At 52.9% G+C, this 57,671-nt stretch carries 35 protein-coding genes (1 of these 35 cut by a window edge); 1 reads left to right on the forward strand and 34 read right to left on the reverse strand.

What is annotated here, in order from left to right:
- From D7Z26_RS21440 to D7Z26_RS21510, 15 genes are all read right to left on the reverse strand, one after another.
- Positions 1 to 5 carry the beginning of a carbohydrate ABC transporter permease gene (locus D7Z26_RS21440; protein ID WP_120979061.1) on the reverse strand. It extends 820 nt beyond the left edge of the window, so only the first 5 of its 825 coding nucleotides appear in the window; its start codon is at positions 3 to 5; its stop codon lies off the left edge, out of view.
- Between the two features lie 14 nt (positions 6 to 19).
- Complete coding sequence (locus D7Z26_RS21445; RefSeq protein WP_120979062.1) at positions 20 to 901, reverse strand: carbohydrate ABC transporter permease; 882 nt, start codon at positions 899 to 901, stop codon at positions 20 to 22.
- A 121-nt stretch (positions 902 to 1,022) separates the two neighbouring features.
- The gene (locus D7Z26_RS21450; protein ID WP_158602395.1) at positions 1,023 to 2,297 is read right to left on the reverse strand and encodes an ABC transporter substrate-binding protein; all 1,275 of its coding nucleotides are present in this window, start codon (positions 2,295 to 2,297) and stop codon (positions 1,023 to 1,025) included.
- 38 nt (positions 2,298 to 2,335) lie between these two features.
- The gene (locus D7Z26_RS21455; RefSeq protein WP_120979064.1) at positions 2,336 to 3,412 is read right to left on the reverse strand and encodes a Gfo/Idh/MocA family protein; all 1,077 of its coding nucleotides are present in this window, start codon (positions 3,410 to 3,412) and stop codon (positions 2,336 to 2,338) included.
- Positions 3,413 to 3,430: 18 nt separating this feature from the next.
- A complete protein-coding gene (locus D7Z26_RS21460; protein ID WP_120979065.1) occupies positions 3,431 to 4,447 on the reverse strand; it encodes a Gfo/Idh/MocA family protein in 1,017 nt (338 codons plus the stop codon).
- Between the two features lie 15 nt (positions 4,448 to 4,462).
- The gene (locus D7Z26_RS21465) at positions 4,463 to 5,470 is read right to left on the reverse strand and encodes a Gfo/Idh/MocA family protein (protein ID WP_120979066.1); all 1,008 of its coding nucleotides are present in this window, start codon (positions 5,468 to 5,470) and stop codon (positions 4,463 to 4,465) included.
- A 16-nt stretch (positions 5,471 to 5,486) separates the two neighbouring features.
- A complete protein-coding gene (locus D7Z26_RS21470; protein WP_120979067.1) occupies positions 5,487 to 6,554 on the reverse strand; it encodes a Gfo/Idh/MocA family protein in 1,068 nt (355 codons plus the stop codon).
- 272 nt (positions 6,555 to 6,826) lie between these two features.
- Positions 6,827 to 7,849, reverse strand: coding sequence for a LacI family DNA-binding transcriptional regulator (locus D7Z26_RS21475; protein ID WP_120979068.1), 1,023 nt, complete (start codon positions 7,847 to 7,849; stop codon positions 6,827 to 6,829).
- Positions 7,850 to 7,985: 136 nt separating this feature from the next.
- Positions 7,986 to 9,917, reverse strand: a complete 1,932-nt coding sequence (locus D7Z26_RS21480) for a DUF5010 domain-containing protein (RefSeq protein WP_120979069.1) — start codon at positions 9,915 to 9,917, stop codon at positions 7,986 to 7,988.
- 46 nt (positions 9,918 to 9,963) lie between these two features.
- The gene (locus tag D7Z26_RS21485; RefSeq protein WP_199731755.1) at positions 9,964 to 13,152 is read right to left on the reverse strand and encodes a glycosyl hydrolase family 95 catalytic domain-containing protein; all 3,189 of its coding nucleotides are present in this window, start codon (positions 13,150 to 13,152) and stop codon (positions 9,964 to 9,966) included.
- A 247-nt stretch (positions 13,153 to 13,399) separates the two neighbouring features.
- Positions 13,400 to 14,290, reverse strand: a complete 891-nt coding sequence (locus tag D7Z26_RS21490) for a carbohydrate ABC transporter permease (protein WP_120979070.1) — start codon at positions 14,288 to 14,290, stop codon at positions 13,400 to 13,402.
- A 12-nt stretch (positions 14,291 to 14,302) separates the two neighbouring features.
- Complete coding sequence (locus D7Z26_RS21495; protein WP_120979071.1) at positions 14,303 to 15,205, reverse strand: ABC transporter permease; 903 nt, start codon at positions 15,203 to 15,205, stop codon at positions 14,303 to 14,305.
- 73 nt (positions 15,206 to 15,278) lie between these two features.
- Positions 15,279 to 16,997: an extracellular solute-binding protein gene (locus D7Z26_RS21500; protein WP_120979072.1), complete on the reverse strand. Its 1,719-nt coding sequence runs from the start codon at positions 16,995 to 16,997 to the stop codon at positions 15,279 to 15,281.
- A gap of 28 nt (positions 16,998 to 17,025) precedes the next feature.
- Positions 17,026 to 19,719 carry a hypothetical protein gene (locus D7Z26_RS21505; RefSeq protein ID WP_120979073.1) on the reverse strand — a complete coding sequence of 898 codons (2,694 nt, stop codon included), beginning with the start codon at positions 19,717 to 19,719 and terminating at the stop codon, positions 17,026 to 17,028.
- 27 nt (positions 19,720 to 19,746) lie between these two features.
- Positions 19,747 to 22,056 (reverse strand): glycoside hydrolase family 43 protein, encoded by a 2,310-nt coding sequence (locus D7Z26_RS21510; protein WP_120979074.1) that lies wholly within the window; start codon positions 22,054 to 22,056, stop codon positions 19,747 to 19,749.
- A gap of 217 nt (positions 22,057 to 22,273) precedes the next feature.
- On the opposite strand from D7Z26_RS21510, the gene D7Z26_RS21515 reads away from it, so the two are divergent.
- Complete coding sequence (locus tag D7Z26_RS21515) at positions 22,274 to 23,329, forward strand: GntR family transcriptional regulator (protein WP_120979075.1); 1,056 nt, start codon at positions 22,274 to 22,276, stop codon at positions 23,327 to 23,329.
- Positions 23,330 to 23,338: 9 nt separating this feature from the next.
- On the opposite strand, the gene D7Z26_RS21520 is transcribed toward D7Z26_RS21515, so the two are convergent.
- The 19 genes from D7Z26_RS21520 to D7Z26_RS21610 all read right to left on the reverse strand — a co-directional run bounded on the left by D7Z26_RS21520 (position 23,339) and on the right by D7Z26_RS21610 (position 57,507).
- Positions 23,339 to 24,295 (reverse strand): aldose epimerase family protein, encoded by a 957-nt coding sequence (locus tag D7Z26_RS21520; RefSeq protein WP_120979076.1) that lies wholly within the window; start codon positions 24,293 to 24,295, stop codon positions 23,339 to 23,341.
- Positions 24,296 to 24,326: 31 nt separating this feature from the next.
- Positions 24,327 to 25,214, reverse strand: a complete 888-nt coding sequence (locus D7Z26_RS21525) for a creatininase family protein (RefSeq protein WP_120979077.1) — start codon at positions 25,212 to 25,214, stop codon at positions 24,327 to 24,329.
- Positions 25,195 to 26,175, reverse strand: coding sequence for an aldo/keto reductase (locus D7Z26_RS21530; RefSeq protein WP_120979078.1), 981 nt, complete (start codon positions 26,173 to 26,175; stop codon positions 25,195 to 25,197). Before D7Z26_RS21530 ends, D7Z26_RS21525 begins: the two co-directional genes overlap by 20 nt.
- Before the next feature lie 27 nt (positions 26,176 to 26,202).
- Complete coding sequence (locus D7Z26_RS21535; RefSeq protein WP_120979079.1) at positions 26,203 to 27,441, reverse strand: NAD(P)/FAD-dependent oxidoreductase; 1,239 nt, start codon at positions 27,439 to 27,441, stop codon at positions 26,203 to 26,205.
- 13 nt (positions 27,442 to 27,454) lie between these two features.
- The gene (locus D7Z26_RS21540) at positions 27,455 to 27,772 is read right to left on the reverse strand and encodes a MocE family 2Fe-2S type ferredoxin (RefSeq protein ID WP_120979080.1); all 318 of its coding nucleotides are present in this window, start codon (positions 27,770 to 27,772) and stop codon (positions 27,455 to 27,457) included.
- Positions 27,753 to 28,853 carry a fatty acid desaturase family protein gene (locus D7Z26_RS21545; protein WP_120979081.1) on the reverse strand — a complete coding sequence of 367 codons (1,101 nt, stop codon included), beginning with the start codon at positions 28,851 to 28,853 and terminating at the stop codon, positions 27,753 to 27,755. The genes D7Z26_RS21540 and D7Z26_RS21545 overlap by 20 nt, the downstream gene beginning before the upstream one ends.
- Before the next feature lie 180 nt (positions 28,854 to 29,033).
- Positions 29,034 to 29,924 (reverse strand): helix-turn-helix transcriptional regulator, encoded by an 891-nt coding sequence (locus tag D7Z26_RS21550; RefSeq protein WP_120979082.1) that lies wholly within the window; start codon positions 29,922 to 29,924, stop codon positions 29,034 to 29,036.
- 118 nt (positions 29,925 to 30,042) lie between these two features.
- Entirely contained in the window at positions 30,043 to 31,161 is a 1,119-nt protein-coding gene (locus D7Z26_RS21555) for a response regulator (RefSeq protein WP_158602396.1), read from the reverse strand.
- Between the two features lie 68 nt (positions 31,162 to 31,229).
- A complete protein-coding gene (locus tag D7Z26_RS21560) occupies positions 31,230 to 34,367 on the reverse strand; it encodes a hybrid sensor histidine kinase/response regulator (protein ID WP_120979084.1) in 3,138 nt (1,045 codons plus the stop codon).
- A 191-nt stretch (positions 34,368 to 34,558) separates the two neighbouring features.
- Positions 34,559 to 41,161 carry an Ig-like domain-containing protein gene (locus tag D7Z26_RS21565; protein ID WP_120979085.1) on the reverse strand — a complete coding sequence of 2,201 codons (6,603 nt, stop codon included), beginning with the start codon at positions 41,159 to 41,161 and terminating at the stop codon, positions 34,559 to 34,561.
- 259 nt (positions 41,162 to 41,420) lie between these two features.
- Positions 41,421 to 44,000 (reverse strand): S-layer homology domain-containing protein, encoded by a 2,580-nt coding sequence (locus tag D7Z26_RS21570; protein WP_120979086.1) that lies wholly within the window; start codon positions 43,998 to 44,000, stop codon positions 41,421 to 41,423.
- A 161-nt stretch (positions 44,001 to 44,161) separates the two neighbouring features.
- A complete protein-coding gene (locus D7Z26_RS21575; protein WP_120979087.1) occupies positions 44,162 to 45,319 on the reverse strand; it encodes a Ger(x)C family spore germination protein in 1,158 nt (385 codons plus the stop codon).
- Positions 45,320 to 45,327: 8 nt separating this feature from the next.
- On the reverse strand, positions 45,328 to 46,776 hold the full coding sequence (locus D7Z26_RS21580) for a spore germination protein (RefSeq protein ID WP_158602397.1): 1,449 nt from the start codon (positions 46,774 to 46,776) through the stop codon (positions 45,328 to 45,330).
- A complete protein-coding gene (locus D7Z26_RS21585; protein WP_158602398.1) occupies positions 46,773 to 47,858 on the reverse strand; it encodes an endospore germination permease in 1,086 nt (361 codons plus the stop codon). Before D7Z26_RS21585 ends, D7Z26_RS21580 begins: the two co-directional genes overlap by 4 nt.
- Positions 47,859 to 48,050: 192 nt before the next feature.
- On the reverse strand, positions 48,051 to 50,762 hold the full coding sequence (locus tag D7Z26_RS21590) for a discoidin domain-containing protein (RefSeq protein ID WP_158602399.1): 2,712 nt from the start codon (positions 50,760 to 50,762) through the stop codon (positions 48,051 to 48,053).
- Positions 50,763 to 51,100: 338 nt separating this feature from the next.
- On the reverse strand, positions 51,101 to 52,027 hold the full coding sequence (locus D7Z26_RS21595) for an ROK family protein (RefSeq protein WP_120979091.1): 927 nt from the start codon (positions 52,025 to 52,027) through the stop codon (positions 51,101 to 51,103).
- 16 nt (positions 52,028 to 52,043) lie between these two features.
- Positions 52,044 to 53,750 carry a class I mannose-6-phosphate isomerase gene (locus D7Z26_RS21600; protein ID WP_120979135.1) on the reverse strand — a complete coding sequence of 569 codons (1,707 nt, stop codon included), beginning with the start codon at positions 53,748 to 53,750 and terminating at the stop codon, positions 52,044 to 52,046.
- A gap of 116 nt (positions 53,751 to 53,866) precedes the next feature.
- The gene (locus tag D7Z26_RS21605) at positions 53,867 to 54,652 is read right to left on the reverse strand and encodes a DeoR/GlpR family DNA-binding transcription regulator (RefSeq protein ID WP_120979092.1); all 786 of its coding nucleotides are present in this window, start codon (positions 54,650 to 54,652) and stop codon (positions 53,867 to 53,869) included.
- Positions 54,653 to 54,792: 140 nt separating this feature from the next.
- Positions 54,793 to 57,507, reverse strand: a complete 2,715-nt coding sequence (locus D7Z26_RS21610) for a golvesin C-terminal-like domain-containing protein (protein WP_158602400.1) — start codon at positions 57,505 to 57,507, stop codon at positions 54,793 to 54,795.
- Positions 57,508 to 57,671: the final 164 nt, after the last annotated feature.

Raw genomic sequence — 57,671 nt, forward strand, 5'->3', positions numbered from 1 at the left:
AGCATGGTAGTGTTCCTCCTTAGTCCCGGGTCATGAACGCCGACCGCTTCACAAGCGGCGCGAACAGCAGGATCAGGACGAGCATCGTAATGAGCGAGATCGCCATCGCGTAGCCCATCTCGTATTGCTCAAAACCTTTTTTGAACGCGAAGATGCTAAGCGACATCGTCGAATTCGCGGGCCCTCCGTTCGTCAGCGCATAGATGATGTCGAACACCCGGAATGCGTCCGTTCCCCGGATAAGCGTTACGAGCACAATTACCTTGCCGATCATCGGAAGCGTGATTCTGAACAACGTTCGCAAGAAACCGGCGCCATCGATGCGGCTCGCCTCGTATACCTCGTGCGGGATCGTCGATAAGCCTGAGGTCACGACCAGCAAGATGAAGGGCGTCGTCTGCCACACGTCGGCGACGATAATGCTGAACAGCGCGGAAGCCGGCTTAGCCAGTCCGCCGAATTCATTCGCCAAGCCGAGTTGCCCCAGCCATTGGTAGACGAGTCCGAAGGTAGGGTCGTACAGGTAACGCCAGATAAGGCCGATGATGATCGGCGATATCAAGAGCGGCATGGAGTAGATGGCGCGCAGCAGCTTGGACAAGCGTTTGGGCACGTCGGCCAGAAGAACCGCAATGCCGATACCGAGCCCTAGCTCCAAAGCGAGCGCGACGAAAGTGAACAAGAGAGTCGTCACCAACGAATGGAGAGCGACGTCGTCTTGGAAAAAAGCGATATAGTAATGCAGTCCGACGAAATCGCCGGATGCTTCTCGGCCGATTTGAAAGTCGAAGAGGCTCATGACGATCGCGTAGCCCAGCGGCACGATCATGGCGAGCACGACGACCGCTACGGCAGGCAGAACAAGGAATCCAGCCAGATATGATCGGTTCGATCGGGTCATCGGGAGATCACCTCCCCTTTCTCGATGTCGGTATGGAAACAACGGCACAAGCGGCGAGGAGATGACTCATCCGCCGCTTATGCCGGTTAGCGATTCGGGTTATGCGATCGGTATTCGGGAGCTATTTAAATACCGAAGCGAGCTCTTGTTGCGCCTTCTCCAGGGCGGCTTTCGGCTCCGCATTGCCGACGGCTATCGCGGATAACGCAGTCTGCAAAGCCTCCATAAGCTTCGGCGCGTCCGCGGTCAGCGGCTGCGTATCGGCTTGCTTCAGCGATTCCCCGACCGCCGGGAAGAACGGGAATTGCTTCACGAGGTCCGCATCGGTGAAGAGGGATTGACGAGCGGCGATCTGGCCGTCCTTCAAGCTCATTTGTTTCTCGGTCGACTTGCTGGTGAGCCATGCCGCCAACCGGTAAGCTTCCTCCGGATGCTTGCTGTCCGCCGTAACGCACCAGTTCCATACCGACAACGTCCCGAAAGCTTGCTTGCCGTAAGGAATCGGCGCATAACCGATTTTGCCGGCCACGGAGGAATTCGCCTTGTCTTCCAATTGTCCGGCAAGACCGGATATCGTGAATCCGATCGGCGCCTGTCCGGCTTGAACCGCTTTGTTCACCTCGTCGAAATGCCAGTTCGCGCTGCCGTTCATCGATTCCGCCGACAAGTCCTTCCAGAATGCCGCCGCTTCCACGTTCGCGGGGTTAGTCAGGTCCAGCTTGCCATCGGCGTTGAAGTAATTCCCGTTATTCGATCGAACCAACGAAGAGAAAATATCGACCGCGGCTTGCCCCTGCTTGGCGGGAAGCGCGATTCCGGTCCCTTTGTCGTGAAAATGCTTGGCGACCGCCAGCGTCTCCGACCAAGTCTTCGGAGCCGTTAACCCTTCCTCGGCCAACATGTCGTTGTTGTACACCATGATCGGGAGCTGAATGAAGGTCGGAAGTCCGTACAGTTTGCCGTCGTTCTTCAGAATGTTGATCAAGTTGGGATTGTAGTCGTTAAAATCGAAATCAGCCGGATTCAAGGCGTCGTTGCTCACGTAGTCGTCGATCGGATGCAGATAACCCGCTTTGATATATTCCGGAATCCAGATTTCCTGCGCCCAGACGAGATCGTACTCTCCGGTTTTCGTCGACATGTTCAACATTTGCTTCTGCTGAAGCTGCCCGTAGTCCACGTCGTCCATTTTGACCGTAATTCCCGTCTCCCTCTCGAATTGCTTCAGTAGCTCCTTCTGATCGTCTGCATGAGGACCTGCCCAACGGGAAATGGTTAACGTCGTTTTCTTCCCGCCCGAGGACGACTTGCCGTTATCGTTATTGGAACTACATGCTGAGATTACGCCTACTATTAGGGCTAAAGCCAAGGCCAACCGAAGATTGCGGATTCTCATCTTGTATATCCTCCCCTTATTTGGCTTGCTCTTCGTGCTTATCCAACCTCGATCCATCTTCTCTCTCTCGCGGAGACGTATCCGGCCTCCGTCACTTGCGCGACGTGCAGACCGTCCCGGAAATTCGCGCGGAACGGCCGATCATGCCTAAGGCAAGCAATGATGTCGGTCACTTCCCGCTTGTAGTGCTGGGCATGCGTCGGCCAGCTCTGGTAATCGTGGGGTTCCGCCGCTTTCGGCTTGATATGGGGCTCGAACCAGCTTCCGTTCGCCTGACCCCCCAGGAATTCGGAATACACTTGCAACTTAGGATGTTTGCTCGTCAGTTCCAGCGAGATCGTACCTTCGGTGCCGTACAACTCGAGCGTGTTGCGCATTCCGACGTCGATATGCATGCTCCACAGCGTATTGAGCGTTCCTAATGCGCCGCTTGCGAATTGCAATGCCGTTACCGCGTTGTCCTCCACTTGCAGCATCGGCTTGTCGTTGTTCGCGGTCATGCTGGACACCGCCGCGATATCGCCGGCGTACCAGCGCAGCAGGTCGATGGCATGCGCTCCTTCGTCGATGAAAGCCCCTCCTCCGCCGCGAACCGGGTCGACCATCCAGTCGACCATATAGTCCGGGCAGCCGATCTCTGCGATTCCGGCTAGCCCGATGACCGCCCTAAGCCCGATCATCCGGCCGATTAATCCGCTCTCGATCACCTCCTTCGCGCGCTCGGCCTCGGGAATGAAACGGCTGCAGAAGCCGAGCGTATTCCGGAGACCCGCCCGTTCGACCGACTCGGTCATCAGCAACGCATCCGCGGCGCTTGTCGCCATCGGCTTCTCGCAGAAAAGATTTTTGCCCGCGGCTACCGTCTCGAGCACCATTTCCTTATGCGCGTCGTTCGCGGAATGAATGAAGACGAAATCGATGTCTTTGCGTTCGAGCAGCTTTCTGTAATCCTCGTAACATTCTCCGCCGTAACGGGAGGCAGCTTGATGCGCCAAAACCGGTTTATCGTCGGACACCGCCACGATCTGAACGTCCGTCATCTCGCTAAGCGCCTTCGAACGAAAATCCGCGTGCACGTGTTCGTAGCCGATCATGCCTATTTTTAACTTCGTCATAGGTTGTTCCTCCTTCGTCTAAATCGTAAGTTGAACGGGTAATCCGGACTCCACCGAACGGTAAGCCGCATCGACCCATTGCATGATCTCGTAGCCGTGCGCTCCGGTGGACCGACAGCTTACCGCGTCATTCAAAAGGCAATCCCGGAAGTGGGTCATCATGTTCAGATGGCCGTCCTTCACGAAATGATCGTCGACCGAATGCAACTGGGATGCCGTCGCTCCTCCTTCCACGGAGCTTCCGATCACCGAGCGTATCGGATGGCTGTAGAGCAAGTCGACTAACGCATGCCCTTTCGTACCGAATACCTCGAACCGAGAATCGTAACCGCCCGCCAACGACCAGCTATCCTCCGTCTGTCCGATCGAGCCGTCTTCGTATCGGATGACGATGACCGACGTATCCTCCGCTTTCTGCGGGTGGACGAACGTTCCGGCTTCCGCGTGGATCTTGACCGCTCGCTTGCCGCCGGCCATCCATTGCAGGAAAGACAATCCGTGCACGGCCATGTCGATGATGGAGCCGCCACCCGCCCGCTCGGGGTCCGAGAACCAGGAAGCATGAAGCGATCCGATGCCTTCGCAAGCTTTGAAGCGGAACAACGATCCGTAGAGGCCCGAGTCGATCAGTCCCTTGAGCTTATCCAGCGCGGGGATAAACGGGACGTTCTCCGCGTAATACAGCTTGCAACCGCGTTTGTCCGCTTCATTGACCATTCGGTACGCATCCTCTACCGTCGTCGCCAGCGGTTTGATGCAGATGACGTCTTTGCCTTCGGCGAAAGCCGAAATCGCGATGTCCGCGTGAAGGTGGTTCGGCGTGCAAATATCGACGACCCCGACGTTAGGATTCCGAATCAATTCCATGTAACTCTGGTGAACCGCTGGAATGCCATATTGTTCGGCCACCGCGTAGGCGTTCGCTATATTACCGGACGCAACCGCTTTCAGTTCAAAACCGTCTATCGATGCGAACGCGGGCAAATGCGTCATTTTCGACCAGAAACCCGTTCCTACCACTCCTACTCCTATCATGCGTGCATTCCCTCCCTATACTTTCAGCGGCTGGGACGAGCGCATGGACCGATCCGCGAGCACCGCGAGCTTTTGCGCTTCGACCGCATCGGATCCCGTCGCCGAAGGCCCGACGCGCCCGAGAATGCTGTGGGTGAAATGCCGCGCTTCCTGCTGGTAACCGAACTTCCAGAGGACGCCGAGATTGTTCCACCCCTCCGCAGACGAAGGGTTCTCATTGTTTTTCTTAATAAACGCCCGCCCGCCTTGCGCCTCCATCAGATCGATAAAGAAGGAGCCTTTAGTGCCGTAAATCTCTAGCGTCTTGTCTCCATACCCGCTAGACCAGCTGCCGTAAATGCTTCCCATCGCTCCGTTCTTGAACTTCAGCGAGCACATGATATTGTCCGGCGTTCCGTGCTTGCGGGCGCCTTCGAAGACGTAGGCTCCACCGTCTGCATAGATCGTCTCGACTTCCCCCGCGTACCAGCGGTACAGATCGAAAGTGTGGATGATCGTATCGATGAGAATGCCTCCCCCCTGCGTTGGGTCATAGAACCAATCCGCAGTCGGCTCCCAGCCGAACACGGCCGAGCGGATCGCGATGATGTCGCCGATCTCGCCGCTATCGAGACGTTCCTTCACCTCGACGAACGGAGGGGTAAACCGGATCATGAAGCCGACCTGCAGTATGACGCCGTTACGGGTAGCCGCTTCGTTCATGCGCTCGCATTGTTCGAGGGTAAGCGCCATCGGCTTCTGGCAGAAAATGTGCTTGCCCGCGTTCGCCGCGTCGATCACGATCTGCTCGTGCAGGAACGTCGGCGTGCAGACGAGCACGGCATCGATCTCTTCGGAGGCCAGCATCGCTTCGTAACTGTCGAACACGTGCGGGATATCGTATTTGCTCGCTAGGTGTTCCGAGGAAGCTCTCACGACATCGAAGACGCCTTGAAGTTTCGACTCGGGAACATGCGAGTGGGCTTGCGCCATGACGTGGGAAATTCTCCCGGCTCCGATGACGCCGATTCGTACTTGATTCATCGCGACTTTCCTCCCGTTAGTTAGAGTTGATTGGAATGAGGGCACCTTCGTCGGACGAACGGTATGCGCCTTCGATAACTCTTAGCGCCTTAAGACCGTCGTGACCCCCGACCGACACCGGTTTGTTGCCTTGGACGACCTCGACGAAATCCAACAGGCATTCCTTATAACAGATTTCGTACCGATCGTCTCCTTGCCAGTCGAAGTACTCTCGGCCATTGATTCCGTTGCCGGACACTTCTAACTGGGGGCTTTTTTGATAATGGATTTGAATTTCCCCCTCGGTGCCGACGATGAGACATTCTTCTTGGCTGATCATCGGCGCGTACCAACCCGGGGCATGCCAGGTGCTCTCGATCGTAACGATTTCCCCTTGATCCATCGCCACGACACATACGCCATAGTCGTCGACTTCAAGCTCGCGATGCTTCAGCTTGGCGACTTGGCCGAACACGCTCACCGGCTCGCTGCCGAGCAAGTATCGCATAATGTCCGCGTAATGGATGCCATGATCGTTAAAGCCTCCATAACCTCCGCGCTTCGGCTCGACGTACCAGCCCGGCTCCTTCGTATCCGGGGAATCGGTGATGAAGTACAACGGACAACGGATCGAGATTTTCATCGTAAGCGGTTTGCCGATAACGCCCTGCTCGATCAATTTGCGGGCTTTGACGTAGGGAGGCAGATAACGGATCAAGTACGCCATCATGAAAATCACGTTCGCTTCTTCCGCGGCCCGGACCATGCGTTCGGCTTGAGCGACCGTAATAGAGATAGGCTTATCCAGGAGAATATGCTTCCCGTGTTTAGCGCACAGCAGTACGTCTTCCTCGTGCGACCCCGTATCGCTCATGACGAGTACGGCGTCGACGGTCGGGTCGGCGAATAGCGCATCCTTCGAAGAATAGGTTTGCGTAAGTCCGTATTTGGCGGAGAACTGTTCCGCTTGGAGCGTTCGTTCGTCGTATACGCCCGCCCACTCGATACCGGGAACCGTACCTTGCGAAATGTAATGAGCCATCGGATAAATATGGTAATGGTTGTGTAAGCCTAGAACGGCTACGCGGATAGTCGCTGAGTTCAATCGGTTTCCTCCTTTTCATTGGCAAACATGAATAATAATCGAAGTAACGTTAATTCAAAAACTAATAAATTAGCGCTTACAATAACTAATTTACTCTATGCGAACGTTCGCATAAACAATATATTTTATAAGAGTTGATTCTGTCAATCCACTTTTGCAAAGAAAATCAAAAAGACGTAAATGGCCAAGTTGCCCCTTTACGTCTTCGATTCGACATGGTAAAAAGCCCGGAACCCGGGCTAGGTCGTTATGAACGCTTCAATCCCTCAAAATCATCCTTCGTAACGGGCCGTCGATTGACGAATGACGAGATTCGGGCTGAAGGTCGTCTTCAGCCGAACGTCGTCCTCCGACTTTTCGGTCCCGATACGCTCGACCAAAAATCGAATTGCCGACTCCGCAAGCTGTTTTAACGGTATTTTCACCGTCGTTAGCGGCGGATGTAGCGACATGCACATGTCGAGATCGTCGTACCCGATGACCGAGACGTCATGCGGCACGCGTAGCCCTAATTCTGCGACAGCCCTGCATACCCCGAACGCGAGCATGTCGTTCTGGGCGAATATCGCCGACGGTTTGTCTCCTCCGTTAGAAAGCCATTCCTTCGTCACTCTGTAACCGTAGAGGGGATCGTCTTCTTGTAGCGCGACCCACTCCGGCACGATATCCCAGCCGTAGTCGGCTACCGCGTCCTGGTAAGCTGCCAGCCTCTGGCGTTTAAAGGAGCTATCTTCCCTTGAGCCGATATATCCGACTTTGCGATGTCCCAGTTCTTTCAGATGCTTCATCGCCTTGCGCGCTCCGTCGTAATCGTCAGTCGTGACGCAATTCACGTTCATCGGGTCGAAATGGTTGAAATACGCAACCGGAATAGACATTTCGGCCAGTTCGCCGTAGAAATCCTCGTTCTCCTTCGCTTCCGTCGCGAATATCAGCAATCCGTCGATCCCGCGGGACAGGAAGCTTTCCACGCCCGCGCGCTCCCGCTCCGCATTCTTCTGGCTGCTGTATATGAATACGGAATAACCGTGCTTCTCCGCCGCGTTCTGCACGCACTCCGCAAGCTCGCTGAAGAACGACCAACTCAAGTTATCGACCAGAAACCCGATCGTTTCCGTCCGGTTGCTCACGAGACTCTTCGCCATCATATTGGGCCGATATCCCATTTTCCTCGCCAACTTTTTTACCCGCTCCCGGACTTCCTTCGTAATCCGCACGTCGTCCTTAAGTGAACGGGACACCGTCGTCGCGGATATTCCGAGCTCGGCCGCTATGTCTTTGATCGTAACCGGCATCGTCCTACCTCTTCTCCAAACATTGAATTAACGTTTGCATAAAATATTAGAGCATTCTTCCGAGTTTGACAACAGTCAAACAAACCGCGGCTCTGCGGGAAGGCGAGAGCCGCGGTTGTCCCCTATCCGATCCGGATCAATTCGTCCAATAGTTCAGATTGATTCCGCCGTCTAGTATCTCCAAGCGCACCGTATGATAGGACCCGCTGGCAAAAGTGAACGTCCCGGCGTTCACGGTCTGATAAGTCTGCCATGCGCCGGTGTTCGGCACTGTGATTGTCGCGCCGGCGACTCCGTCGATGACGAAGCGAACCCTATTGCCCGCCGTTGTCGACGCCACCCGCACTTTCATCGTGACCGTCCCCTGCAGCGGCACTTCCTTCCACTCCAGCCATTCGCCTGCCGCCGTATGCCCGACATCCCAACCCCCGCCGGAATCCGGCGTCGTCTCGACATCCATGTCGCCGTCTCGGTAGATGCCTCCGGTCGCGCTGCCCGCCGTCGTGTCGTAATACGCATCCGCGCTCTCCGCTTCGATCCGAAGCGCCGTAGGGAAGGGATTACTGGAAAACTTCCGTAGGATATTGATCATCTGATTCGGATAATCGTATTTGGTCGTCGCGTAAGTTCCTTCCCTTCCTCTCCACATTGCCGCGTTCTCTTCCCAGTCGGAATGGCCCTCGACAAGCGTGACCAAACTGTTAGGCACGGTCGCATTCAGATTATCGATGAACGTTAGTCCGTGATTAGGGTCGATGTTCATGTTGGTCGAACCGACCCAGAAACGGAAGGAAGGAACCGCGACGCCGAAATTCTTGCCGTTAAACGCGGTGACCGTTCGGCCTCCCGGCACGGGGAACCACGAATGCACCCCGTCTACGACCGCCGCTACGGTCGGATCTTCGCTGATCCAGGACTGATCGACGATCAAGTACGGATTCACGCCGAATTCCGCTTGCGCCCGCGCCCGGATGTAATCGACCATTTTCTTCAGATTCCCGTTGCCCTGATTCGTGAAAGCGAAGTCTCCCATCGCCCATTCGTAAATAACCGGACGACCGTCGATCTTAAACCTCATGCTGTCCGGAACGGCTTGGAAAAAAGCGCGAAGATTGTTGTCCCAGATGTACTTGTACCCGCCTTCGCCCGTGCCGTTCGCGTCGCCCACGTCGAATGGAGGCGAATAACCGCCCGTCCCGTGCTTAAACGCGTTTTTCTTGTCGGTCATCGATGCCGGCGTATCGTCCAGCGCGCTGATCTTCAACTGACCGGCTACTCCTCTTCGATTAATCGCGGCCACGAGTCCGCTGAGTTTCCTCGTATCTCCGCCGCTATTTGCGGGAAGCGCGGGATCCAGATAACCCCGAATCGTCGGCGCCACGAAATCGACCCCCGAAGTGACCAGCTCCTCGACGTAATTGTCCCAGAATTTCGCCTCGTCCCCAGTGCTCTTGAACAAGGGCAGATTGAATATCTGATTGCCTTGGTTCGTGTAAGGTCCTCCATTCAGCGTCAGGTCGGAAAATCCGAATGTAACGCCCAAGTAGTGCGGCCCCTGAGGTTGCGGGGAGGAAACGACGACCTTCTGGAACGTCTCCCATGGCCCGGCATTCGTCCGGTTGGCAATCAAAGGCAAAGTCTGAGAGACATCCGCATCGACATAGAGATTGTTCGCGTTGGATTTGATATAAATATTGCTGCCTCCGGCGTCGATAATCTGAAACTTCTCGTTCGCGCCGATCGCGGCGGCACTCGCAACCAGCAAATTATTCGTTTGCTTGGAGACGTACTTACCGTTAGCGTTCGCCTGTAACGCGTACAATCCTCCGCCGGCATCGCGCACGACGAATTGTTCCCAGACGCCCGCCGTCACGCGGTTCGCGATGAGCGGATCGTTGCCCGAATTGTCCGCGCATACGTAATTATTGTTCGAGAGTGCTTTTAACGCGATCGTCTCCCCGATGACCGGCAAAGCGGCATTCGCCACCTTGGCCGAGTTCAACATGATCGCGGGCAGTGCCAACAAGAACGCGAGCGCAAGAAATATCGTTCTTCTGTTCAAAGCCATCACACATTCCTCCTACGAAAAATGGTTATCGGTTCTGTTACCCCTCTTACCGCTGGAACTTCTCCCATATGCCGATGGTTGCTCGGTTCGCGATCAATGCCGCCGCTCCCGCGTTGTCCGCGCAGACGTATTGGTTGTTCGCGGACGATCGAAGCGAGAACGTGCCGTCCGTATTGTCTACCCATACGAATTTCTGCCCCGTACCGATCGAAGTCGCGTCGGCGATGAGATTGGAAGCGCCCGCGGTTACATACTTGTTATTGGCGACCGCTTGCAAAGAGACCGTTCCGCCTCCCGCGTCGACCACGACAAATTGCTCCCATGGTCCGACCGATGTCCGATTGGCGATCAGGGCGCTAGCCCCCGCGTTGTCCGCGCAGACATACTGGTTGTTCGCCATCGCCTTCATCGAGATCGTCTGACCGATCGGCGCGCCCGTGCCCCCGCTTCCCCCGCCCGCATACACTCTGAACGCGTCGATCGCCGCCACCTGCGCGGATTTGCTGACGATCTTTATCGTATGCGTGCCGTTAACCAGACCGGTTTTGCTGTACACCGTTTGCTGGACTTGCCTGGCGCCGCTAACGTTCAGATTCACGTTTGCTTGCAGCGCATTGTCGATATAGACGTCCACGTTGCCCATATCCGAGTATTTTTCGCTGATGTAGTCGATGCCCGTACCGGTAAAAGTAAACTCGGCCGTAGCGCCGTTCGTCGTCGCGTAATGGATATCGTCGTTGTAATCCCCGAGCCCGCGGCCGACGCTGTTGTTCCAACCGACTCCGTAATTAAAACCCGTGGGGGCGTCGTCGTTCACCATCATCGAACCGGAAGGAGGTATCGTTCCGCCTGCAGTGCCCAACTTGCTGTTCGTTCCGCTTAAGCTTTTCACTCCTTGGTTCGCCGTTCCGTTCAACTGAGAATACGTATAGCTACCGAGCGGCTTCGCCGTTCTCTCGACGATATACGTCCCGTTGGCGGCCGTATTGAAAGTGAACTCCGCGTTAGAGGATGTAAGAACGATCGCGTTATCCGACGCCCTCCTCACTTGAACCTGCTGCGTGCCCCAAGGATTTACGACAACGGCCGCGTTTCCGTACAAGCTCTTGATGCCCGCATACTTGATCTCCCCGCCTTCCTTCTCCGAACTCACGAGGAATCCGCCTCTCGCCAGCAAAGTAAACTTGGCGTTGAAAGCCGTATCGCTTGGCACCGCCGGGAAAATTCGAATCTTGTCATTGTAGCTCTGAAGCAGGGATTCGTTGATCGCGGAAAGATGCACGCCCAAGTACTCGAACTCGCCGTTCGTATCGTTCGTTCGGCCGTTCGGCAATGTCTGATACCGTTGGAGCATCGTCTTCATCCCGTCGTAGGCGGCATTGCCTAGCCCAAGCCTGGCAGCCTGAACCGCGCCGGGATCCCAGATCGCGCCGTAGGTGAAGATCCTACTGTTAAAGTTGTTCACCAGCTTCTGATAATCCGAAGCGCCAATCCCGCTCACGTCATAAGGCCAGAGCAGCTCCAGCACGACGTTCTCCCCGTTGCGGATTTGCGAAGCAGGCGGAGTATGCGGGAAGTACTTGTTCGGATCCGCCGGATCGTCGGGATAAGCGACCAGATTGTTCAAGACGTTCTGCCATTGCGTGCGCAGAGCGCTATCGAGCCCTAGCGCCAGACTCGTCTGGATGGCTTTGGGGAACAAGCTCCTCACGGCCGCAAGGTCGGTGATCGCATTCTGAACGTCCCAATACGTCTCGTGCGAGTTAGAGCTTGCCATGTAATATTTTCCGGTGCCGGAGTTGAATGAGAGCTTGCTCGTATAGAATTTGGCGACTTCCTTCATGAACGGGTAAGCCACGTTACTGAGGTAAGAGGAGTCGTTCGTGTATTTATACTGCGCGAACATGTTGAGTGCCGCTTCCGTCCCCGTGGACATGATATCGTTGACGAAATCGCTGTCGATCGTCCCCCGTGCGTTGCCATCCCAGCCCATGGTCTCCGGCACCCAAATGCCGTCTATCCCGTATCGAGTCATCGTATAGGACTTAAGCGCGTTAAAATTACGGCTATACAGGTTGTTGAATGTATTCATCATGTCCGCGTGGTTGGAGGCCAGGAACGAATTATAGATATCCCTCTGGTTCCAATACCAATAGGCATTGCTCCACTTGGTGCTATCGTTGTCGTTCACGCCGCTGAACGCGCCGTTGATAAAGTGAAACGGATAATTGCCGTAGCCGCCTGCCGCGATCATATAGTTGCCGAGATAATAGATATTCTCCATATAATCCGCATCGCCGGAAGGATTCGAGTACTGCACGAAGGATTTGCCCCAGAAATCGTGCCACCAGTTCCTATAGCTCGTTAGCGTGGAGGAATAACCAACGTTCTTCACGCTCGTAAGCAAGGACTTCGCTTGGTTAACCGAATTATTGCCCGGAGCGTTAAGCCGGCTCGCGCATGCGATCCAGATCGTGTAACTGGACGTCGGCGTAATGTTCAGCCTAACCTTGCTTCCGTTCACCGTCTGGGTCGTGAAACTAGCACCTTCGACCGTCGCGGCCAATGTGTATCCGAACTTATTCGCGTCGGTCTGCCCTCGGCTGAAGCCCGCCACGGTAGGGTCGGCGAACGCGGACACCGTTCTCCACGTATTGATGTCCGGCACGTCTCCGCCGCCAAAGCCGCTCACGTCCCATAAGCTCAGATCGAGCGAGACGCTGGACAAGCCCGTACGGCTGTCGTCGACATGAATGCCGATCACTTCGGAGTTCGGAGAGCCCATGACGGTCACGGTACGGTTGTTATCGTACTTCGTTGTGACTAGACCGTCATATAGGGATAACCTCTGCTGATAGGTGGAATAGTTCGCATCGAAACCCGGATTGGAATACAAATTGACGAGCCCTTGCGAGGCGAAGCCCTCTTGAGAAGCATCCACGCCGGACACCTGCATCGTCAAGCCGCCCGCGGTGTTCCACATCTGCGCCCCTACCTTGCCGTTGCCGACCGTTATGCCGCTCTTCGGATCGGCAGTGGGGGAGTTGAACACTATGTCGTGCTTGGATAAATAACTTGCGTAATCCACGTTCAGCAAACCGGTTCCCGTATTGAACGAATGACTTGTCGTGCTAGCCGACGCGGTTCCCGCAGCCATCAACAAAGTCGCCGATAGACTGGCTGCGGCGAGCAGAGACGTGCAGCAACGGCGTAGCTTCTTGCCCTCGATTCTCATTACGGATCCTCCTCTACAATCGAATGGTTTATCGGGCAGGCTTACCTTTCTTGTCCCCGGGGCTTCAGCGTAGCCGATCTAGCTGTCGCTCTCAATTCAGAAAAACGGCTATTCCTAAGAAAATCGGCGAATTCATCGATAATCGTACAAATTGCGATTTTCCTGACGTTAGTCCAGGAAAATAGACAATACGAAAACCCTTGCATCCGCAAGGGTTCGTCATCATGAAGCCATATTCTTTCGCCCTCTACCCCTTTACGGAGCCGAGAACGATTCCTTTGACGAAATATTTTTGCAAGAAAGGATAAGTAATCATAATCGGGAGAGCGCCCAAGAAAATTTGGGAGGATTTAAGCGTACGGTCCGACATTTTGGCGAGTTCATTGAGGTCGGACGTGTTCTTGACCAGCAAGGAAATATCCTTCTGCAAGACGACCGTCTGAAGATAGCTTTGCAACGGATAGTGCTCGGGTTTGTTCATGAGAATCAAACCGTCGAACCAGCTGTTCCAATGGGTAACCAATACGAACAACGTCAGCGTGGCTAACGCCGCCGTCGACATCGGCACGTAAACCTTCCATAGAATGGTCATATGGCTCGCTCCGTCCATCTGCGCCGATTCGGACACTTCCCTCGGCAACTGTCGGAAGAAATTAAGCAGGATCAAAATATTAAACACGGGTACGGCTGCCGGCAAGACCAGCGCCCAGATCGTATCCAACATGTGCAGATTCCGGATCACCATGTAAAAAGGAATGAGTCCCCCACTAAACAACGTGGTAAAAAAGAATATCCACACGTAAAAAGTGCGGTAGCGGAACTCATTGCTGTCCTTGGATAAGGGATAAGCGATCAAGATCGTCATCACCATGCTGACTCCCCATCCGATGCCGATCCGCTCGAGAGTGACGACGAGCGAGCGCCAGAATTCGACCCGCTCTAACGCGTAACGGTAAGCGGTGAGCGTAAAGTCGACCGGCCATGCCGTAACCTTGCCCGCCGCGACCGCCGATCCGGAACTGAAGGATACGGCCAGAACGTGAACGAGCGGGAATAAGCACAGAAGCGAAGTCGTCACGAGGATGAGATGGATCGCGATCGCGAAAGTCCTGTTTTCTTTTATCCGGTTAGCCTTCATTAATATTCACCTCTAGAAAACCCTGTAATTGGCAAATCGATAGGCGGCGTAATAGGCTCCTCCGATGAACAAAGTCGAAACGACCGACTTCAATAGCCCCACTGCCGTTGCCGGACCGAACTGCGCATCTAGCAGGCCTAATCTGTAGACGAATGTATCGATGACGTCCCCGCTTTCGTAGACGGCAGGACCGTATAAATTAAAGATTTGGTCAAAACCCGCATTCAGGATGTTCCCTAAGCTCAGCAAGGCGACCAGAACGATGATCATCCGCATGCCGGGCAACGTAACATGCCAGATTTGTCTCCATTTGCCGGCCCCGTCGATGCTGGAAGCTTCGTAAATCTGCGGGTCGATCGTACTGATCGTAGCCAAGTAAATGACGGTGCCGAATCCGAATTCTTTCCACACGTCCGAGAAGATCATAGTCAGAGGGAAAGTGCTGTTATCGCCCAGAAAATAGATCGGTTGAAAACCAAACGCTTTGATGATGGAATTCACGATCCCGCTGGACGGAGACAGGATGTCGATGAGAATTCCGCTAAGAATAACCCAGGAAAGAAAATGCGGCAGATAGATGATCGTCTGGACGCTTCTCTTGAACGCCTTGCCCTTAACCTCGTTAATCATGATGGCGAAAGCGATCGGCACGAGCAATCCGATCAGCATTTTGCCGAACGCGATATAGATCGTGTTTCTAAGTATCGTGTAGAACCCCGGCATATTCGTCACGTACGCGAAATTTTCCCCGCCGACCCACTTCTGGGCGCCGAACAGTCCTTTGGCCGGAACGAAATCCTGGAAAGCGATCACGATGCCCGCCATCGGCAAATAGGAGAACAGGACGACGAGCGCCAAGCCCGGCAAAATAATCAAATGTAACGGCAGCTCTTTTTTAATCCGGTTCAGAAACATGACTTCCCTCCGTTGCGAAAAATGGGAAGAGAGGCGAGGGGTTGCCCTCTCCTCCCATAACCCGCTTTCCGTTCTACTTTTGCAAGCTTTGGCTCCATTCGTTGACTTCTTTTTCGATGGCTTCGCCGCCGAGCTTATTGTAGTCCGCTACGTATTTATCGAAGTTGGATAGCGGTTCCTTGCCGACGATGAACTTCGTGATCATTTCTTTCTCGAATTTCAATAGCGTCGCGGAATATTTCTTCATGTTATCGCCCGGCGCTCCGTAAAACTCGTTGAAAATATGACGATTGTCGTTCGCGTATTGTACCATGAGGTCGCCCACGCCGTTCTCCGAGAAAGCTTTGAACCAGCCGTGGTTCGCCTCGTCTTTATCGTTTTTGTATTTCATTACGTTATCCCAGACGCTCATGGATTCCGGATTCAGCTTGGAATTGTCGTTATTCTTGATCGCGTCCAGAATCGCGATGTTGTTCTCAATGTTCTTATTCGGCGGAAGCGCGGAGAACGGAGAAAGCGACCATAATTCATGACCTTCCGTATCGCGATAGTACTTGTTGAAATCGTTCGTCGCTCCGTAGTTTTTCTCCAGGAACATATTGATGAGCTTAACGATCGCTTCCGGATTTTTGCTGCCCTTCTTCACGGCATAGTACGTATTCGTCGCAAGGTTGACTTCCGTCATGGCCATCTTATCATCGATCGAGACGATCGGATACGCCTGATAATCGGCTTTGACGTTCGCGTCGTGAACCAATTGGATCGGCCAAGCGAAGTTCCAGTGCGCACCGAAGAACATGCCGTTCTTGCCCGCTACGGTATCCTCGCCCACTTTACCTGCGTCTTTGGTAATGAATTCTTTATCGATGATGCCGTCCACGTACATCTGATGCAGTTGTGTCAATGGAGCGATCATCTCTTTCTGCGTAGAACCGTATACCAACTTGCCGTTCGCATCCTTAACGAAGATGCCCGGATAAGCGTGGTATCCGTTGAAGAAGCCTTCCAATACCGCGTAACCGACGTTCGTCAGATCTTTGATCAGAGCTAAGCCCTGCGTATCGTTTTTGCCGTTTTGGTCCGGGTCGTTCTTGGTGAAAGCTTCCGCGATTTTCAACAGATCCTGCATCGTTTTGGGCGGCGTCAGACCCAGATTTTTCAGCCAGTCTTCGCGAATCCACACGAAGTTCTGCGTTTCCCTGGAGGAGGCGATGCTTGGAATGCCCATCAGCTTGCCGTTGAATTTCGCGGCGTTAAACGGACGATCTCCTTCTTGCATTAACAATTCTTTCGTCAGCGGCGACGCGTATTGTTCGAACGCGGCGGTCAAATCCTCGATTTGATCGCTTTCCGCCAGCTGTTTCAGTTGGTTCACGTTAACCGGGATAATGTCCGGCAGCGCGCCCGAAGAGAGGCTCAGGTTAATTTTTTGATCGTATTGATCGCCGGCCTTGGCTACCCAGTCATACTTGACTTTAATGCCGAGATCTTGCTCGAATGCATCCAGCCAGCGGTTTTTATCCAGCGTTTCTCCTGCCGGAAGGTTCGCTTCCAACGTCTCGTTGGTGGAACGGAAAGTCGTAATCTCGATCGGCGGATCGTATTTGCCTAGCGGATCGATCGCAGGCGAACTGGCGCTGGCGCTTTCCGATGCCGCCGGTTGCGACTCGCTGCTCGTCGCTTGGCTTCCGGATGCCGCAGGGGCTCCGTTATTGTTTTTGCTGCAAGCCGATAGAAGAAGCGATAGAACGAGTACGGAACCTAACGTGGTCTTAGCCATGATTTTGAACAAGATGCATTTCCCCTTTATCTGATTGTTTTTAAGCCGTCGTAAACGTTCGATACAGATCGGTATCGAAATCTTCCAACTCTACGATGCCGCATAAGTGGCTTACCGCCACCCAGGGGAGCCAAATTCGGCTCATCCCGACGCCCCTTCTCGGCGCGATGCTCCAGTGCTCCTGAATCCAGCCGACGTCATGCAGGTCGTACGGTCTGCCGGGCATGGCCATCATGAGCTTCGTGTTGTGCAACAAGATCCGGGATACTTCGGCGTAATGTTCATCCCCCGTATACTTGTAGAGCTTGGCGTATTCGGCGACGTCGAAAGCCATATACGTATCCGCGAGGGAATGTCCGGTGGCGATCAGCTGCACGCCCACCGTGGAAACGCCCTGCTTCCAATGAAGCTGCTCGTCCGTTGCATCGGTCGGCATCGGAACATTCCAGCAATAGATCCATGTTTCCGCCGCGTCACCCGCCGCCTTCGCCCGTTCCAGCCATTTCGGCTCCCAAGTAGCTTCATAAAGCGTCATATAAGCTCTCATCGAGATCGTGGCCGCTTCCTTGTCGATGACGTTCGGATTGTCGAGCGTGCCGCCAACGAAAAATCCATCCCTTTGTCCGTGAATCCAGCATAGCTCTCCCGTACGAACGGCCGATTCGATGAAACCCGGATTTCCGGAGATGTCGTACGCCTGAATAAGAAACGGGATCGCGTTATAGCTGCTCTCGGGGTACACTTGTGCGGGTTCTCCCGTTCCGGCTTTCCACGTTCGCGGATAACCCCCGCCGGGCAATTCTTGCCCGAGAAGCCAGTTTCCGAAATCCATCGCCCATTTGTGCCACTCCGAATGATCGCGCCCCGCTTGTTTCTCGAACTCCCAAGCTTTCAACATATACCGGGCGCCTTCCGACAAAGCCCGGAGAGACGGCTGATCGCGAATGACGTTGATCCATCCGCCGCCTTCGGCGAATCCTTCGGTCGTAGGCGGACACATCTGAATCTCGCAAAATGTCCGGAGAATCTCGTAAGCCGATTCGCGATAGGCGTATGCCGCCTCGGAATCCCTCGCGGCTTCCCGCAACAAGAAATAGGCGGTTTCGATGCTTCTTCCCGTGAAGCCCATATAGGCATCCCGCTCCAACACTTTGCCGGAGACGCTATCGAAGGCGATCGGAAGCGTCACGCGGCCATCGGTTCTATCGACGACGCTGTGCAGAATCTTGTTCTGGCTCCGGCGGATAAGCTCCGAGTCTTGCAATACGACCTCCGGAGCGTAATGCGTCCAAGCCCTTCTCCACGCTTCGTTGAAATATCGCGGGAAGCTTTCGTCCTGCCCGAATCGGATGCTAACGGAATAGTCATGTCTGACTTCCTCGGTCAGAGGATGATAGCGTCTGCGCCATTTCTTCATCTGCCCGTGAGGGAACGTATCTCCGGAATAAGTTGCTCCTCCCTCCGTCCCCGGAAACCAGAACCCCGTGCGCAAAGCTCCTTCTTCCTCGACGCATCCCAGCGATCCGAATTGGAACCGGGCATCGACGAACGGAACGGCTTCGGTATCCATGCTCTCGGAGAATGTCGTGTCGCCGAGGGCGTTCTCGTGCAAGATTGCGACGGAGGATCCGTCTTTGAAATGAAGTCCGAAAGTCGGCGCGGGCATTCGGTCCTCACGGATGATGAGCTCTTTCATGCCGGACACGTAGTTTTCCATGCCGCCGATGGCCGTCTTCGTAATGTTGTTGAACGTACCGTAGAGCATGCCGGGAGCGAATACGTTCGCGTCCAGAACCGTTAACCCTTCTTCGGTGCGAAACGTTAATTGGGAGAGGAAGGCTTTGTTGCTGCGCCCAGCGACCTTCAAGCTCCTATGAATTCGCACGTGGTCCGCTTCGACGGAATAACGGTCGGTTACCCGAATCGACTGCTTCTCGGATAAGCGGATGACCGCTTCGCCTATCCATTCGGATCCGCTTTCCTTGATTACGTCGTAACCGGAAGCAACCTGTTCGGTTTCTCCGCTCTCGTCGCGAATTTCGATCCGAACGGGCAAGCTTTCGGTTAACGTGGAGCGGCCCGGTCCTTTAAGAACGACTCCCCGTTGCCCGTTTCCGTCCGGCTCCGTCAGACATAAGCCTACTTTACGGATGCGTTGCGGCATCTCCGGCTGAACCAACTGGTCGGATTGCGAATCCAGTTCAAAGGAATGCCGATTGAGATCGATCCATTCGATCGGAAGATCCCTTGATTCCGTTACGTAGAAAGGGCCGATGGCCTTGTCGCCGGGAATCGTGAACTCGCAATGCAACGTTCCAGCCAGCATAGTGAACATCTCGGCGCCTCGCGGGGCGGGATATAAGCTTAGACAGGTGAAATCTTCGGTTTTCAGCGTCCCTTGGCGATCGCTTGCCAGCGCCTCCTCCTTGCGCAGTCGGCAAATCAAGAGATATACGGGTTTTACTTCGTTCCCGTGAGCGGGAATCAAAAACTCTTCATGATCCGGATGAGTACCGAGTCGGACTTTGTACTTGTTGACGCCGACGGCAATGAGCTTGTGCGGACCGTACTCCTCGGGCGACTCGTATAGCGATTCAACTGCGTTCTCTCCGGGAAGAGCTTGAATCGTTCTTTCTGTCGGGTTGAACAAACGGATTAGCCCTTCCGCCTGGAGTTGCTCTAACAGAGCCAATGTAATCGGTTCGGGCTTTAAGCGAATGCTGGTGCTAATCATGGTTGGACAATCCTTTCTGCGATGCCGTTAGTGGATCTTCACTTTGTCGACGGTAATGTAGGTGTTGGCCCCCGCTCCCGTTCCGCTCGTAGTGCCCGTAACTCTGATCTTAAGGGTATGGTAGCCTAGCGGTAATTCGGGACTGGTATATATCGATTGCGCCCAAAGCCTGGATGAAGCATAGAAATCCTTGTTCGTTTCCGCGCCGCCGTCGATGGAGAAGGCCGCGATGCCGTGCGAAGGATCTCTAGATCCGAAATACTCGATCTGCGTGCCGTAAAACTGAATTTCGACCGTCGCGTTCGTCGCGTTGCCGAAATGCTCGTCTTTCCATTCGCAGCCGCACGTCGAAGAGGTAGCGGAAGACCATGCTCCCGTATACTTAAACTGGTTGGCGCTCGTTCCGATCGTAGAGTCGTTTACCGTCACGATTGTTCCAGTCACGACCACGTCATCCGACGTAATAAAACTATCGCTCGACAATGCGTTTTTCGTGCCGGTTGCCCTAACCTTAAGCGTATGGTAGCCAAGCGGAAGGGTCGGACTCGTGTACATTAACTGATTCCACTGTCTGGCACCCGCGTAGAAGTCGACGTTCGTCTCGGCTCCCCCGTCGATGGAGAAAGCTCCGATCCCGTGCGATGGATCCCTCGAGCCGTAATATTGAATCTTCGTTCCGTAGAAAGGAATCGTTACGTATTCGTTCGCGTTTTTCGTAAAATGCTCGTCGTTCAAATAACAACCGCATCCCGTTCCATAAGACCATCCCGAGGTATACGTGCCGTTAACCGTATCGTTAAGGGTCGTCGTTCCCGATTCGACGTTCGTCAGCGCCGTAACCTCGACCTTATCAATCGATACGAAAGTGTCCGTGCCGAGCTGGATATCTTGGTTGTTGGCATCCTTGCCGATTTTCTTCTGCCCGGTTACCCGAATCGTAAGCGTATGCGGACCGTCATCCAAGATCGGGCTCAAATATGAAACGACGTTCCAATGCCGGACGGATTCGTACAAGTCGACGAGCTTTTCCGTCCCGCCGTCCAGAGAAAAGCCGATTTTCCCGTGGCTTGGGTCCAAAGAGCTGTAGATCTTGATTTGATTGCCCGTAAAACGGATCGTGGCGGTGGAGCCGGTTACGTTGCTGAAATGCTCGTCGTTGTTATAACAAATCGAGCAGCCCGAAGCGGAAGACCAATTGGCCGAATACTCGATCTGATTCATTCCCGTCCCTGTCGCCGAGTCGTTGAATCGGCTCAAGAGCGGCGCATCGTTGCCGGTTTCGCCCGATGGAACCAAACGCGACACTCCGACGGGAAGCGGAGTTCCGAAGTTGGGCGTGCCGTTCGCGTTCCAAGTGAACTTCTGGGCTCTCATCGATTGCTCGTTCCACCCGTTGCAATTCTCCGGACCGTTGCAAGCATGATAGACAAGCCAATCTTCCGTGCCGTCGGGAGACTTCACGACCGAGGGAACTCCCGGATTCATCGCGTTCCCGTCCGTTCCCGAATAGCTTTGAAACACGGGCGTGGAAGTTTTCGTCCAGGCTCCCGCGCTTAGTGGATTGCTGCCCGTGTACTTGACCAACGCCATCTTATAATCGTCATGCGTCGCGTTAGCCGAATGCAAGACGAACAAGTCTCCGTTATGGATCAACGGCACCGGCCCTTCATCCACAAGTCCTTCCCATGTATAAGTCGGCTCGGAAATAAAAGATTCGTCCGAGCTGGCCGTCCAAGGATCGCTCATCGTAATGATGCTGACTTTGCTTAGCGCGCCTTTGACCGGATCGACGATATTGCATCGCGATAATACGGCGTAAGTCTTGCCGTTATAATCGAACGGCGCTAACGTTAAAGCGCAGCGGGAGTTGCCGGAATCGTACGGATCGACCAATTGCCCTTTGGAAGTGTAACCGCCTTGGGCGTCCGTCGTATCCGATTGCAGAACGAAAACTCTGTGGCCGAACGCATCCCCTTTAACTCCGGTGGCCGAATAGTAGATATACCATTTGTTATTGATGAAATAGAGGAATGGCGACCAGGTGTCTTCGCTATCGGCGCCAGACGCGGGCGCGGTGTACACCTTGACCTTGGTGCCCGCGTTGATTCCGGACAGGCTCGCCGATTTATTAATATAGATGTCTTTCTTGTAATCGCTGTAAATCAGATAGTAGTAACCGTCTTTATAAGTCATGAAGGAATCGGACATTTTCGGTAAAATCTCCCCGGAAAAGACGGGTGCGGCCTTTGCTTCTTGAATCATCAGAAATCCCGAGATCAGAAAAGCCGTCAAAACCGCAAACGACCATTGAATCACTAACTTGGCTTTAGAGTTCATGATGCGTAATCATCCCCTTTTGTTGTTAGCGCTTTCAACTTCTATCCAAATAGTAGGCTATTCATAGTATGTTGTATATATCTAATTCAATATAAATTTATAATCGAAACCCCTCAATCGCCCTATATACTTGAAATAATTTACAATCATTAGGTGACAAACCATTGTCAGTCATATATACTGTATTCAACATATACAATATAATGAGGTCCTGACTATGAGAGATAAACCGTTGTATAAGCAAATTCAAGACCACATCAAGGAACAGATCAGCCTCGGAATTTTGCGCCCCGGAGACCGAGTGCCTTCCGAGGTCGAGCTGACCCGGCAATTTTCGGTCAGCTTGATCACGGCCAAAAACGCGGTCATTGCTTTGGCGGAAGAAGGCATCCTTTCCCGGTTCCAAGGCAAAGGAACTTTCGTGGCGGAGAGCACGAAGACGGAGCCCGTCATCGCCCAGCAGCATGACAAAGGATGCATCGGACTCATCGTTCCTTCGATGGATACGCGGGTAGATCAGAGGTTGCTTAAATATACGGAGAAATACTTGCGTCAGCAAGGATACATTCTCACCGTGCGGATCACGAACGAAAGCCTCGCCGAAGAAACGGAAGCGATCCGTTTATTTCACGGCATAGGCGTTAAGGGGCTGCTGATTTTACCGACGGTCAACGAGAAATACAACGAATCCATCCTCCGGCTCACGCTGGATAAATTCCCGATCGTGCTTATTTTCCGGTATCTCAAAAATATCCACACTTCGAGCGTCATTTCCGAGGACCTACAAGGAACTTTTCAAGCCGTGGATTATTTATTGAACAAAGGACATCGAAAAATAGCCTTCATATCGCCCGAGAACACCAACTCGGCGACCGAAGACCGCGCTCTCGGATTCGAGAAAGCTTTTATCGACCGCAAAGTACCGATCGACAAGAGCTTGTGGTGCTTCATCGCGTTGGATGCATTGGACTCGAATAAAAGCGTCGAATTTATATACGAATTCTTTAAGGAGCACCCCGATATTACCGCCGTATTCACCGTAAACGCGATATTGGCCGGGAAAGTCTATACCGCTTTGAAACGGCTAGGCCGCCAAATCCCCCAAGACGTCGAGATGTTTACGTTCGACCAACCGAACTTGCCGGACATCCCTTACGTCAGCCAAGACGAAGAGACCATCTGCAAGACGGCCGTCGAACAGCTCGTCCAACAAATAGAAGGGAATGATCAGCTCTCTCAAGCCGTCATTCCCGTGACGTTGCAATATCCTTAATCCCGGCGATTATTCGACCGGTTGAGCGCCCAACCGAACATGGAGAGCCCATCGTTCGGTTTGGTTCGCTTCGATCCGTACCGTCCGACCGCGCCCGTATGCCTCGTCTAGACGATCGTAGAACCCGTTGCATGGCTCCAAAGCGCATACCGTTTGGTGTCCGATAAGTCGCCCCTCGTCGATCCATACGCCCAAGTATGGCAATTGTACCGGATCCCACTCCAACGTAACGTATTCGCCGCTGTCTCTTTCGATGAGACCCGTCCTGCCTTCCTCTACCCGACCGTTCACGTAGTACTTCCTCGAATCTTTAGCCGCCAGCGGTCCGATAAGATCGATGCCGCGCGGCAAGCTTCCGTCACCGTGCGGCCATTCGTATAGGCGTCCCTTCGTTAATCTTTGCCCTCCGTCTACGCATAACAATTGCGTCACTTCGGCAGGCAAAATAATACGGCTTTGTTCCGTAGCCACGAAAAGCGGATGCGCGCACCAGAAAACGGATAACGGTTCCGACGAAAGGTTGGCGGCGCTGTATTCAATTCGAACGCTATTGTCGTCGAGGAAACTTATCGACCGCGTGAACTCGTACGGAAGCGCCCTGCCGTTTACTTTACAGGTCAATTCTCCGCCATATGCACTTGCTTCCCACGGAATCGACCACAATTCGCCATGATCGGGCAGAAGAGCTCCTTTATAAACTCCCTCCGCAGGATAGCCGCATGCAACGATCGTAGGAAAACATTCGTCCCAACCGCTTAAATCAGCCTGTCCGAATTCCGAGCCGTATTCGACGGGAGCTAGAAACCTCGAGCCCGAATCGACCAACCATTCCTTGCCCGTCGGCTTATACCGAAGGGAGACGATTTTGGCGCCAAGCTCGGGCACGACGATTAGTTCCATGAGTTCGGACTCCATCCGCAATGCCCGGAATCCCTTAAACGTGCTTTCTTCTATTCCTCGCTTCACGGCTCTCCCCTCCCCCCTTTTACTCGATTCATTAAACTTCCAAGCGCTCGTAGCTTTTCCATTGCGAACGGGTAGAGACAGGCAACTGCCCGTCCCTTGGCCTCGCGGTTATCCAGTCCTGCCGGACTTGCCATAGCTCCTGCCATAGCGCCTCGATTTCCTCATAGGTGATCGGAATCGTAGCGGCGTCATTCCCGATCCTGCCTTTTAAAGATTCCGCCTCTTGGATGAGCTTCCGAAGACAAGCCTCCATAATATCCCGCCCTAGAAGAGGGTCAGCTTGATGCGCGTCGTCTCCGATCGCAAGCGGCCCCCCCGCATCCGCGAATCGATGCAGATCCGATTTCGCGAAGTCTACGAGGTCGGGTCTTACATAAAGCAGCTGCGAGATTTCGTATTTCCCTGCATGATCTCCCTCGTATCGGCCGGTCACCAGCTCAGGGTCGCTCGCCACGAATACGGGAATTGAAGCATAGATGGAAAACCGTTCGGCTACCCTTCTAAGATCGAATTGATTACCCCCGCTATGACCGGAGACGACGACGATCCCCTTAAATCCAGCATTGGCGAACGCTCTCAATTGATAGAGGAAAAAATGCAAAAAGACGTGCGGCGGCATGCCGGTCATATGCGGATTGCACTCCCCGACCGTATCCTCCAGCCATCTGGCATGATAACCCGACTCGTGAACGTGATATCCCATCGCGGGAGCGACGATGCCTCCCGCTTCCCTCGCCGCGTTCTCGCATAGCCACTCCGCCTTGATCGTATCCAATCCGAAGGCGGCGATCTGTCCATGCGGCTCGCAGATGCCAAGCGGCAAGTAGACGAGCGGACAATCCGCTAACCGACGTTTGAATTCCCAAGGCAGCAACTCCGACCATAGCACCTTGTCCGGCTTACCAGAATTTCGTGTCATAGAAATTCCTCACCCAGCGATGATATCTGAAGATTTCCTCGAATACGTGATCCGGGAGCGGTTCTTTGTCCAGAGCGGCGATATTTTGATTCGCATACGCCGGCACGTGCATCGAGACGAGTGCCGTCGTGACGCCCGGATGCTGGAGCACGAACTTGATGGCGAGCTCCGCCAAATTATCCGCATACTGAGGAATGAATTTCCGCAACCGGTTTATCCGCTCGATATACATGTTCCTGGGAACGTAATCGAAATAAGACTTACGGTAATCCCCGTCCTCGAAGGTCGACTCTTCCGTCAGAAACCCGCTAAGCCCGCCTTCGTCCATGACGCAACGCGCGATGAACGCGACATCGTTCTCTTCGCAGAACGGAATCAAGCAATCCAATGGCAGCGGATCGAATATATTGAACACCGTCTGAACGGCATCGATCGTGCCGCTTTGAACGAGCGAGAGCGCGATATCATGCCGCTGATCGGGCAAGGAAACGCCGACGTAGCGGATTTTTCCCTCTTCTTTCAAACGAAGCAATTCTTCCATCCAGTAGTCCTTCTTGCTCCACTGAGGCCAGAACTGATGCAGCTGCATAAGATCGATCGTGTCTACTCCGAGCTCTCTAAGAGAAATTTCCGTGCTTTCTTTCAGCCAACCCGCCGGATAAGCGCTTTCCACCGGAATCGGAGTCCCCCAGCCGACGCTACCGGGTCCGAGAGACATCACTTTGGACGCAAGAAACGGCTTCTCGCCCTTCCATTCCTTTAACGCTTTGCCGACTAACCGCTCGGAATCGCCGTAAGCGCGCGCGGTATCGATGAACGTAACTCCCCGGTCCAAGCTATGGAGAACGGATCGTACGAGTTCGTTCTCCGAATAAGCCCCGAGAGCCCCCCCCAAGCCCATCGCGCCAAACCCGATTCGGGATACTTGCTCGCCGGAACCGGCGAAATCGGAAAATTTCATGGGACAAAGCCAACCCCTTTCAATCGATTAGAGTGCGAGCAGCGTCTTTAATTTTACTTCCGGATTCATGAGACTTGCCGGATCCGGTCTGGCTTCGCGCTCGATCAGCATCTCCGCGACGCGGATTTCCTTGGCTAAGCCGCCTCGGCCGATCCCGCTCGCCGCGACGATTCGTCCATCCTCCGCAAGGTGGAAATACACTTGGAACCCGCCGTCCGGAGATTCCCTTCTCACCATCGTTGCCGCGCGATCCGGCAATCCGGCTACCTGTAACGTCAGGTCATATTGATCGGACCAAAACCACGGCACGGCAGCGTAGCTCTCCGAAGCGCCCGCCATATTGCGCGCGGCGACGATGCCTTGATCCTGGGCGTTCCTCCACGCCTCGAGACGGATCCGTTGCCCGTCGTACAGGGCATGGGGGAACGAGCAACAGTCCCCTGCCGCGTAAATATGAGGATCGCTCGTCGTTAACTTGTCGTTAACGACGATTCCGTTATCGATGTCGAGTCCGCAAGCCGCGGCCAGCGACGTTTCCGGAATTGCTCCGATACCGGCGATAATCGTATCGCAGCGGACAACCGTCCCATCCGCAAGAATGATCGCATAGCGATCCCCTTCGAGCTCTATTTTCGCTAACCCGATCCCGAGCTTAAACTCCACCCCCGCCGAGCGATGTCTCGCCTCTACGACCTCGGCGATCGGCAGCGGAACGCCTCGCATTAGAATCCGCGGGCCAACCTCGACGATCGTTACCTCGCAGCCTTTTTCCCTGGCGCTCGCGGCGACTTCGAGCCCGATAAATCCTCCGCCGATGACGACGATATGTTTGCCCGGCAGTAACCGGGAACGAATGGCCAAGGCGTCCCCGAACGAGCGCAACCCTAACACTCCGGACGTATCCGACCCTTCGAGCGCAAGCTTGCGGGGGCTGGCCCCGGTCGTCAGCAGCAAACGATGGTAAGGGATACGACAGCCGTCCTCCATAAGAACGTTACGGCCGTTTCTATCGATTTCCGAAACCTTACTGTCCGTAATCAGTTGAATGCGAAGGCGATCCAGCTTCGTCTCGTCGAGAATGAAAGCCGGGGACGGCTCGCTTTCCTCGACCAGCGCGCTTTTGGATAGCGGCGGGCGCTCGTAAGGAGCCCGGCTCTCTTTGCCGATCAACGTAATGCTTCCCGTCCATCCGCATTCGCGAAGCTCGAGCGCCGCCCTGGCGCCGGCTTCTCCCGCACCTACGATCACGATTCCCGCTTCCGTCATGTCGTTCTCCCCCTCAGTCGATTTGGACATACACTTTGCCGGCTTCGATCTGCACGGGATATGTTTTAAGAGCCTCGCATGCCGGGGTTTTCTTGGCCGCCCCCGTCGTATAATCGAACCGGCCGTTATGCTTAGGGCATTCGATGACGCTTCCCATAACCAGACCGTCAGACAAATGGACCCTCTCATGCGTACAGAAACCATCCGTAGCGTAATACTTGTCCTTATCCGAACGATAAACCGCTAAGGATACCGCGCCGTGGTCGAACCGGATAACGTCCTCCTCGTCGATCTCTCCGACCTCGCATACTTCAATCCATCCCTGCGACATCTTTCATTCCTCCATTCGTAGTAGGTCCGACCAGATAAGGCTGCGCCGTCGCCGGCAACTCCCTTTCGATCGTGTAAGTCGGATCTTTCCTTTGCTTGAGCAGCGCCGTGACGACGTCCTTGAATGCCGACGCGAGGCCCGGGCTTGGCGGCGGACAATCGGCCTTCATCTCGGCATGTAGCTTGGGCAACGCATGGTAGGGAACCATCGGGAACATATGATGCTCGATATGGTAGTTCATGTTCCAGTAGAGGAACCGGAATACCGGATTCATATAGATCGTTCGCGTGTTCAACCGATGGTCTAGCACGTCTTCGTTCAGTCCCACATGCTGCGTCAACCCGAATACGAGCACGAGGATGGAGCCATAGAAGGAAGGCAAGACGATGAACATGGCGGGCAAAATACTTGACGTATAGATGCAGGTCGCGATTAGCGCGGCGAAAATAAGAACGTATACCCTCGACTCCCAGAACGTCTTGCGATATTCCGCTGGCGGGATGTATTCCTTCTCGCCTTTGTCGATGATGCCGAAGCAATGCATGAACATTCGCTTGATGTCCCGAGGCCCTGCGTACAGGTGCATGATTTCCAGCATGATAATTTTCCACACCGGAGGTCTTGGCTGCGCGATCTCGGGATCGCGACCTACGATGTACGTATCGGTATGATGCCGGGTATGGCTCCAACGCCAAGGCGTTGCCGGTCTTAGGACGAGGAAAGAAGCGAATTGATACACCCACTCGTTCATCCAAGGCGTCTTAAAAGCCGTTCCGTGCCCGCACTCGTGCCAACGGGAATCCCCGGGAGAAGAGTAGAGGATGCCATAGGCGAGGAACGCAGGCAATGCCCACCATGTTCCCCAAGATAGATAAGCTAAATATCCGAAACCGATCAGTAGACTTAACCAAATTACCGTATCGCGGATAGCCGGTCCGTTCCTACGCTGCATGAGTTCTTTCATTCGCTTGCGGGGAATGGGCGTCGCATACCATTCGGCGGACGCAAGCCCGCGTTCTTGAGCCAACTTGCCTTCCGGACCGGAAAGACTGTAATCTCTCTTCTGATGAGAGGCGCTCATCGAGATCTCCTCCACGCTTCAAAATGATGTTGGTTACAACTTCTTAAGGAGATTATAAGCGCTTTCTTGGCATCTGTATTTGGCTAAGAGTCATAATGATTTATCCAATATCACACTGGAAATAAAAAAACGTACGATGCGCGCTTGGCGATCGTACGTCTTCTCTCCGTCACATTCCGACTATCTATCCGGCGTATCCCTGTACAAGGTCGCCACGAATTGGCTTAGGCTCATTCCCGTCTTCCTCTTGAATATTTTCGAGAACGCGTGGATGTCCGAATACCCGACTTCCACCGCGATTTGCCCGAACGACAAGCCGGACTGCAGCGCCAATTGCTTGGCCTTCTCGAGCCGGATCCACACCAAATATTGGACGGGAGACATGCCGAACGTTTGCTTGAACTGGGCGATCACGTAATTCCGGCTCCATCCCGTAAGCTCCTCCAATTGTTCATGCCGAAACCCTTCCTTCAGATGCGCATCGATGTAATTTCGAATCAGGATCAGCTTCCCCGTCCCGGATGCTTCCTTCGTAACGGACACTTCCGAGCGCTTGCGACGGGATTCGGCCAGAGAAAGGAGAATGTCCATTAACAGCTGCTGGGATCGCTGCTGGTGATATAAGCCCGGTTGCCGATAATGATGAACGAGCTCGGATAAGCGATTCTCGATCGGATGTTCGCTATAGTTGCCCATATGATGCGGCAGTTTGGCTCCGTTCAGACCGAAACCGATCAGCTCCCGGATCGGATAGGCCGTTTCTCCGAAATGAAAGACGATGGAAATGCATACGTATGGCTTCCCGCCGACAGTGTCCACTTGATGGACTTCGCCGGGGCCGTGAAACAGAAGATCCCCTTTTAACGTACGGTAACGCAATCCTTCGATCTCGTACTCGGCATCGCCTTCCAGCACGTATTGCAACTGGAATTGCTTTAATACCCTCGACCTCAAAGCCCAGCCCTCAGGGGCGTGAAACATGTGGGCCAACGTAATATAAGGCGGAAAGAAAAACAGTTGCAAATCGTCCATCGTCTCGGACGGGGCCAAAGTATATAGCTTTTTGTCCATTGCGCCTCCCGTAATCACTGAATGCGATAACTCTATCTTAGCATACGCGCTCGGATGAATTAGAAAGCAAATTCCGGCTGCATGCTCCCTATTAACCGCCGTTTCCGCCCAGGAACGGTCATCGCATTTTCCGTGCCTGCAGCCGTAGCTCTTCCGGAGGCTCGATGCCAAGTTCCTCCGCTAGAAGTCGCTCGTAGCTGTCGTAGTGACGGAGAAACGATCCCGTCTCGCCGGCTTCCAAGTATAGCCGCAGCAACTCTCCATGGATCTCTTCATCCAACGGCGCTTGGCCGAGATAGACGCGCAGCGTCTCCTTCGCGGACGCCGGATCGCCGCGTTCCCGATACCAGGCCGTCAACAATCGAGCCAGTGACGCATAGTGCGAAGCGGCTTCGGAAACCGTACTCGCGCTCCAAGGGTAATCTTTGCCTCCGAACAAAGAGCCGCGATAGGAACGGAACCGTTGTTCCGCTTCCGACGCATTGTTCCCGTAGACTTTCGTCATGCGCGCCATGAAGTCCCGCATCTGCCCTAGATCCGAGAAAGCCGGAGAGGCCTCGAAAAGATACCCCTCGTTCGTGTGGGTCAGTTCCACCTCGATTCCCGCTTCTTTCAGCACTTTTTTGAGCCGGTAGATCGTATTGTGCAAGCTATGGAGGGAACGGGTCTCCTCTGTCTCCGGCCACAAGAGATCCGCAAGCTGCCACTTGTCCGTCAGACGTTTCGGATAGGCAAGGAAATAAGCGAACAATTCCTCCGTCTTGCGGGTAGGCCAATTCAGGAGACTCCCGTCCGTTCCTCGCGTCTCGAACGTGCCCAGGCAGCGAACCGTGGGTTCCTCGATTCCCGCGAACGGCCGAAGGGCGGCATGCATCTCGCGGTTTTTGACGATCCGGGGGACCACCCCGTCCAGATCCTCCGGCAATACCGGCTTCAATAAATAGCCGACCGCGTTCACCTTGAAAGCATCCACCGCGTAGACGGGATAAGCCGTCGTGAAAACAACCTGCAGCTCCTCGTCGGCTTCCCTTAGCTTGTCCGCCAGCTCGATGCCCCCCATCTTAGGCATTTCTACATCGAGAAAAGCGATCTCCGGCTTTAACTCTCCGAAGCGGGCCAGCGCTTCGAGCGGACTCGTGAACGCGCCTACCACATCCAGCAAGGGATGCCGGCCGATAAGTCTTTCCATGAGATCCAATGTCGGTTTCTCGTCTTCCACGATTATGACGCGAAACATGAAGCGCCTCCTTTGCATAGCCGATCGCAATGTTCGTGTTCCCATCGCCGATCCGACCCCTTGCGCGGTTACGACGGTTCGCCGAGCTTCGGCAAATAGACCGTGATCTTCGTTCCTTGCTCCAGTGCCGAATCGATTGTGACGCTCGCCCCCGTCAACGTCGCGAGCCTCTTGCGGACGTTCGTCATCCCGATGCCCGACCGTTCCGGCCGTTCCTCCGAACGAACCCGGTATAACACATCGTCCGGCATGCCGACTCCGTCGTCGACGATATCAAACCGAAGGTATCCGTCCCCGTCCGACACCGACAGCGTGACGGTGCCCTCGCCATCCTTCTCGAACAAACCATGTCGAATGGCATTCTCGACGAATGGTTGAATCGTCAGGGAAGGGACGTAGTAAGACTCGAGATCCGGGTCCGACTGCAACCGATAGACCAGGCGGTCGCCGAACCTCGCCTTCTCGATTTCCACGTAAGCGCGGATAAGCTCAAGCTCCTGCCTCAACGGCACCTGATGCGTCCGCCCGTCCCGTTCGAACACCATCCGGAGATAGCGGCTAAGCACGGAAAGCAGATAAGCGGCTCTCTCGCCGTCGCTATAGCAGAAGGAGACAATGCTGCTGAGAGCGTTGTACAGAAAATGCGGCTTGATCTGCGCCTGCAGGAACGCCATCTCGTTCTGGAGCGCTTGGTCCATCGACGACTTCATCAAAAGCAGCGTGCGAACCCTAGCGGCGAGCGTCTTCGGATCGAACGGCTTCGAGATGAAGTCGTTGCCTCCTACCCGGAAACAGAGCTCGATGTCGTGCATCGAATCCTTCACCGTCGCGAACAGAACCGGCAAGTCCAGCACCGACCGTTTCTCCCGTACGATGCGGCACAGATCGATGCCGGACATTTCCGGCATCATGACGTCGAGGATCAGCAGGCTGATCCGCGGGTTCTCTTCCAGCTTGCGCAGGGCCTCCTTCGCGGAGAAGGCGGACAGCACATTGTACTCGTCCCCCAGCAGATTCAGCAGAATACGGACGTTCGATGCCTCGTCATCGACAACGAGCACCGTATGCGCGTGGCCATCGCCAACGACTTCAAGCTGCGATTGGCGAAGCCGGTCTCCGCTCTCCGCTGACGCGGCGATCATATTTTCCGCCGTCGGATTAACGTCCGCTTCGGCCGCCGGTAACGTGAACGCGATCCGCGTGCCTAATCCCGGTTCGGAACGATCCACCCTGATCCAGCCGCCCATCCGCTCCACCAGCTGGCGGCTGATATAGAGGCCAAGCCCCATACCGGTGTACCCGTTCTGCGGCATTTCCCGTTCCGCTTGCTCGAAGTAGCCGAATACCGCCTCGTGGCTCTCCTCCGGAATCCCGATCCCGGTGTCCTCCACCCAGATGGTCCAGAGCCCGTCAGCTTTCTCCGCTCCTATCTCGATCCGTCCAATCTTCGTATGCTTGATCGCGTTGTGAATCAAGTTATACAGCACCTGCCGCAACCGATTCTCGTCGGCCAGAACGCAGGTGTTCGGCGAAATCCGGTTCTCCCACCGTACGTCCTTTCCCATGAGCTCGAACTCCAGCACCTCGAACGCCGTCTGCGCGGCGACGCGCAGGTCGAGCACCGACTCGTGCAACCTCAAGTCCCCATGCTTCAACTGGACGACGTCCACCAGATCATTTACTAGCGCCGACAGCTTCGTAGACGTGTCCTGAATAAGCGTCAGCTCGCTCTTCTGACGGTCCGTGAGTTTGCCCGCCTTCTCATCCAGCAGGAAGGAGGCAATGTTCTGTATGCCGTGCAACGGCGTCTTGAGCTCGTGCGACGTATTGGCCAGGAACTCGTCCTTCAGCTTGTCCCGCAGAATCAGCTTGTCCGTCAGTTGCTCGGTCCGATCCGTCGCGTTCACCAGCCGCAGCGCGAGCAGCGCGTTCATGAACGCAAGCACCGCGAGGAACGAGATCTGCCGCCCGATATCCGTCTGCACGAGGCTAAGCGAATAGAGGATACCGAATAGCAGGATCAGTGCGATCGAGACAAGCATCCCGATAAGCAATGCGGTCTCTTGGCGTTCGAGCCGTCCGTCCCTCTTTACGAACAGCCGAATCGCGCGATACAAGTAGAACGCGGCTACTAGCGAGGCGTAATCCCAAGGAAGGTTACCAAGAGATCGGTAGTCAGAGTACGGCAGAACGATGACGGCCACCAGATAGAGGTAGATCGGCGCGAGCAGCACGAGCAGTTGCTTGCGACTCATCAACTTGGCGTCCAGATGATGAAGGAAGACGCCCAGCAGCACGATGTTGGAGAAGCCGCCTAGATCATACAGCTTGATCGACGCCCAATCCGGTAATCCCGGCAACAGCTGCAGCGTCAGCTTCTCCCCGCCCGTCACCATCAACACCAGCATCGTTAGAAAATATAGCGAGCTGTATAAGTAAGCCTTGTCCTTCATCCGTAGAACGTAGATCGTCAAATGGTACCCCGCGAACAGAAGCAGGATGAACAGTCCGGAAAATTCGGCCGCAAACCGAACCTGTTCTATCAGCAACATGTCCGGTTGAAAGCCCAACTGCACGTCCTCGAATCCCCCGCCGATCGGATTCGCTAGATTCGCAGTCTGCAGTACGATGTCCAGTTGTCCGCCTTCCGAACGGACAAACGTCATATACGGTTTGTTTTCCTTCACGTAATCTTGTTCGTTGTCCGCCGGACGTCCTCCGCTACCGGCCAGATGACCGTTCACATAGAGATGGTGCGCCCCGATAACGTTGGGCAACCGGATGCCGTAGCCTAGGTCCTCATCCTTAAGCTTCACGGTCAACCGATAGGTGCCGTATTCGGTTCGGCTCGCTTCGTCTATCGGGCTTCCGCCGTACCAGGCATTCGGAATGGATGCGTAAGGAGCGGACGGAGGCGGCACCCTGCCATCCCGGAAGTCTTCCGGCGAATATAACTTCATCGGGTAGAAAATCCATTCCCCGTCCAACAGGACCGTCCGCTTCGTTCCGAACTTCCAATCGCTTAGGTCGATGACGCCCTGATGTGCCTTCGGCGCGGACTTGTCCGAAACCGTATAGTCATTGATCGCCGCAAGCAGAACGAAGGATACGATCGGAATGAGCATGAACCCGAGCGCCCGGTATCCGATCCACAGCCTTTTCCGCATTCCCTTGAAGCCGTCTCTTGCCGATCCGTCCGCCGTCATTCTCTTCGCGCCCCTCGTCCCGTATGTTCCGTTCCGAAAGCTTATCTTGCGCCGCTCCCAAAATTCTCTCAAATGCCATTATGACAAAAATTTCTATGATTCGCACTTAGAAAAAATTGGCGATCCATTTAAGAATAGACAAAAAGCTGAGTGAAACACTCAGCTTCTTGTCGGGAAGTTAATGCGCTTTATTATTTATTGATATCCATTTGGTTTAACAGATTAAAGATTGCCTGCGCCGTTTCCGCTCTGACTGCATGAGATTGCGGTGCGAATACAGACGTAGACTGTCCCTTCATCAATCCGAGCTCAATCGCCTTGTTTACTCCGGCTTTCGCCCAAGCCGATACTTGTTTCTGATCCTTGAGATCACCCAGAATGTCATTCGTTGAAGAATACGTTCCTCTGACGTAATCGTAAGCACGAACCAGAAGCAAAGCCATTTGTTCTCTTGTGATTTGTTCTTTGGGAGCGAATATTGTCTCCGATAAGCCTGAGACCAGTCCGGCTTCATAGGCTGCCGCAATATCCTGAGCATACCAATCCGAAGCGTTAACGTCCGTAAACCGTCCATTCGCGTTCGTTGCTTTCAATCCAAGCGCTCTCACCAACAAAGCTACGAATTCCGCTCGCGTAGTTTTACCGTTCGGATTAAACTCCGTTGCCGTTACGCCGGAGACAATATGCTTTGCGGAAAGAATTTGCAGCGTGCGGTTCACCCAATGATTGGACGTTACATCAGAGAATGTTTTGTGGTATTCCAATACGGCATATTGACTAAAGTGAGGTGCATTTCCTGTAATCGTATGATTATTCGCATTAACGGTTCCTCCGATGTAAATCCACTCTTTTGACGTTTCGTCATAGTAATAAATACCGAGCAGATCTTTATCCACGCTTGCGCTGTCATACGGCAATACCAGCCCCACGGGTTCAGGGAATGCACTCAGTTTCGTTTCCTTCCCGTCTTTGTCTACAAGTACTAGCTCTAAATTGTAGATTTGTTCTCCGGTCTTGAGGTTCGTACTGCTTACAGGATCCTTTTCCGAGATACGTATTTCGATCTTCGCATCTTTTGTATTTCCCTGCAGCTTACCTGTCAATTCTTTGAATACCGCAGGCGGGATAATCATCGATACGCCATTTGACTTCAATTCCACGGGATTGGTGATCGTCATAGCCGAATCCACTCCAATAACCGCTTCCGTTTTCCCTGCGCCTAGAACAATTACTGATTTGCCATCCTTGATTGCATTCAATTGTTCTAGAGTAACCAGCTGCTGCTGTTCGCTCACGGGCACTGTCGGCGTCGTCGGTGTCGTTGGGGTGGTTGGCGTTGTATCTCCGCCGTTATCTTGACCGCTAATGGCAATCGTCGATTCGCCAAACGTACCGGAACCATCCCTGGCTGTTGCGACGACTTTCACAGTTCCATTCGCCGAGGCCGTTAACAATCCAGATACGCTAATCGTTGCCTCGCCGGTTCCATTCACGACGGACCAAATCACCGATTTGTCAGTCGCATCGTCAGGTAATACCGCAGCGGACATTTGCAGATTACCGCCTTTGGTTTCAATCGTCGTTGCGTTACCCGCTCCCGATACCGTAATGGTTTCCACTAAGATCAGATCAGGATCCGGAATGACTACCTCTTGATTACTGATCGTGATTACTACGCTGCCGGAAGCATTAGAACCGTCATTGGCTGTCGCCACGACTTCTACAGTTCCGTTCTCCTCGGCTGTTAACATCCCCGTCTCATTGTTGATCCTTGCCTTACCTGTTTCATTCACGACTGACCAGGTCACCGATTTGTCATTCGCATCGACAGGCAATACCGCAGCGGACATTTGCAGTTTACCGCCATTGGTTTCAATCGTCGTTGCGTTATTTGCTCCAGCCACGGTGATGGCGGTAACAAGTACAATCTGATTAGAGATCGTAATCGTCATTTCGCCTTTAACGTTAGAGCCATCATTCGCAGTCGCAACGGCCTTCACCGTTCCATCCGCTAGAGCCGTCAACAGTCCGGTCGAGCTGATTGTCGCAGTTCCGCTTTCATTCACTACGGACCAAGAGACTAATTTGTTTGCCGCTTCCTCAGGTGTTACCGTCGCCGACAATTGCAGCGTACCGCCTTTGGTTGCAATCTCTGAACTTCCGTCTGCTCCCGTTACGACGATAGAGGCAACTTCAACGGGTTGGCCAGAGATAGTAATTTCCACGCTACCGATTACACCCGAACCATCATTCGCGGTCGCCACGACTTTTACTGTTCCGTTTTTCTTCGCCGTTAACAAGCCGCTTGCGCTTATTGTTGCTTTGTCGGTTGCCGAATTATCTTGATTCACGACCGACCAAGTAACGGACTTATCGTTTGCATTCGCAGGTAATACTGTAGCAGACATTTGCAGCGTGCCGTTTGCTGTAGTGATCGCCGTCCCTCCGGATACGGAGATGGACTCAAGACCCACCCTGAACGGGATGATGACGTTATTCAATTTGAAATCCGTAAACACGGCGGATCTTGGCGAAACATTCAATAATCTGCCGTACAGTCCTACTTTAGGATCGCTATTAAATGCAACATCCGTAGGAGTGAAAGAATCGGCGGCCGTCGTCCAACTCAAGCCGTCAGCGCTATAATAGCCGTAGTACTTGGCTCCGATCTTCTCGATCTTCAAATAAATATCTCCCGGGGTCAAGGCTACTGCATCCGTGTAATCCTTATCGGTTTGCGCCCCGTTATTAATTTGGGAAAATCTAAGCTGTTTGCTAGCCGGGCTCCCCGACGCTTGTCGCCCGATCGTAATCGCGTTTTTGTCATCCAGATAAACGACCAATCCCGCCCATTCGAAGTTTCCTGTCGGGTCAAACTTCAATTTTGTGGAAATCGTAAAGTCTCCGCTGACAGGACCTCTTAACAGAATCCCTTTCGGTGGATTGCCCGAAGCCGGGTTCCAGGTTCCCGATTGCGTCATAATGTTAATGGCATTGGGATTGTTGGGAACGATCGACCAACTGGCCGCATTTTCTCTTACCCATTCCCAGCCGCTTTCCAGAACTTGTCCGCTTAGCGTGATCGTCGCGTTACCCGTTACGGCGGTGCCGTCATTGGCTGTCGCAACGACCTTCACTTGTCCGTCCTTGATTGCGAATAACAAACCTGAAGCGCTAATGGTCGCCTTGTCGGTTGCGGAACCATCCGTGTTTACGACGGACCATGTGACTGCGCTATTGCTTGCGTTCGCCGGCAACACCCCGGCGGACATTTGCAATGTGCCTTCTTTCGTGGTGATCTTCGTTTTTCCGCCTGCTCCCGTTACGTTAATGGAAGAAACAGCGGCCCAGAACGGAACGACAACATTGTTAAGAGTAAAATTCGTAAATTCAGCAGTTTTAGCTGCAGGGCCTAGCTTTCTTACAAACACGCCTACTTGAGGGTTTGTAAGCGCAGCGTTGAAGGTAACGATCGCATGATTATTTTTATCATCGGTTGCCGGGTTCCAAATACTACCGTCGAGGCTATAAAATCCAGTGTAAACATTATTTGTTTTCACGATTTTCAAGTAGACGACTGAAGTAGTGATGGAAGTATCCCAATCGTTCTTATCTGTCTGCGTTACGGTCGAGCCTGGTTTACTCACCTGCGAGAACCTGATTTGGTTCGTTCCGGAATAGTCGCGTACCAAGGTGATTGCGTTACCGTCATCTTGATAGACGATTAACCCTGCGGATTCGAAATTCGCCGATGCATTTAAATCCACTTTGGCGGAAATTGTGAAGTCCGTCGCGCCTGGGTCTCTTAGTAGAAGCCCTTTCGGTAGATTAGTCGATTGCGACCAGCTACCTTCTTCCGTTGTAATTCTTAATACATTCGGATTGCTGAGATTGATCGCCCAGAGATCCTTATTTTCCCTAACCCAAGACCAGCCATTGCCCAGTACCATATCTTGACCGCTAATAGTTACCGTCAATTCGCCTTTCACGCCGGAACCGTCATTGGCTGTTGCGGTCACTTTTACTGTTCCGTTCTTCTTAGCGCTCAGCAATCCCGTAGCATTAATTGTCGCTTGGCCCGTTTCATTTGCTACCGTCCAGGTCACTGTTTTATCAACCGTGTTTGCAGGCAGTATGTCTGCAAGCATTTGCAGCGTAGCGCCCTTCGCGGTAATTGCTTTTGCACCGCCTGTACCTGTAACGGCGATCGAAGCCGTTTTGACGCCTTGATTGCTAATGGTAATCGTCGCTTGGCCTTGAACGCCTGTACCGTCATTGGCTGTCGCGATGACTTTCACTTGACCATCTTTCAGAGCGGACAACAATCCGGTGGCGCTAATCGTGGCCTTATCCGTTACCGACCCATTCGTATTTACGATAGACCAGGTTACGGTTGTGTTGTCCGAATTTGCCGGCGTTACTGCCGCAGACATCTGCAACGTGCCGTCTTTAGTCGTAATTGTTGATGCACCTGCTGCACCGGTAACGCTAATGCCCGTTACAGGCACGTTAGGCGCCGCTACAACGGTAACGTCAGCAACAGCCTTAATCGTGCTGCTACCGACTGTTCCATTAACCGTAAAGCTTCCTGGAGCAGCATAATTGGAAGCATTGATAGTATCCCAAATGACAGGAACAGGCTTGGTCGTTGCATCGGTAAATACCAAGTTCACATAGCCTGGCAGTACGGGTGCCTTACCTGCAATTGTGCTCTTAGCCACTGGCGCGATCGTATTTACTGTTCTTGGAACGTAGTCTCCGAACCTTTCATTTTTACCGCTAACCGTTACGGCAGGACCGATATTATTAACGATATGAGTAATTTCGCTGCCTTGCGTACCGGATAAAAATACGCTGGTCGCATGGTGGACCTTGACGCCTGGGGCATCAGGAATTTCAATAGCGCTTTCGAGCTTCACTGCAGCATCTCTAAAGAAAGAATATACCCCTAGACCATAAGCTTCATGGTTTTTAACGGATTCCGCAACCTTATAGCCCGCAAAACCGTTCACGGCGCCTCCGCCGCTCATCCAGCTTTGTTGGTTCGGAACATCGTAAGGAATTTCGCATTGGTAGAAATACATCCGACCATTCTCGCCGTTCCACAAGGTTTGGTACTCATGGAAATGCTCGACGAAAAGTCCATAAATAGTGACGTTATTGCCATTAACGATTAATCCATTCGTAGTTATGTTCGAATCCCATCCGGCACCCGTCCCGTGATCGGCGCGCCATACCCAGAAGTGATCGCCAATTACATTGTTGCTGTTAATCTCGATACAAACATCGGCCAAAGCAAGGGCATCGCCGCCGACTCTAAAATAAAGATCATAAAGACCCGTCGGATTTGCCGCGTGATTACCCGTGCTGCCTTTCGGTCCAACCTCGAGCAATACCGGGGAGCTGACAGATCCCGCTTCGAAGAGCACGCCCGCGATCTTGACGCCATCGACATCCGCAACTTTAATAGCTGCCGAACCATTGTTCGCATGAAGCGTAGCTAGTCCAAGACCGAATACGACGGTATTAGGGTTGTTAATAATAATCGGTTTGCTTAATTGATATACGCCGGGAGTCAGGAACAAGCTCTTGCCGGCACTGAGCGCGGCATTCACTGCGTCCACGTTGAAGGTGTCCGGCTTCGCGACGTAAAAGTCTTCAAGCGAAACTGACCTTCCCGAATCCAGAATTTGCTGGTTCGATTTGCCTTCCCAGCTCGTGCCTGAAGTATCCGTACTAAGACCCGGGACGAATACCTTGTACTGCTTCGCCGTATCATCATAAGTAAGATAAGGTTTCTCACTAAGTACTGGCGTTTTATCGACAGTCGTATAAGGCTTAGTCGGCCAATCCGAATCAAGAGGCGCAGTTTTATTTCCTACGAAAACCATATTCCAGTTGGCGCCTGTCCAATTGGACCAGTTGTTATTTCTAGAAAACCACTGCTGCTGCGATCCCGAACCAACGGTTCCATCGATTTTGGAATCGGCCAAATATCCTCCGCTTGCCCATCCTCCGCGGTCATGCAAGGTCAGATCGCCTTTTACATGCACGCGTCTCATCGATGCCGCTTGCGATACCGCATACTTCAAATTCCCGCCCGTTGGAGTAACGGCTAGGTTTTCTACGGAACGCCAAAAATTTTGCGTTGCATTATAAGGAGTTTTAGGATCGGACCACCACTCGGCATCGACCGTCACTCCTCCGTTGATGTTGACCTCGTCGGGGCTAAGTCCAAGGCCGGCTACGTGCGTATAAAAACCCACTCTGACATCGGCATTATACGTACCCTTTTTGAATAGGAGCGCATATCTCTCAGGTCCGAATTGATTTTTTACTTGAATATTAAACACATTCGTTGCGGTCGTCTGAATTTGAGAAGCCGGCGTCGATTGATCGAATACGTAAACATTCGATCCGAAATCAGGTTCCGTCAATGCCGAAGCAATAGACAAATCCATCTCCGTACCACCGCTCACGGATTTAATTTGATAGTAATATCTCGTATTCGCCGACAACCCCGCATCCGCGTATTGGGTGGAGGTCACTGCAGAACCGTTAACCTTATTGTACGTTCCGCTACTGCTTAGCGAGCGGTATACATTATAGCTTGTTGCGCCGGCCACTGACTGCCAGTTCAAATTAACCGAGTTTTTAGTGGTTGAAGCTACGATGCCATCGGGATCTCCCACTGGATCGGCCGCGTTTGCTACGCTAGGCGATAGGGGCGAAACTATAAATATACTGACTAGAATTGCCAATACGAGAATTATGGATAAAGTTCTTTTCAGCATTTCTCTAACCTCCGTTTTCACTTTAATGTTGGCCCTCTCCCCACGTCTTAAAGCGCTTTCAATAATTACCCTTCACCTCATCAATAAATGTTTGTATTTATATAAATCCTACCGAAGAACGGACAATGGAATAAGAAACGGATCTGACTATTTTTAAAATATCTTTACAACATTTGGGCCTGCCAAAAGCCCCCTTCTATCAAAAAATGGCGGTCCAGGAATAAGCTCCTTGACCGCCAAAATATACCCATTTCACTCCTCAGAATGAGGTCGGATTGCCATTCAATTCGAATTGCGAAAATTCCGCGATCTTGGAAGCGGGGCCTAATTTTCTGGTGAATACGCCTACTTTGGGATTGCTCAACGAAATGTTGAAGGAATCGGTAGCTATTGTCCAATTCACGCCATCCGCACTATAGTAGCCTTTGTAAACGTCACCCTTTTTCTCGATTTTAACGTATACTTCCTTAAAGCTTGATAAGTCGGTGTAGGTTTTGTCTGTAGCGGTTCCATTTAGACCTCTAGTAAACCTAATCTGATTGTTCGCCGAAAAACAATTTCCTAACGATATATAGTTCCCGTCATCCTGATACACGATTAATCCCGCATATTCGAAGTTTTTAGTCGCGTCAAACTTAATTTTCGCAGAAATCGTGAAGTCTTCAACACCGGGTTCTCTAAGCAAAATGTTGCTCGGTTTGGTCGTTTGCGTAAAACTTCCTTCGATCGTCGATAGTTTCATTATCTTAGGATTGCCTTCTACTCTCCAACTGCTGCCGACTTCTCTTATCCATGACCAGTCGCTGCTCAAGTTTTTACCCGGACGAGGACCGGGATCCGGATATTGCCCGTTATAGCTATATACTCTGACATAATCCACAAGCATTTGTTTAGGTACGGACCAATTCGTTGTGGAATCGGGATTACCCGGCCAATCACCACCAACCGCTAGATTTAATTGAAGATAGAAGTCTTGGTTGAAGGGTTCCGGATATTTTTCCGCCTCACTGCCGCTTTTGCTAAACCAATCGTTTTGGGTCGAATAGATAACGCCGTCGATCAACCATTTGATTTCTCCCGGAGCCCATTCAATGCTAAAAACGTGATAATCATCCGAGAACTTCTGATTATCGGGCAACGAATAATTACTTCCGGTATGCGTCCAGGGGTTACCATAATGAATCGTGCCGTATACTTTGCCCGGATCATGCCCGAGAAACTCCATAATGTCGATTTCGCCGCTTACCGGCCACCCGCCGTAAACGCTCTTCGAAGGCATCATCCAGATCGCCGGCCACATCCCTTTCCCTTCCGGTAATTTGGCTCGGACTTCGTAACGACCGTAGGTCCAGTCGCCTTTACCTTTCGTCTGGAGCTTGGCCGAAGTATATTGGCTGCCTCCATAACTTTCCTTGAGCGCTTCAATAACCAAGTTCCCATTGACGATCCGGGCATTCTCGGGACGATTCGTATAGTTCTGCAGCTCATTATTGCCGTAGCCGCCGCCACCTTGAACGTAGTTCCATTTAGATTCGTCTATCGTATCCGTATTGAACTCATCGTTCCACACAAGCGTCCAGTTAGGATCGCCCGGAACTGTTCCTGGGTCCGTACCGGGATCTGTTCCTGGGTCCGTTCCTGGATCCGTTCCTGGATCCGTTCCTGGATCCGTTCCTGGATCAGTACCAGGATTTGTTCCCGGGTCTGTTGAAGGATCTGTTCCCGGATTCGTGCCCGGATTTGATTCCGGTGAAGTCGTCGGCGGAGTAGTCGGCTCCTCGTTCGTACTCATAACTTTGCCTTTGATAACCTTGGCTGTTGTCCCGCTCTTTACCTCTTTGCCGTTCACGGTCGTACCGCCCGCGTCTTTATGAATCATTAAATTGTCGATCACTGTATCATCGTCGATTTCCAGAATAGCTTGAGATTCGACCACCCATTCATTCGTTGTGCCGTTAAAGACAATTCGAATGCCGTGTTCAGGATTATTTACGACGACCTTATTCAGCTTTGAGCCGTTAATATGGATACTGTGACTGCCGCCTCCATTAATGAATGTCGTCCCGGTCACGGTTACTTGCTCTAATGTTGCATCGCCGCTGCCGATTCCTTCCGACAAATAAAGATCCCCATCGATTACGGATTCAATCAGGCTTACATTTGAAGTGTTGATTACCGCATTCCCTTTGATCTTCAGTTTTGAATAAGTGCCTTTCTCATTAAATATTCGTCCCGCTATCTGATTAATGAACGTAACGGCTTCGGCTCGCGTAATCTCTCTTTGCGGCCTAAACGTATTGTCGGGATACCCTTTGATGTAACCTGCACTCGTAAGTATGTTTACAGCCGAAATTGCTTGCTTCTGGATTTGGTCGGCATCCTTAAAGTTAAGCGCGTTACTGCTTGATGCGGCAGTGAGCTTAAAAGCCTTACTCAACATTACCGCGGCATCTTCTCTTGTAACCATTGCCAAGGGGCGGAACGTTTGATTCGAATATCCGTTCACGTATCCCGCTTTGCTAGCCTTGGCCACGCTATCGGCAAACCAATCCGTATTTTTAACGTCTTTATAATCGATTTCCGCCTTGCTTTCTAAACCTAAAACGCGATTAACCATCGTTACGAATTCAGCACGCGTTACCGGATTATCCGGTTTTACGGATCCATCGGCATATCCCGAAATAAGTCCTTGCTGTATCCATTTTTTTAATTGTTCGCTAGCCCAATGATGATCGATATCCGTCTTCACTGTTGCCGGAGCCGCGTAAGCCGTTGAGAATGTAGCGGAACACAGTAACATAATCGCCAAAAAGGTTAATAGTGCTTTTTTGGGCGTCATTCTTTATCGCTCCCCTTGTCTATTATTGGTTAAAGTAAGCGCTATCATATTATTTATCGATTCTATCGAAGATCGGAAAAGACGATAAGAAACTATAATGACTACTTTTAAACTTTCTTTACTTCCGCAAATTAAAAAGCTGAGCGAAAATCGCTCAGCTCTTACTCTTTTACGAAGTCTCGGAGTATGCCGCTATGCATGAGCTTGATCTTAACGTCTATCGATTCCAGCGATTGTTCGTTCACATGAATCGTACCTTCTTTTTCGAGCTGTTTCCACATGCCGTAGTGATGCAAATAGGTGTGATAGTCCAACTGGTAGATATCCGCGTTTAAGGCGAGCGCGTGAGCAAACGTTTCCCTCACTTCTTTCTGAATGAGGGTTTTCGCGATTTGCGTCATTCTCTCCACGTTCGCATCGTCTTTCATCTCGACGACATTGCCCTTAACGGATAGCGTGATTTTGTAGCGTGGCATCCCCCTCCCGAACGTCTCGGCAATTTTCAAGCTAGGACTCTCCACGGAAAGAACCCCTAACATCTGATCGCCGTCCACGATCGGAAGCGGCGTTCGCTTCGTCGCCGGATTCATCCAGCGTAGTCCGATTAATTGATCGTAGCTCAGCCATCCTTTTAACACCTTGCCGCTGATGATGAAGGCGCCGTTGATTTGCAATTTGGGCTCCGGATCCCGGTTTTTCTTCCATTGCTTCTGGTTGACGCTAAGCGTAGGTAGAATGACGGTCTTGCCCGGCTCCAGAATGTCCGCCAGAAAATGAAGCCAACTAATCGGCTCTATCCACGATCTTTGCTTATAATTGCTTGTCGGTTCGTGAAGGATCGAAGTCAAGGAGGACATATTGAAAAAATCCGGCGTACTGAACATACTCTCGATGTTTTCCCACGTTCCGTATACCCATTGCGTGTATCGTGTATCGTGAAACCGGTCATAGGCATCCTCGAATTCCTTAACCCCTTCTTTCAAAGCGGCCTCAGTCATGACGATCGAAGTAATATGGCTCCACAATATTCTTTGTTGAGACGTTAGATACAAATTGTTGGCTGCCAAGTTGACGGTTAACCCTTGCCCTTTCCCAATGAAAGAAACGGCTGGAGAATCGCTCTTTCCTTTTTCCTGCTTCGCCACATTAGCGAAATCAATCATCTGGGCATAAACGGCGTACTGATGATCGGCATAGTCGAAGCCCATCGCGGTAACGTATCTATTTTTCTCAACGTCATAACTATCCCAGCATCCAGTCAGCGAGAACATGGCGAGCATGGCCGCGGCTATTATTCCAATGACCCGAATCGGATTCATGCTAGTACCTACTCCTTGTTCTCGAGATCCGATCGTTTCAGCATTGCCGGCTTCATATCTTTCCAACGCTTCGGAATGTCCAGTACCGCCTTTAGAAGATCCTTGAACGAGACCGGGGATAGGGGCTCCAAATATCCGATACCCAGCGAGCTCAGTCCGGACATATATGCGACGATAGAGAACATGCAAATGAAAAAGCCAAACATGCCAAGGATGGAAGAGCCGACCAGCACAAACAGTCTCATGACGCTGACGGTTCCGCTTAATGACATGTTGACCAACGTAAACGTCGATACGGCGGTAATCGCCGAAGTGACCAGCAACGTAGGAGACGTTAACCCGGCACGGATCGCCGCATCGCCGACGATCAAACCTCCGACGACCGCTATCGTCTGGCCTACAGCCTTCGGAAGCCGAACGCCCGCCTCACGAAAAAGTTCGAACATTCCCAGCATGAGCACTGCTTCCATCGAAGTCGAGAAAGGAAGACCGATTCTGGAGTTGGATACCGTGGCCAGCAAACGGAAAGGCAGCTGTTCGGAGCTGAATGTGCATAACGCGACCCAGAATCCCGGCAGAAAAATAGCAACGAATAAACCGATAATACGCAACATGCGCTCAAAAGCCACGAAATAAAACGGCAGATATGAATCTTCAGGCGACTTTATCTGCTCTATCAAATTGGTGGGCAAGATGAGGGCCATTGGCGAACCGTTCACCAAAACCACCAATCGTCCCCGGACCAAAGCCTGTGAGGCATAGTCGGGCCTGCCGATGTAATCGAGCAACGGAAAGAGAGAAATCTTCGTGTCCCCTAGCCCTTCTTCAAATTGGGAGCTGCTAAGAAGCGCCTCGGTTTGAAAGGCTTGAATCCGGGCGCGCGCTTCATTGATTAAGTCCGGTCGGGCTACTCCGCTTAAGTACATCAGCGAAACCTCAGTATGGCTATGCTTTCCCAGCACAAATTTTTCATTGTGCAGCTTGGACGTGCGCAATCTTTTGCGGATTAACGCAACGTTCGTCGACAGCTCTTCGATAAACCCGTCCCGAGGTCCCTTTAACGAAATTTCGGTTGTCGATTCGGAAGGATCTCTCTTTGGAATGCTTTTCATGTTATTCGCGTAAATCCGTTTCGTCCGATGATGAAACAGAAGAAGCGCCCCGCTGAACAAGCTGAGCGACAAGTCCTTGCCCGATTGCAGCTCCGTCAATTCCAATCGGGCTTGCAAGGCCGTCAACGATTCGGAATCGGATTCACTTCGGAACGACTGCTCTAACAGGGGCAGAACGGTTTCGGACAACCACTTGCCGTCTCCCATTCCTTCGCAATACACCAGCGAGAACTTCTCGCCCGTTTCCCCGAAGGAACTGGTGCTTATTTTAATATCCTCGCTGTACCGATAATGCGAACGAAGCTTTTCCTCATCCCAATCATGAAAGAAATTTTCCTTGTTCATGCCCCTGCCCTCTTTTTGCTTGGAATCCATAATACCGTGAACAGTAGCCAGAAGGACGAGAAGAGAATAATGGCGAAAGCGCAGATATAGTACCATTTAACGATGCGCAAATAAAGCATATCGCTGATTATCGGCATGATCGCCAGCAGCAGCAAAATGCCGGCCGAGATGGCAATTGAGTATTGGCGCGAACGATTGCTCTTGCTTATTAAATCGGCGACCAAATAGAGCATTAAAGAAATTCGGATAAAGGCGCCTGATAGCCACTGGTAGATCGACAGAAAATCTACATGCGAAAAGTAGTCCCCGATTCGGACCAACCTCCATTGTTCGAAGGCCGGATATCTGATCTGATCCGATTTATACCCGAAAGTGGCAATCGCCCCCGTCAATGGACCGATCGTCAACCCGGAAATGATCAGTACGAGAATCATGATATGATACCACTTGAATTTACTGCGGATATGATGTTGTAGCAGCACGAGTACGAATACCTCGATAAAGCTGCTCGCCGCATACATCATGCAAGCTGCGATCGAAGAGAAAGAGTTGGTAAAGAGAGGGAAGAGTAAGGTATAACGCTTAAATTCGATATTCGCCGTCATTACGAAATAACCGAGAACCCAGACAAAAGGAAGCAGTATTCCCGCGCAAATAGCGATGGATCGGATGCCTTTGAAGGCAGAATAAACGCAGAGTGCGAGCAAAGAGAGGGCCGTCGCCAGAATCGGGGTTTCCGGTAGAAAGGAGACCTTCGTCCATAGAATGACCTCTTTAAACGTCACGAACGCGTTCATCAGGAAAAAGAAAAGAAACGGGAGGATTAGAAGCAGGGCTAAAGCAGGGTGCGTGTGCGTGCGCAGCCACTTCAAAATATTCGTCTGGCGCGTTTTTTTGGCGATCCAGTAAGGGATCAGCGTCCACAGCAGACAGAAGGGCAACACTAGAATTACGCTGATCCAAGAATCCTTATTGGCGGTATGGAGGAGCAAAGGGATGATGGTCACGTGGTTGTCCAGGCCGATCGCCATAATTAACAGCATGAAGGCCTGTAGAATGGAAATGCTTCCTTTGGGCAGCAAGGCCTCCATCCCTCCTCGGTCTCGGACACTCCAAGTATGGACATCTCCTATTCGAAATAAACCACTGACTTACGATCGAAAAACGCGGCGCATAAAGCTCAGAAAAACGGCGCCCCCTCGCGGGAACGCCGATTTCATCGCTATGGTTTGGCCGATCGGAGCGCTGTCCGTAACGCTTCAGCCAGTTGGAGATCAATACAGCTCGAATTCATAGATTCTCGCATTGTTCCGGTCTCCCGGAACTTGGTAATAACCGGCGTTATCCTGTACGGGCGCGGTAATATATAGCCTAAAATAGCGGGCGGTTACCGCCGTGATGTTGCGGTCCGTTACTCCTGCCGTGTTGTTCGTTACCGAGTCCGTGTCCGTCCAAGTATTGCCGTCGTTGCTCCTCTGCAGTTTGAAGTTTTTCGTATTGTACGCCGCCGTCTCGCCGTTGGAGCTCGCATGCTTGACAACCCAACGCGATACGCTGTAATTGCCTCCCAGATCAATGCGCAGCCATTTGTCGCCGGGTACGGCGCTTTGCGGCTGCGAAGTCCATTTCGTCGTGCCCAATCCGTCCACCGCTTTGTCCGCCGATTCGCTCGAACCGTTGATGTCGCTTGCGGTCGCCGTTTTATTCAGCGCCAAATTGCCGGATCCGCCTCCCGATCCGCCGGCCAATGTCTGATTCATGCGGTCGACGATCGTATTGTACGCGGTACCGTTAGGCGCCAGCAGCAACGTTTCGTTGGCCGAAGTCGTCAGCGAAATGTCCGTCCCCGTGACGGTTCCGGCGTCGGCGCCGTTTCGGTAGAGTCGTAGCGTTTGACCCGGCCACGGATTGACCAACGTTGCCGTTTTGCCCTTCTCGCTGATGAGGCGAACGTATTGAACCTGATTGCTCCTCATTTCGCTGGATACGAGGAACGCGCCGTCCGCCCGAAGATCGCCGTATTTGGCATCCGTACCGGTCGGCCAGTTCGGGAAAATCCGGATTTTCCCCTGGAACGATTGCAGGAACATCTCGGCCAACGTCGCCGTCGTCGTGTTGAGGTTTTCGATGCCTCCGCCGTTTGCCTTGAGGAAAAGGTTGTTGTAGCCGTTACTGCCGATAAACGAAGTCAGCTGATTCAGAATCGTCGTCGGGTCGTATCCTACCCGAGCCGCAGCGGGATAGAACGTGTTCGTGCCGTTGCCGTCCGTCCATCGGGCCATCTGGCCGATCATGTTTTTAGCCGTTTGAATGAGCGTCGAGCTGCTGGAAAGTCCGATTTGCCGGCCAGGGTAGATGTGCTGGATGCCGATCGCGTTGTCGTTGCTCCAGTCCCGTCCGACTTCCGTATAGCGGAAAACCGTTTGCCCGTTTCTTGTTTGGGTCGGGAACGCGCTCATCGTGTTCAATATATTTTGCCACGTCGTCCTCAAAGTCGCGTCCTGACCGAGCACGTTACTGATATCGATGCAGCCTTGCAACAGATACTTCACCAGTCCCAGCGACAAAACGCCGTTCGTCTGCGGAAGGGGATCGCCTTCGTGCTGCGCGTCGTTGTTGATCACGTATCTCGTGCCGTCCCAGGTCAAATAATTTTGCCAGAACTTGGCCGCTTCCTTCAAGAAAGCGTAAATGGAATTCGCGTACGCCGTATCGGCTGTCGCGTAATAATGGTCGAGCATGACCGTAGCCCCGAACGCCGCGTAAAATTTCTGATTGTGCGTGTTACCATCCGTGTCAATGGTGTACGGTCCGATGCCGACCGGATAATATACGCCCTGGAATCCGTTGGACGCCGCCAGCGACTGCGCTTTCGGAATATAATCCAGAATCGGTTTGTCGTAGGCGCTTGCGAGCTCCACATGGTTCGTCGGCATGGCGAAATAGAATGGAGCCTGGTAGTTGTAGTTCAGATGGTAATCGCCGCCCCAATCGGAGTTGCGGGCGATCCAGGCCCCCCACAATCCGGGAGGTGCTTCGCCCGCTCTCGAGCTGCTGCCGAGCAAATAAAGCGACCCGTAATAAAACTTTTCGATCGTCTTGTTCGGAATTTCGATGAACGATTTGCTGTAAAAAGAATCCCACCACGATTGGTGCGAGGATTTCAGGGAGTCCACGTCGCCTTGGGTTTTTGTGCTGATATTGCTGATGGCTAAGGACTGGTAACTTCCCGAATCCTTGTTGCTCATAATAGAAGTGATGAGAGAATATGTGCCGCCGGGATTCATGGTGAACGAAAGCTGGCTTCCGCTGACCGTACCCGTCGCCCCGATGACGCGAGTGGCGATTCTGGCCTTGATTGTCGCAATGCCGTTCACGTTGTCGGAGCTGTCCGCACGGACGTCGCGGTACAACACGTCGCCGGACGCGCCGGCGGAGCTGGCGAACGTGTTCTGGTTCGCCTGGTTGAGCGTGACGGTGACCGTTTTCGAACCGCTTCCCGAGTAAGTGAATTTCGTGACGAACAGATTGTTCGTCGTATCCGATGCCTGCACCCAGCTGGTCGTGTTTACGGTATTGCCTCCCGCGGAGAACGCGCCGTCCACCTGAGCGTTCGCGATCTTCTGCTCGGTCAGGTACGAGGCCCCGGTCATTCCGGATACCGAAACCCCCAATCTCGCGAGCGATTTCAATTGATGGTCCGCGACGGAGAAAAACTCGTTCTTGCCGAGCACGACCGTCATATTATCGATATTACCTACCAACACTGCACCAACGTCTCCGTTTCCAAGCGTCGGAGCGTTCGTCGTGTTCCCGAAGTTGCTGTCCGTCGGCGGCGAAGTCCACGTCCCCTTGTAAGCGCTTACGATTCGCAGGGCGTGATTCGTCGTGATGCCGTCGGCGCGGGCCGTCGTGATTCCGACCGTCCCAAGGACCGAGACGCCCGCAATGGCGATAACCAAGCCGATGAGCCAACCTTTCTTCATCAAAATACCTCCTTCGATTAGTAGAATACAACCTTGCCTTTTATTATCATCCGATCCGGATTCGGAATGATAATCGCGTTTTTCTTGCTCGGCCACGATCCGACGGGGATGCGGGCAGCGGGAACCGGGCGTCGAGCGGTAAGGCAGAATGAAAGCCCCGATCGTATGTGAGTCGAGCATACGCAATCTGGAGTCGGTTTGAACACTGCTTATTTTTGCGGCTTCAAAAAAAGACTGTACGATCTCGAAACCGGCGCCGCTGGCACTGTACTTTAAATAAAAAAAGCCGCCGACACGAAGGTCGGCGGTGATTTATCCGGCGGCATTGCAGGGATCGTCTAAGATAATACGAAATCATAAATGCCCATGAATGTGCTATAAAGCGTGTTGCCGCTTAATTTCACATCCGCTTTTATGCCCGCTTTCTCCAATTCTTTCTCAAAAGCCGGGACGAACAGCGTTCCGCTCTTGGAAATTTGGCCGCCGATCACGATGCGGTCGGGTTTAAATACTCGAAACGAAGGAGCGAGAATCTCTGCCATCCTTGTCCCGAAAGTCTCGAACAGATTAGCTGCAAGCCTATCCCCGGTTAGGGCCGCTTTCGCGTAATCTTTGACGTCAAGCCCTTCCTGCCCCAGCCGCATTTCCGAAGCCAATTGCAAGATTCCTCTTCTGGAAATCCAGTCGTCAGCAATTTTGCCTTGATAGGAAACGGGATATAGCCAGCCCTGATCCGGAACGTCGGCGCGATCTAGAACCAAACGACCGTTCTCCAAGAAGCAGGAGCCAAGTCCGGTTCCGATAGTCAGACATACGGCTCTATTGCATCTTCTCGCTTCTCCGTATCCGGCTTCGCCGAGTCCGAACAGCGCGGCGTCGTTTCCGAACCGGATGCCGAAGGACGAAGCAAGACGAGGAGCCAACATCCCGTGAGATCGAACGGCTTCTTCCAAGCGCTCTCCAAATGGAATGCCGTACAAAGCTTCGAATTTGCTCAGCCCCCGAATGAAGCTGATGCCTGCATCGTAATCGAAAGGACCGGGAAATGCCATTCCGATCCCTCCGATAAGCGGCGGCTCTTCCCCCGCTTTTGAGAGGAGATCGACGGCAATGTCCGCGAAATGCGCGACGATTTCTTCGGCGCTTCGGTCGGCGTGCGAATCATAATGCGAAATTGTCTCTTCGAGAATCGTTCCGCCGATGACCACGGCGGCTTTGATTTGCGTTCCTCCGACGTCATAAGCGAGAATGAGGTTCCGTTCCATCGTCTCCCGCCTCCCCTTATGTTCTTACGAAAGCTTTAATCAAGCCGACCTTCTTGCCCACGCTCGGGCCGCTTGGCCGAATCGTATAGGAGTCGACCGAAGCAGGGACGATAAACGTCTCGGCATAACGAATGACGTACGGCTCGAACGCGTTGGTCGGGCTTTCCACGGTCGCTTCTTCGCCTTCGACCAGATTCAGCATGTGCACGCTACCGTTCGCTACGTGCCGTACCGGCTCCGAGAACCAGAAGCGACGGGTTTCGATGAACTCGAGCTCGTGCAGTCCCGTGCGTTCTTCTGCCCAACCTTCCCCTTCGACTACTTTATCGATCCGGTTGACGCACTGCGATGTCGTCCAATCGGTCGTCCGGTTCCAATCGATGACATGGCTGCCATGCTCCACGTGAACGGGACGCGGCCTGCCGTCGAGGCCGAGCCGATCCCAGTCCCACAGCTTAAAGGTGAAAATATACGGCGTTGCGCTGATTTCCAGCACCATGCAGCCCGTAGCCGAGCAATGCACCGTTCCGGCAGGAATAAGGAAATGGTCGTGCTTGTTCGCAGTATACACGTTTACGTATTCCTCCGCAGGGAACGTGAACCCGCCCTTTTCCGCCTTGCGCAAATCAGTCAGCATCGCTTCCGGTTCAATACCGTCCCTGAGCCCCAAATACACTTCCGCTCCCGGCTTGGCATCTAGAATGTAATAGCTCTCGTCCTGCGTATAGGACATGCCGAATTGCTCGCGGATGTACTCGACTGTCGGGTGAACTTGAAGACTGAGGTTTTGGCCGCCGATTGTATCCAGAAAGTCGAAGCGAATCGGGAACTCGGCGCCGAATCGCGCATAGACCCTCTCTCCAAGCAGCTTGACCGATTCGAAGAAGACGAGGGTAATGGCGGGAAGCTCCACCTTGATATCGCCGTATCGGAAATAGAGGCTATTCTCTTCCGGGACTCCGTCGAAGCCCCATGCATACGGATGCTCCCGCTCGGGAAGCTCGATGTTCGCTTCCAGCCATGTTCCGCCCCACACGCCGGGATCGAAATAAGGCACAAGCCGGAACGGCCGGCTCGCCGTCTGCGCGAATCCGGCGAACAGCGCCTGCCGCGTGACCATCTTCGGTGCATTCTTGACGTTCGTATCCAGGTAGAAATCGACTCGGCCCAGCAACGACTTTTTCAGCCGGTCCGCCATCCGCCATTCGAAGAAAAAACCTCTTTTATATAAACGCAAAATATCGTTTTCAACCCGATTCGTCCGCCAGTTGCCGACTTCTTTCGAGCGGTAGCGCTGCTGAATTTCCCAGCGGGTCAAGTCCGCATAGACAACGACATCGCCCTCGGCGATCAACGAAGCGCCGAAGCCGATGACGATCGCGATGCCGTTCTCCGCTTCGTCCAGCTGACGGCGCATCGCCTCTACTTGGGCCGGATCGTAAAATTCATCCATCCTGAACGGCGCCATATAGCCGAATACCCGATCATCCGTCATGTATCGCTCGACCATGCGGTCCACTTGAGACGGCTCCAACGCCGCATCCTCCGACCGCACGATCAGAGCGGGAGCAAGCGATTCGGTTAATCCCGCAATGATTTCTTCCTGCCTGACGCCCGGATAACATTCCAAGACGACAACCGCACGCTTCTTGCCCGTTGCGGCAACCTCCTTTTGAATCCGACCGCCGATCGCCTCGTATCCCGCCCAAGCCTCGCTGTCCATGCCTTCGATTCGGGTAAACGGATACTTGTCGTAGAACTTGTTCACCTGTTAATCAGCTCCCATCTCCTTTTCAACATAATATATCACAAATTAACATAAATGAACAATTAAATATGTTAATTTATCGATACGACGTGCAATTCCGCGCCGCTGCTTTCGATTAACGCGCGATCCGCATCTCGGATCCCCGAATCGGTAACGAAAATATCGATATCGGACAAATTGGCCACCTTCGTAAAGTAACGGCTTCCGATCTTGGAAGCATCAAGGATCATAACGACTTTCTCGGACGCTTGAATCATGGCTTTTTTCACCTGCGTGTCCATTAAGTTCGGATCCGTAAAACCATCCTCGGCCGTGAATCCCAAAGCCGAAATAAACAGCGTGTCCGCATGGTAGCTCGCGAAAAATTGCTCTGCCAAAGGTCCCACGAACGTGCCCGACGCTTCGCGAAGCATACCGCCGCCGCTAATCATCGACCTTCTATCGGTAATGAGCGGGCGGAAAAGGTTCATCGTATTCACTCCGTTCGTCAGTACGGTCAATTCCGTGTATGCGCCCAACGACTCGGCCATTCGGGACACGGTCGTCCCGTTCTCCAGAATAATGACGTCGCGTTCCCGCACGAACGTTTCCGCAGCGTATGCGGCCAGCCTTTGTTTGATATCGCGATTGCGCGATTGCTTGACGGAAGCTTCCGGCTCTTCGGGCGCGGGCAAAGCGCCGAGATATACCGCTCCCCCGTGCGAGCGCCGCACGCGGTTTTCCTGTTCCATCTCGCGGAGGTCTCGTCTGACCGTCATTTCCGATACGCCGAAGTGGTCGCTCAGCTCTTTCATGGTCGCCGCGCCGCGTTGCGCTAAATAGTTCAGGAGCATCTGTTTTCTTTGCAAGGGAAGCATAGTCACACCCCGAATTTTTTTAACTTATTCTAACACAAATGATCAACGCCAACAAAGAAGCCCCGATCTATGATCGAGGCTTCTGTCGTAAAGTTTATCCGCGTTAAGAAGGCCTTTACTCCTCTAAACGAGGCGCAAACTTACGGAGTCAACTGCACAGAATCGATAAAGGCCGTGTTGTCCGTGGTCGTTGCGCCTTGGAACATGATCGTATGGCTTCCCGCGCCGAGCGTGAACGCGCTCGTGGCGAACGAACCGAAAGTTCCCGAACTAGGCGAGAACGTGCCTTGATTCGTGCCGTCGACAAGCACGTTAAACGTTTGCTGCCCGCCGAAGCTTGTTCTTCTCGCGGCTTTAAAGCTGACTTTAAACGTTCCTCCCGCGGTCAAAACAAACGTTTGGGAGATGGTGCCGTCCTTCTGCAACAAGGCCATCTGCGTTCCGTCGGGCGCCGCCGGCGTCCCCCAAGCGCCGTTATTCTGAAGGACAAGCCCGGCGTAGCCGCCGAATGTCCAACTGCCTCCGGTCGGATTGTACGCGTAGCCGTTCGGCTGGCCGCTCATGCCCGGAGCTTCGAAATTGCCGTTCTCCAGAATCGGAAACAGATAGATTTCGCCCATATTGAAGCTGCCCGTCGTCGTGCCCGGCTCGATATCAAACCGGATTCCCGTAATCGTCCCCGTCCACGAAGCCATCGTCGTCATATCGACCGCATAGGTTTTGAATTGGGAATCGTTTGCCGAGATCGTAAAGGTTTTGCTTTTCGCCTCGTCCCAGAAATTGCTTCCGCTCGTCTTGAAATAAATTTTCCCTTGCGTCGACGCGGTATTGTTTTTCAACTTGATAATCATTTGGTTTTGATCGCTACTTACATTCATCGAATCGTTGAAAATATACGGATCATCTCCGTTGATATTGTAAAGGGTATTGTCCGAAAGCGGGGAGGCATGCGCTTCGGATACGGCATGCCGAGAAAATCCGTTGATGCCGGTATCTTCGTTCGTCAGCTTGAATACGGTACTGCCCGTTCGTGTCGCTTGGGCGACGGGAACGATCTTGATCGCGTCCCCGATCGTCGTTCCGCTGGAGGCGGCCGTCAGCTTGACGTACGGCGAAGCGCCTTTTCTTAACGTATAGGTGCCGAGCAGATTCCATTTGCCGCCGTTCGTCGTCTGATCGACGGATACGTTAGAGGAGTTGGTTCCGTCGTAGACGGTATACGTCGCCGCCGTAGCGAAGCTTGGATCCTCGGCCCACCAAGCATAGACGTTGTATGACTGCGTAGCCGGAATGACGGGATTAAACGTCATCGTCGCCCCGCTTCCCGGCGCGGCGGACTTCACCCCGTACAAGTAAGGCGTTTGATACGAATTCGTCGATGCCGGTACGTTCGTCCAAATGCCGGTCGTGTTCACGGAAGCCGCATCGTAGTCGTCGACGATGAGAGTGTCGGATACCGCGTTGATATTTCCCGAATTGGTTACGGTACCGCTAATATTGACGTGTCCCTGCGCTTTCTCGAATACGTTGTTCTTAACCGACGAGTTCGCGTCCGGGGTGACCGCAACGTACACTTCTCCGTTATTGAAGTTTTTCAGCTCGTTTTGAATAAAGACGTTGCCCACGACGTTCGTGCTTCGATTGGCTCCGTTCGTGCCGAAATACATGATGCCGCCGGAATGGTTGTTTTTGAAAATATTGTTCTGCGCCGTAACGTTCTCGTTGTTGCCTTCGAAATCCAGACCGCAGCCGTCCACGGTGTTTTTGCTGGAGCCGATGAATTCGTTGTTCGTTATCGTCAGATTTTTGGAATCCGAAACGCCGCCTCCCGTAGGACCGTAACTGTACGGGGACTCACCCGAGTTCGTTGAAATGACGTTGCTGACCGTTCCTCCGTCAGTCCCTTGCATCCACCAGCCGAAGGTGCCGCCGGAGTTGCTGGAATTGGTCAAATTTACGTTTTGATAATTGACTTGCGTTCCGTCGGGGTACAGCTCCCAAGGGTTGTTCGATCTTCTTACGGGCATAAGCAAACTCTTCGTTCTTACGCCTCTTAGATTGCTTAAGTAAATATTTTTTCCTCTGATGCCGTTGTCTCCCTGATAGCTGTCTCCGGTCAGAATAACTCCCGCCGAATAAGTGACCCTGAAATGCACGGAATTTTTGATACCCGGATTCGTGCCGTCCGGTTGGTCGTTCGAGAAGTAATCGATACCGTCGATGTCCGCAAAATCGATATTCGTAATCGTTGTGCCGTCATTCGTTTGTCCCGCGTTATTCCACAGAACGATACCGCCTTGCGCATTGGATAACTTCAAGTCTTGAACTTTCCATCCGTGCGGATTCTGGATAAACACGGCGAAATAATCCTCGTTGGCGCCGCTGCTCTCGTCGAAGCCGGCGACAAGACCTTTCCATGACGATGGATTCGAGTTGTATTGAGAATAGTTCGGCGTATAAGTGCCTTTGATGACCGGCTTGGCCCCCGTTCCGTATGCGCCCAGAACAATGGGATTGAGAGGATCGCCTTTGCTTCCGTTTCTAAAGCCCGTCCTATAATAGTTATGCGTTCGGGTCGAACTGTAATAACCGTCGTCGTAAACATTGCCTTCGCTCGTCCAAGTATCGCCCCGTTTGAGCAAGATTTGGTCTCCCGGCCCGTAAGCCTGATTGGACGCTTTAACGAGCGTTTTCCACGGAGTGCTGGAGCTTGTTCCGTTGTTGCTGTCGTTTCCTGAAGAACTGCTGACGTAGTAGGTAGTGCCCGCTGCGTGCGCATATTCCGGGATACCCGTAACCGCAACGGATAAAACGAGACCGAACGCAATCAATAAAACAAAAAATCTTTTTGACATTATCGATTCCTCCTTATTTTTCATGCTCTCGCTTCATCATTAATTTAAGGCAATCGACCGGAAGCTACAATGTTCTATTTTCGGTACAATGGCGTTTTTTTCGTATATGAAAAAAACCTAATCAACCCGGTTTTCCAGGCTTCATTAGGTTTCTACTTCGTGTT

The organism is Cohnella endophytica (assembly GCF_003628305.1).
Classification (GTDB): domain Bacteria; phylum Bacillota; class Bacilli; order Paenibacillales; family Paenibacillaceae; genus Cohnella; species Cohnella endophytica.

Excerpts from the sequence above, each read along its gene's own strand:
- D7Z26_RS21495 (WP_120979071.1), bottom strand. The coding sequence starts at position 15,205 with ATGTTTCTGAACCGGATTAAAAAAGAGCTGCCGTTACATTTGATTATT.
- D7Z26_RS21485 (WP_199731755.1), bottom strand. The coding sequence starts at position 13,152 with ATGAGAATCGAGGGCAAGAAGCTACGCCGTTGCTGCACGTCTCTGCTC.
- D7Z26_RS21465 (WP_120979066.1), bottom strand. The coding sequence starts at position 5,470 with ATGAATCAAGTACGAATCGGCGTCATCGGAGCCGGGAGAATTTCCCAC.
- D7Z26_RS21445 (WP_120979062.1), bottom strand. The coding sequence starts at position 901 with ATGACCCGATCGAACCGATCATATCTGGCTGGATTCCTTGTTCTGCCT.
- D7Z26_RS21605 (WP_120979092.1), bottom strand. The coding sequence starts at position 54,652 with ATGCTTCCCTTGCAAAGAAAACAGATGCTCCTGAACTATTTAGCGCAA.
- D7Z26_RS21515 (WP_120979075.1), top strand. The coding sequence starts at position 22,274 with ATGAGAGATAAACCGTTGTATAAGCAAATTCAAGACCACATCAAGGAA.
- D7Z26_RS21460 (WP_120979065.1), bottom strand. The coding sequence starts at position 4,447 with ATGATAGGAGTAGGAGTGGTAGGAACGGGTTTCTGGTCGAAAATGACG.
- D7Z26_RS21510 (WP_120979074.1), bottom strand. The coding sequence starts at position 22,056 with ATGAACTCTAAAGCCAAGTTAGTGATTCAATGGTCGTTTGCGGTTTTG.
- D7Z26_RS21565 (WP_120979085.1), bottom strand. The coding sequence starts at position 41,161 with ATGCTGAAAAGAACTTTATCCATAATTCTCGTATTGGCAATTCTAGTC.
- D7Z26_RS21550 (WP_120979082.1), bottom strand. The coding sequence starts at position 29,924 with ATGGACAAAAAGCTATATACTTTGGCCCCGTCCGAGACGATGGACGAT.
- D7Z26_RS21610 (WP_158602400.1), bottom strand. The coding sequence starts at position 57,507 with ATGTCAAAAAGATTTTTTGTTTTATTGATTGCGTTCGGTCTCGTTTTA.
- D7Z26_RS21475 (WP_120979068.1), bottom strand. The coding sequence starts at position 7,849 with ATGCCGGTTACGATCAAAGACATAGCGGCCGAGCTCGGAATATCCGCG.
- D7Z26_RS21530 (WP_120979078.1), bottom strand. The coding sequence starts at position 26,175 with ATGAAATTTTCCGATTTCGCCGGTTCCGGCGAGCAAGTATCCCGAATC.
- D7Z26_RS21600 (WP_120979135.1), bottom strand. The coding sequence starts at position 53,750 with ATGGACAGCGAGGCTTGGGCGGGATACGAGGCGATCGGCGGTCGGATT.
- D7Z26_RS21480 (WP_120979069.1), bottom strand. The coding sequence starts at position 9,917 with ATGGCTTTGAACAGAAGAACGATATTTCTTGCGCTCGCGTTCTTGTTG.
- D7Z26_RS21570 (WP_120979086.1), bottom strand. The coding sequence starts at position 44,000 with ATGACGCCCAAAAAAGCACTATTAACCTTTTTGGCGATTATGTTACTG.
- D7Z26_RS21525 (WP_120979077.1), bottom strand. The coding sequence starts at position 25,214 with ATGACACGAAATTCTGGTAAGCCGGACAAGGTGCTATGGTCGGAGTTG.
- D7Z26_RS21590 (WP_158602399.1), bottom strand. The coding sequence starts at position 50,762 with ATGAAGAAAGGTTGGCTCATCGGCTTGGTTATCGCCATTGCGGGCGTC.
- D7Z26_RS21555 (WP_158602396.1), bottom strand. The coding sequence starts at position 31,161 with ATGTTTCGCGTCATAATCGTGGAAGACGAGAAACCGACATTGGATCTC.
- D7Z26_RS21595 (WP_120979091.1), bottom strand. The coding sequence starts at position 52,027 with ATGGAACGGAACCTCATTCTCGCTTATGACGTCGGAGGAACGCAAATC.
- D7Z26_RS21560 (WP_120979084.1), bottom strand. The coding sequence starts at position 34,367 with ATGACGGCGGACGGATCGGCAAGAGACGGCTTCAAGGGAATGCGGAAA.
- D7Z26_RS21580 (WP_158602397.1), bottom strand. The coding sequence starts at position 46,776 with ATGAACAAGGAAAATTTCTTTCATGATTGGGATGAGGAAAAGCTTCGT.
- D7Z26_RS21455 (WP_120979064.1), bottom strand. The coding sequence starts at position 3,412 with ATGACGAAGTTAAAAATAGGCATGATCGGCTACGAACACGTGCACGCG.
- D7Z26_RS21535 (WP_120979079.1), bottom strand. The coding sequence starts at position 27,441 with ATGACGGAAGCGGGAATCGTGATCGTAGGTGCGGGAGAAGCCGGCGCC.
- D7Z26_RS21540 (WP_120979080.1), bottom strand. The coding sequence starts at position 27,772 with ATGTCGCAGGGATGGATTGAAGTATGCGAGGTCGGAGAGATCGACGAG.
- D7Z26_RS21450 (WP_158602395.1), bottom strand. The coding sequence starts at position 2,297 with ATGAGAATCCGCAATCTTCGGTTGGCCTTGGCTTTAGCCCTAATAGTA.
- D7Z26_RS21545 (WP_120979081.1), bottom strand. The coding sequence starts at position 28,853 with ATGAGCGCCTCTCATCAGAAGAGAGATTACAGTCTTTCCGGTCCGGAA.
- D7Z26_RS21575 (WP_120979087.1), bottom strand. The coding sequence starts at position 45,319 with ATGAATCCGATTCGGGTCATTGGAATAATAGCCGCGGCCATGCTCGCC.
- D7Z26_RS21490 (WP_120979070.1), bottom strand. The coding sequence starts at position 14,290 with ATGAAGGCTAACCGGATAAAAGAAAACAGGACTTTCGCGATCGCGATC.
- D7Z26_RS21505 (WP_120979073.1), bottom strand. The coding sequence starts at position 19,719 with ATGATTAGCACCAGCATTCGCTTAAAGCCCGAACCGATTACATTGGCT.